Source organism: Avibacterium volantium (assembly GCF_049366555.1).
GTDB lineage: Bacteria > Pseudomonadota > Gammaproteobacteria > Enterobacterales > Pasteurellaceae > Avibacterium > Avibacterium volantium_A.
This window is the reverse complement of the sequence record NZ_JBMMGT010000002.1, coordinates 57,672-115,342: the sequence shown is the minus strand read 5'-3', so window position 1 is coordinate 115,342 and position 57,671 is coordinate 57,672. Positions and strand designations below refer to the sequence as shown.

Annotated in this window: 42 protein-coding genes and 4 pseudogenes (2 of these 46 cut by a window edge); 19 read left to right on the top strand and 27 right to left on the bottom strand. The window is 41.1% G+C overall.

Going from position 1 to position 57,671, the window contains the following annotated elements; genetic code table 11:
- On the bottom strand, window positions 1-901 hold part of the coding region annotated (locus ACLS0A_RS01025) for an SLC13 family permease (protein WP_416082054.1) (this coding region is incomplete at its 3' end). The annotated region extends 135 nt beyond the left edge of the window; 901 of 1,036 annotated nt are visible.
- 197 nt (window positions 902-1,098) lie between these two features.
- Between ACLS0A_RS01025 and ACLS0A_RS01020 the strand changes: the two genes are divergently transcribed.
- Window positions 1,099-1,596 carry a YbhB/YbcL family Raf kinase inhibitor-like protein gene (locus ACLS0A_RS01020; RefSeq protein ID WP_416082053.1) on the top strand — a complete coding sequence of 166 codons (498 nt, stop codon included), beginning with the start codon at window positions 1,099-1,101 and terminating at the stop codon, window positions 1,594-1,596.
- 990 nt (window positions 1,597-2,586) lie between these two features.
- On the opposite strand, the gene hrpA is transcribed toward ACLS0A_RS01020, so the two are convergent.
- The 6 genes from hrpA to dnaK form a co-directional block, all read right to left on the bottom strand.
- Window positions 2,587-6,495 carry an ATP-dependent RNA helicase HrpA gene (gene hrpA / locus ACLS0A_RS01015; RefSeq protein WP_416082052.1) on the bottom strand — a complete coding sequence of 1,303 codons (3,909 nt, stop codon included), beginning with the start codon at window positions 6,493-6,495 and terminating at the stop codon, window positions 2,587-2,589.
- A gap of 338 nt (window positions 6,496-6,833) precedes the next feature.
- The gene (gene rplT / locus ACLS0A_RS01010; RefSeq protein ID WP_005546410.1) at window positions 6,834-7,187 is read right to left on the bottom strand and encodes a 50S ribosomal protein L20; all 354 of its coding nucleotides are present in this window, start codon (window positions 7,185-7,187) and stop codon (window positions 6,834-6,836) included.
- Between the two features lie 65 nt (window positions 7,188-7,252).
- Entirely contained in the window at window positions 7,253-7,450 is a 198-nt protein-coding gene (gene rpmI / locus ACLS0A_RS01005; RefSeq protein WP_005596065.1) for a 50S ribosomal protein L35, read from the bottom strand.
- A 225-nt stretch (window positions 7,451-7,675) separates the two neighbouring features.
- Window positions 7,676-8,218, bottom strand: a complete 543-nt coding sequence (gene infC, locus ACLS0A_RS01000) for a translation initiation factor IF-3 (protein WP_081637549.1) — start codon at window positions 8,216-8,218, stop codon at window positions 7,676-7,678.
- 261 nt (window positions 8,219-8,479) lie between these two features.
- Window positions 8,480-9,625 (bottom strand): molecular chaperone DnaJ, encoded by a 1,146-nt coding sequence (dnaJ, locus tag ACLS0A_RS00995; protein ID WP_035688345.1) that lies wholly within the window; start codon window positions 9,623-9,625, stop codon window positions 8,480-8,482.
- Between the two features lie 68 nt (window positions 9,626-9,693).
- Window positions 9,694-11,592: a molecular chaperone DnaK gene (gene dnaK, locus ACLS0A_RS00990; RefSeq protein ID WP_035688348.1), complete on the bottom strand. Its 1,899-nt coding sequence runs from the start codon at window positions 11,590-11,592 to the stop codon at window positions 9,694-9,696.
- Window positions 11,593-12,125: 533 nt separating this feature from the next.
- Between dnaK and ACLS0A_RS00985 the strand changes: the two are divergent.
- The 4 genes and pseudogenes from ACLS0A_RS00985 to ACLS0A_RS00970 form a co-directional block, all read left to right on the top strand.
- Window positions 12,126-13,739 (top strand): annotated as a pseudogene (locus ACLS0A_RS00985) (type I restriction-modification system subunit M); the annotation flags it as partial.
- A gap of 13 nt (window positions 13,740-13,752) precedes the next feature.
- The gene (locus ACLS0A_RS00980; RefSeq protein ID WP_416082051.1) at window positions 13,753-15,135 is read left to right on the top strand and encodes a restriction endonuclease subunit S; all 1,383 of its coding nucleotides are present in this window, start codon (window positions 13,753-13,755) and stop codon (window positions 15,133-15,135) included.
- Window positions 15,132-15,857, top strand: coding sequence for a hypothetical protein (locus tag ACLS0A_RS00975; protein WP_416082050.1), 726 nt, complete (start codon window positions 15,132-15,134; stop codon window positions 15,855-15,857). The genes ACLS0A_RS00980 and ACLS0A_RS00975 overlap by 4 nt, the downstream gene beginning before the upstream one ends.
- 296 nt (window positions 15,858-16,153) lie before the next feature.
- Complete coding sequence (locus ACLS0A_RS00970) at window positions 16,154-19,348, top strand: type I restriction endonuclease subunit R (RefSeq protein ID WP_416082049.1); 3,195 nt, start codon at window positions 16,154-16,156, stop codon at window positions 19,346-19,348.
- Between the two features lie 234 nt (window positions 19,349-19,582).
- Here ACLS0A_RS00970 and ACLS0A_RS00965 read toward each other — a convergent pair whose 3' ends face one another.
- The 4 genes and pseudogenes from ACLS0A_RS00965 to znuC form a co-directional block, all read right to left on the bottom strand.
- Window positions 19,583-21,232: an AAA family ATPase gene (locus ACLS0A_RS00965; protein WP_416082048.1), complete on the bottom strand. Its 1,650-nt coding sequence runs from the start codon at window positions 21,230-21,232 to the stop codon at window positions 19,583-19,585.
- A 54-nt stretch (window positions 21,233-21,286) separates the two neighbouring features.
- Window positions 21,287-21,641: pseudogene (locus tag ACLS0A_RS00960) on the bottom strand (hypothetical protein); the annotation flags it as partial.
- A 125-nt stretch (window positions 21,642-21,766) separates the two neighbouring features.
- Window positions 21,767-22,552 carry a zinc ABC transporter permease subunit ZnuB gene (gene znuB, locus ACLS0A_RS00955; RefSeq protein ID WP_416082047.1) on the bottom strand — a complete coding sequence of 262 codons (786 nt, stop codon included), beginning with the start codon at window positions 22,550-22,552 and terminating at the stop codon, window positions 21,767-21,769.
- 9 nt (window positions 22,553-22,561) lie between these two features.
- Window positions 22,562-23,359, bottom strand: coding sequence for a zinc ABC transporter ATP-binding protein ZnuC (gene znuC, locus ACLS0A_RS00950; RefSeq protein ID WP_416082057.1), 798 nt, complete (start codon window positions 23,357-23,359; stop codon window positions 22,562-22,564).
- 187 nt (window positions 23,360-23,546) lie between these two features.
- Here znuC and mepM point away from each other — a divergent pair, with 187 nt between their 5' ends.
- Window positions 23,547-25,058: a murein DD-endopeptidase MepM gene (mepM, locus tag ACLS0A_RS00945; RefSeq protein ID WP_416082046.1), complete on the top strand. Its 1,512-nt coding sequence runs from the start codon at window positions 23,547-23,549 to the stop codon at window positions 25,056-25,058.
- Window positions 25,059-25,163: 105 nt separating this feature from the next.
- Here the strand turns inward: mepM and ubiD are convergent, their stop codons facing one another.
- Window positions 25,164-26,633, bottom strand: coding sequence for a 4-hydroxy-3-polyprenylbenzoate decarboxylase (gene ubiD / locus ACLS0A_RS00940; protein ID WP_416082045.1), 1,470 nt, complete (start codon window positions 26,631-26,633; stop codon window positions 25,164-25,166).
- 129 nt (window positions 26,634-26,762) lie between these two features.
- On the opposite strand from ubiD, the gene smpB reads away from it, so the two are divergent.
- Window positions 26,763-27,245, top strand: a complete 483-nt coding sequence (gene smpB / locus ACLS0A_RS00935; protein WP_416082044.1) for an SsrA-binding protein SmpB — start codon at window positions 26,763-26,765, stop codon at window positions 27,243-27,245.
- A 92-nt stretch (window positions 27,246-27,337) separates the two neighbouring features.
- On the opposite strand, the gene ACLS0A_RS00930 is transcribed toward smpB, so the two are convergent.
- The 4 genes from ACLS0A_RS00930 to fdhD all read right to left on the bottom strand — a co-directional run bounded on the left by ACLS0A_RS00930 (window position 27,338) and on the right by fdhD (window position 31,309).
- Window positions 27,338-27,793, bottom strand: coding sequence for a DUF441 domain-containing protein (locus ACLS0A_RS00930; protein ID WP_126373654.1), 456 nt, complete (start codon window positions 27,791-27,793; stop codon window positions 27,338-27,340).
- 119 nt (window positions 27,794-27,912) lie between these two features.
- Window positions 27,913-30,078: a copper-translocating P-type ATPase gene (locus tag ACLS0A_RS00925; RefSeq protein WP_416082056.1), complete on the bottom strand. Its 2,166-nt coding sequence runs from the start codon at window positions 30,076-30,078 to the stop codon at window positions 27,913-27,915.
- A 113-nt stretch (window positions 30,079-30,191) separates the two neighbouring features.
- Window positions 30,192-30,404 (bottom strand): cation transporter, encoded by a 213-nt coding sequence (locus ACLS0A_RS00920; protein WP_103855319.1) that lies wholly within the window; start codon window positions 30,402-30,404, stop codon window positions 30,192-30,194.
- 65 nt (window positions 30,405-30,469) lie between these two features.
- Window positions 30,470-31,309 (bottom strand): formate dehydrogenase accessory sulfurtransferase FdhD, encoded by an 840-nt coding sequence (fdhD, locus tag ACLS0A_RS00915; protein ID WP_416082043.1) that lies wholly within the window; start codon window positions 31,307-31,309, stop codon window positions 30,470-30,472.
- A gap of 272 nt (window positions 31,310-31,581) precedes the next feature.
- Between fdhD and fdnG the strand changes: the two genes are divergently transcribed.
- The 4 genes from fdnG to fdhE all read left to right on the top strand — a co-directional run bounded on the left by fdnG (window position 31,582) and on the right by fdhE (window position 37,238).
- The gene (gene fdnG / locus ACLS0A_RS00910; protein WP_416082042.1) at window positions 31,582-34,638 is read left to right on the top strand and encodes a formate dehydrogenase-N subunit alpha; all 3,057 of its coding nucleotides are present in this window, start codon (window positions 31,582-31,584) and stop codon (window positions 34,636-34,638) included.
- Between the two features lies 1 nt (window position 34,639).
- Window positions 34,640-35,563 carry a formate dehydrogenase subunit beta gene (gene fdxH, locus ACLS0A_RS00905; RefSeq protein WP_103853121.1) on the top strand — a complete coding sequence of 308 codons (924 nt, stop codon included), beginning with the start codon at window positions 34,640-34,642 and terminating at the stop codon, window positions 35,561-35,563.
- Complete coding sequence (locus ACLS0A_RS00900) at window positions 35,556-36,242, top strand: formate dehydrogenase subunit gamma (RefSeq protein ID WP_416082041.1); 687 nt, start codon at window positions 35,556-35,558, stop codon at window positions 36,240-36,242. The genes fdxH and ACLS0A_RS00900 overlap by 8 nt, the downstream gene beginning before the upstream one ends.
- 87 nt (window positions 36,243-36,329) lie before the next feature.
- On the top strand, window positions 36,330-37,238 hold the full coding sequence (gene fdhE / locus ACLS0A_RS00895; RefSeq protein ID WP_416082040.1) for a formate dehydrogenase accessory protein FdhE: 909 nt from the start codon (window positions 36,330-36,332) through the stop codon (window positions 37,236-37,238).
- A 358-nt stretch (window positions 37,239-37,596) separates the two neighbouring features.
- On the opposite strand, the gene xseA is transcribed toward fdhE, so the two are convergent.
- The 4 genes and pseudogenes from xseA to ACLS0A_RS00875 form a co-directional block, all read right to left on the bottom strand.
- On the bottom strand, window positions 37,597-39,150 hold the full coding sequence (gene xseA, locus ACLS0A_RS00890) for an exodeoxyribonuclease VII large subunit (RefSeq protein WP_416082039.1): 1,554 nt from the start codon (window positions 39,148-39,150) through the stop codon (window positions 37,597-37,599).
- 2 nt (window positions 39,151-39,152) lie between these two features.
- On the bottom strand, window positions 39,153-40,349 hold the full coding sequence (locus tag ACLS0A_RS00885) for a JmjC domain-containing protein (protein WP_416082038.1): 1,197 nt from the start codon (window positions 40,347-40,349) through the stop codon (window positions 39,153-39,155).
- A 127-nt stretch (window positions 40,350-40,476) separates the two neighbouring features.
- Window positions 40,477-40,752, bottom strand: a pseudogene (locus ACLS0A_RS00880) (RnfH family protein); the annotation flags it as partial.
- A complete protein-coding gene (locus ACLS0A_RS00875; RefSeq protein WP_126372945.1) occupies window positions 40,752-41,183 on the bottom strand; it encodes a type II toxin-antitoxin system RatA family toxin in 432 nt (143 codons plus the stop codon). The pseudogene ACLS0A_RS00880 and the gene ACLS0A_RS00875, both read right to left, overlap by 1 nt.
- A 100-nt stretch (window positions 41,184-41,283) precedes the next feature.
- Between ACLS0A_RS00875 and ACLS0A_RS00870 the strand changes: the two genes are divergently transcribed.
- The 5 genes from ACLS0A_RS00870 (at window position 41,284) to ACLS0A_RS00850 (ending at window position 45,908) form a co-directional block, all read left to right on the top strand.
- The gene (locus ACLS0A_RS00870; RefSeq protein WP_416082037.1) at window positions 41,284-41,700 is read left to right on the top strand and encodes an EamA family transporter; all 417 of its coding nucleotides are present in this window, start codon (window positions 41,284-41,286) and stop codon (window positions 41,698-41,700) included.
- Between the two features lie 50 nt (window positions 41,701-41,750).
- Window positions 41,751-42,335 (top strand): aminoacyl-tRNA hydrolase, encoded by a 585-nt coding sequence (gene pth, locus ACLS0A_RS00865; RefSeq protein WP_416082036.1) that lies wholly within the window; start codon window positions 41,751-41,753, stop codon window positions 42,333-42,335.
- A 42-nt stretch (window positions 42,336-42,377) separates the two neighbouring features.
- Window positions 42,378-43,469, top strand: coding sequence for a redox-regulated ATPase YchF (gene ychF / locus ACLS0A_RS00860; RefSeq protein WP_115249739.1), 1,092 nt, complete (start codon window positions 42,378-42,380; stop codon window positions 43,467-43,469).
- A 115-nt stretch (window positions 43,470-43,584) separates the two neighbouring features.
- Window positions 43,585-44,478: a homocysteine S-methyltransferase family protein gene (locus tag ACLS0A_RS00855; protein WP_416082035.1), complete on the top strand. Its 894-nt coding sequence runs from the start codon at window positions 43,585-43,587 to the stop codon at window positions 44,476-44,478.
- Window positions 44,479-44,501: 23 nt separating this feature from the next.
- Window positions 44,502-45,908 carry a basic amino acid/polyamine antiporter gene (locus ACLS0A_RS00850; RefSeq protein ID WP_416082034.1) on the top strand — a complete coding sequence of 469 codons (1,407 nt, stop codon included), beginning with the start codon at window positions 44,502-44,504 and terminating at the stop codon, window positions 45,906-45,908.
- 136 nt (window positions 45,909-46,044) lie between these two features.
- On the opposite strand, the pseudogene ACLS0A_RS00845 reads toward ACLS0A_RS00850, so the two are convergent.
- The 7 genes and pseudogenes from ACLS0A_RS00845 to pntA all read right to left on the bottom strand — a co-directional run bounded on the left by ACLS0A_RS00845 (window position 46,045) and on the right by pntA (window position 53,855).
- A pseudogene (locus tag ACLS0A_RS00845) lies at window positions 46,045-46,631 on the bottom strand (DNA glycosylase).
- A complete protein-coding gene (locus ACLS0A_RS00840) occupies window positions 46,632-48,281 on the bottom strand; it encodes an LTA synthase family protein (protein WP_416082033.1) in 1,650 nt (549 codons plus the stop codon).
- A gap of 206 nt (window positions 48,282-48,487) precedes the next feature.
- Entirely contained in the window at window positions 48,488-49,606 is a 1,119-nt protein-coding gene (locus tag ACLS0A_RS00835; RefSeq protein WP_194751243.1) for a M20/M25/M40 family metallo-hydrolase, read from the bottom strand.
- A 9-nt stretch (window positions 49,607-49,615) separates the two neighbouring features.
- Window positions 49,616-50,071 (bottom strand): YjiG family protein, encoded by a 456-nt coding sequence (locus tag ACLS0A_RS00830; RefSeq protein ID WP_194751242.1) that lies wholly within the window; start codon window positions 50,069-50,071, stop codon window positions 49,616-49,618.
- Complete coding sequence (locus tag ACLS0A_RS00825) at window positions 50,068-50,706, bottom strand: nucleoside recognition domain-containing protein (RefSeq protein ID WP_416082032.1); 639 nt, start codon at window positions 50,704-50,706, stop codon at window positions 50,068-50,070. The genes ACLS0A_RS00830 and ACLS0A_RS00825 overlap by 4 nt, the downstream gene beginning before the upstream one ends.
- A gap of 155 nt (window positions 50,707-50,861) precedes the next feature.
- Window positions 50,862-52,313 (bottom strand): Re/Si-specific NAD(P)(+) transhydrogenase subunit beta, encoded by a 1,452-nt coding sequence (pntB, locus tag ACLS0A_RS00820; RefSeq protein ID WP_416082031.1) that lies wholly within the window; start codon window positions 52,311-52,313, stop codon window positions 50,862-50,864.
- A gap of 12 nt (window positions 52,314-52,325) precedes the next feature.
- A complete protein-coding gene (gene pntA / locus ACLS0A_RS00815) occupies window positions 52,326-53,855 on the bottom strand; it encodes a Re/Si-specific NAD(P)(+) transhydrogenase subunit alpha (protein WP_416082030.1) in 1,530 nt (509 codons plus the stop codon).
- 362 nt (window positions 53,856-54,217) lie between these two features.
- On the opposite strand from pntA, the gene ACLS0A_RS00810 reads away from it, so the two are divergent.
- The 3 genes in view from ACLS0A_RS00810 to ACLS0A_RS00800 are tightly spaced (at most 20 nt apart) and all read left to right on the top strand, a layout consistent with a single transcriptional unit that may run on beyond the window.
- Window positions 54,218-55,318: a siderophore-interacting protein gene (locus tag ACLS0A_RS00810; protein ID WP_416082029.1), complete on the top strand. Its 1,101-nt coding sequence runs from the start codon at window positions 54,218-54,220 to the stop codon at window positions 55,316-55,318.
- 20 nt (window positions 55,319-55,338) lie between these two features.
- On the top strand, window positions 55,339-57,543 hold the full coding sequence (locus ACLS0A_RS00805) for a TonB-dependent receptor (protein ID WP_416082028.1): 2,205 nt from the start codon (window positions 55,339-55,341) through the stop codon (window positions 57,541-57,543).
- A gap of 5 nt (window positions 57,544-57,548) precedes the next feature.
- Window positions 57,549-57,671, top strand: the 5' portion of a protein-coding gene (locus ACLS0A_RS00800) for an MFS transporter (RefSeq protein ID WP_416082027.1). The gene runs 1,086 nt beyond the window's last position; the window shows 123 of its 1,209 coding nt (coding positions 1-123); the start codon lies at window positions 57,549-57,551; the stop codon falls past the right edge of the window.

Sequence of the window (57,671 nt, the reverse complement as noted above, 5' to 3'; positions counted from 1 at the left end):
CGGCGGCAACGGGAATGCCAATCCATTTGGAGGTCAGCCAGCAAAATAAGGTGATCGCTAAAATAATGAGTACAACGGTTTTGTGTAATTTTTCTTGGCTGCTAACCTCTATTTCATCTTGGGTTAAAAAATCAAAATGCAAAGGGGCTTGATATTTTAATTTGTATTTATAAATTAGCACTCGCCAGAAAATAAAGAGCAATAAAAATGCTAAAGGTGCCCCCACCATTATCCACTCCAAAAATGAAATGGGATAGCCCAATTTTTCTAATGCGCCCACCGCAATGGCATTAGGTGCTGAACCAATAATTGTCCCCATTCCTCCCACAGATGCCGCTGCGGGAATACCTAATAGCAAGGCTTTAGACAAATGCCCTCGCTCCGATAAACGAGAGAATAACGGGCTGATGGTGGCGATCATCATTGCCGTGGTGGCGGTGTTGCTCATTACCATTGACATTACCGCAGTAACAAGCATTAATCCCCACAGCACATTACAGGGGTTTGTGCCAAATCTTGGTAGCACGGCTTTTAACAGCATTAAATCAAGTTTTGTTTTCTTCATTGCTTCAGCAAGAAAAAATCCCCCTAAAAACAACCAAATCACGCTATCTGACCAAGTTTGCAAATATTTCATTGCATCATAAGCCTCACTTTTTCCCATTATCAATACAAGGAATCCCACAATTAAAATACTGACGGAAAAAGGGGGAATCGCCTCGGTTACCCACAAGCTAATGGAAAAAAATAGGAGAAATAACACATAATTTTGAATTTTCGTAAAACTTGCATCGGAAGAAAGCAAGGTAAGCAATAAAGCAAAAATAATAGAAAAAAGAAAGCAAAAAAGTTTTTTATTATTCAAGGTTTGCATTCCTTGCCAAAGTTGTCTAATTCCCATATAAAACCTCAAACTGTTTGATTACTGCTTGTTTAATATAAAAAACTTGCTTAGAATTTACTGTGATCCCATTCAAATAAATCATTTCTTTGATTTATTTTTTTCAATAAATTATTAACAAACAGTTAAAATTTTTAAGAAATATTTTTGCTATTGTTAATTTTCTCGTTATTAACGACTTCATTAAGGAGAACACGGTGAAAGTAACCAGCCAAGCCATTGAACAAGGTGTATTTTTGGATAAATATGGAAAACGCGGCACACAATTCAGTCCAAACGGAATGCCAACTTACTCTATTCCTTTTGAAATTGAAAATGCCCCAGAAGGCACAAAATCTTTCGCTGTGGTGTTAGAAGATAAAGATGCTATTACCGCCAGCGGTTTTGTGTGGATACATTGGCTTATCGCTAATTTAGAACGCACCTCCGTACAAGAAAATGAAAGCCAAAGCGCCACAGATTATGTGCAAGGCGCAAACAGCTGGGCAAGTGTATTAGGCAAATTTGACATCGCTGAAGCCTCATTCTACGGCGGAATGGCACCACCAAATTGCCGCCACCGTTATGAATTAATCGTTTACGCCTTAGACACCAAACTCGATCTTAAAGCGGGTTTTAGATTTAATGACTTACACTTCGCAATGCAAAACCATATCCTTGCGCAAGCGAGCGTAATGGGCACTTATGATGTTTAAGATTAAGTTATAAAAAATAGTAAGTGCGGTGTAATTTTCTGAGATTTTTAAAATCTGAAAAATTTCCACCGCACTTTATCTTAAATTTTCTATATTAAATCTCGTTTTTCTTTGGAATTAATAACGGATTTCGCTCGTTGAGCGACCTACTTTCTTTTGCGTCACCGAATGGAAGTAAGTAAAGTTTTTATGTCGCGTTAAATCGCTTTTTTCTTTGTGATTAATAACCAGTTTCGCTCGTTGAGCGACCTACTTTCTTTTGCTTGCTCAAAAGAAAGTAGGCAAAGAAAAAAGCCCCCGACTAAATTGCTTATCTTCATTTTTAACAAATTTTCTTAACGAAAAGTAAGCCCATACTCGCTACGCTGCGTTCAGGCATTACTTTTCTAAAAATTTGTTAAAAATGAAGGCAATTTACACGGGAGATGGTGCGTTTTCATAGGTTGTTTTCCCCACCAATCCCCCTCTTTAGTAAAGAGGGGTTAGGGGAGATTTGTTCTAGAATTTCACCACCTACGAGCCGTAGGTAGCTAGGTAACATAGCCACGCAGTGGCTGAGATAAGGGAATTTTCTTTGTACCTTAAAAATCCCCAAATTCCCACCGCACTTTAAAATTCTCCCTAATAGAATGTCCCCGTCCAAACCGCCCGATTGGAGATAAAATTTTTAGGAAAATCACGCCGAGTGAGAGCGTAGCGAACATCAGGCTGATTTTTCGTGAAGAAAATTTTATCGGAATGAGGAAAAAGCGAGTTCGTCAAATTTCTCACTTACAGACAAGGCATTTTGGCGAAGACAGTACGCCAGTACGGCAAGACAAAATAACGCAGTCTGAAAGTAAGAGAAATTTGACGATAATCGGGGTTCTTTTCTTTGCTTACTCTCTTTTGGGTAAGCAAAAGAAAGGAAGTCGCCAACGGCGAACCCCGTTAGCTACGCCAAGAAAAAGGCAATAAATAAAGTGCGGTGATTTTTCAATAATTGTACATCTACCCCACCTCATTAATCACATTCAAAATCCGTTTATCCGAAATAGGATATTTCGTGCCGAGTTGTTGGGCGAATAGGCTGACGCGTAGTTCCTCGATCATATAAGGAATCTCTGCCACTTCTGCAGGGATTGGTTTAGATTTTGGCAATTTTAATAATAACTGCTGATACGCCTTTTCGACATTTTCTACCCGCAACATTGCGGCACGATCACGGTTGGGATCTTGCAATAATTTGTCAATGCGTTTATCAATGGCTTGCAAATACCGTAATAAATCTGGCAGGCGTTGATAGCCCGTTTTCTGCACAAAATTCGGGTAAATTAATCCACTAATTTGCGATTTAATATCCGATAAAGCAAAGGCAAGAGTGAAATCCATTTTGCCTTTTAAGCGTTTGTTGATTTCAAACACGAGCGTCAAAATCTCTTCCACTTGTTTGGCAATATCCACCGTAGTTTCGTTTAAATTGGCTCGAATGTAGTCTTTTAGGCGTTCAAAATCCTGTTCATTCCACACAAAACCGCCAAAATCTTGCACTAATTTATCCACGGCACAGGCGATACAATCGTCTATCAATTCCAGCACTTTGCCAAATGGCGTGAAATACAGCCCTAATTTTGATTTGTTAGGCAGTTTTTCGTGCAAATACTTTATCGGCGATGGCACGTTAAGCAATAATAAGCGGCGTAGCCCTTGCTCCATTGCGACAGCTTGCTCAAATTCTGTTTCAAATAATTTGATCCCAACGGAATCTTTTTCGTCCACAATGGCAGGATAGGCTTTGATGGTAAAGCCTTGTTTTTTCTGCTCATAATATTGAGGTAATTGGTCGAAATTCCATAAATGAATCCCTGTTTGCTCAATACCTTCATCTGCCACCGCTGACAAGGTTTCCTGCACTTGCTCTTTCAGATTCACTTTGAGTTCATCTAAATTTTTGCTCTCGGCAATTTTCTTACCTTTCTCATTAACCACGCGGAATGTCATTGTTAAGTGCGGTGGAATTTGCGCAAGATTCCATTCATCAGGGGCAACACAAACACCCGTGATTTTGCGTAATTCTGCAGACAGCGTTTCTAGCAAGGGTTTGTCCACATCATTCACGCGCCCAAGAAAGGCTTCCGCATAATTCGGTGCTGGCACAAAATGGCGGCGTAATGCTTTTGGTAAAGATTTAATCAGGGCGATAATCAACTCTTTGCGTAAGCCCGGAATTTGCCAGTCAAAACCCTGCATTTCCACTTGGTTAAGCAGTGGCAAAGGAATATGCACGGTTACGCCATCGGCTTCCATACCCGGTTCAAATTGATAGCTAAGCTTTAATTTTAAATTGCCTTGATGCCAGAAATTAGGGAAATCTAGCTCGCTGACATTGGCGTTGTCATTGGTGAGAAAGGCTTTTTCAAAATTCAGCAATTCAGGATCTTTTTGCCGCGCTTTTTTCCACCAAGTATCAAAATGCTTTTGCGACACCACTTCTGTGCCAATGCGTTGATCATAAAATTCAAATAAACGGCGTTCGTCCACCAAAATATCTCGGCGGCGCGTTTTATGTTCTAACTCTTCCACTTCGCGAATCAGCCGTTGATTTTGCAAGAAGAAGGTGTGTTTCGTGTGCCAATTCCCTTCCACTAATGCGGATTGAATAAAAATCTCACGGCTCACTACGGGATCAATTTTGCCATAATTCACGGGGCGACTTGCCACAATTGGCACGCCATAAAGGGTCACTTTTTCATTAGCGATAACCGCCCCTTTGGATTTTGACCAACGTGGCTCCGCATAAGATTTTTTCACTAAATGCTGTGCCAATGGCTCAATCCATTCGGGATCGATCTCTGCCACCATTCGTCCCCATAATTTGGAGGTTTCCACTAATTCCGCTGCCATACACCATTTGGGCTGCTTCTTGAATAGCACGGAATTAGGAAAAATCGCAAAATGAGCGTTTCTTGCGCCTAAATATTGCTGTTTTTCCGCTTCTTTCATGCCAATATGAGAAAGCAAACCCGATAAAAGTGCGGTGTGAATTTGCGGATATTCTGCCGCTTGCGAATTAATCGGCAAGCCCATTTCTCGCACGGTAAGGCGGATTTGATGATAAATATCTTGCCATTCCCTCACGCGGATATAATTCAAATAATCTTTCTGACACAAACGGCGGAACTGATTTTTGCTCAAGGCTTTTTGGTTTTCCTGCAAATAACCCCATAAATTTAGGAACGCGAGAAAATCGGATTTTTTATCCGCAAAACGGCGATGTTTTTCATCTGCCGCTTGTTGTTTTTCTTGTGGTCGCTCTCTAGGATCTTGAATAGAAAGGGCTGCCACAATGATCATTACTTCGTGTAACGCATTGCTATTTACAGCACTCAGCAACATTTTACCCAAACGAGGATCAACCGGTAGCTGAGCAAGCTGGCGTCCAATCTGAGTGAGCTGACGTTTTTCGCCGTGCTTGGTTTTCACGAGTTGGAAAGCTTGCAATTCTTCCAATAACTTAATGCCATCTTGAATATGGCGTTTGTCAGGGGCATCTACGAAAGGAAATGCACTAATATCATCTAGCCCAAGAGCTGTCATTTGTAAGATGACGGAGGCGAGATTGGTACGCAAAATTTCAGGATCGGTAAATTCTGGCCGCTGATTAAAATCTTCTTCTGAATACAGGCGGATACAAATCCCTTCGGATACTCGTCCACAACGGCCTTTACGTTGATTTGCTGAAGCTTGTGAAATCGGCTCAATAGGCAGGCGTTGCACTTTGGTGCGGTAGCTATAACGGGAAATGCGTGCCGTACCAGGATCGATCACATATTTAATGCCGGGAACGGTCAATGACGTTTCCGCCACGTTGGTGGCAAGCACAATACGGTTTAAGCCCGTTGGGTGGAAAATTTTATTCTGCTCTTGTGCCGATAAACGAGCAAAGAGCGGTAGGATTTCGGTGTGTTTTAAATGCTGTTTTTCCAAGGCTTCTGCGGTATCACGAATTTCACGCTCACCATTGAGGAAAATCAAAATATCGCCCCGCCCCTCAGCCTGCAATTCCTCTACGGCATCGAGAATGCCTTGCAACTGATCTTGCTCTTCATTCTCTGCGATAGGGCGATAACGCACCTCCACAGGGAACGTTCGCCCCGAAACCTCAATAATCGGTGCATTATTAAAATGACGCGAGAAACGCTCCACATCAATGGTTGCCGAGGTGATAATCACTTTTAAATCTGGGCATTTTGGCAACAGCTGTTTTAAATAACCAAGAATAAAATCGTTATTTAGGCTGCGTTCGTGAGCTTCATCAATGATCAAGGTATCATATTGATTTAAAAAAGGATCACTTTGAATTTCAGTGAGCAAAATACCATCTGTCATCAGCTTAATTTGGGTGTCATCACTGATTTGATCGTTAAAACGCACCTTATAGCCCACTAGCGTTCCTAGCTCACAATGTAGCTCTTCGGCGATGCGAGTCGCCACCGATCTCGCAGCGATACGGCGAGGCTGAGTATGCCCAATCAAGCCTTTTTTTCCACGCCCTAACTCAAGGCACATTTTCGGCAACTGAGTGGTTTTTCCTGACCCCGTTTCCCCCGCGATAATCACTACTTGGTTTTGCTCAATGGCTTTGAGAATTTCATCTTTGCGTTGGCTTACGGGCAAGTTTTCAGGAAATTCAATTTTTCCCACCGCACTTTTCCGTTGCTGTAAACGTGCTTGTGCTTGCTGAATTTGTAATTGAATTTCTGCTGCGACTTTTTCTTGGGTTTGCGAGTTTTTAATTTGATGCAGCCCTTTAATTCGCCCTTGCAGACGGCGATAATCCACGTTCATCATCTCCGTTAATTGAGCAAATAAGGTTTTTTGTAATGGGCTAAATGGTTGTTTGTGTTTTGTATTTTTCATTGGTTTTATATATAGGATCACGTCCGTTTTAATCAGGCGTGAAATGATAAATTGTATGAATGATTTTCAAGGTTTTCTGTTTATCTATTTGTGGGCAAGTTTACTAAAAACAATCAAAAAATAAATAAAATTTGCACCGCACTTTGTTTTTAATTTTGTGCGGACAGACACATAGGTCCGGCCCTACAAGGCAAAGAGCGGTGGGAAAATTCATCATTTTTCACCGCTCTTTAAAGGATAAAAAACCTTGATAAATCATTCTTATGCGTATTTGGGTAAAATCGGCTTATAAGAAAAAGGACGCTATGTAGCGTCCTTTCACAATCAGTCTTTAAAAATTAAAGCGCAGATTTTGCTTTTTCAACTAAAGCAGCGAAAGCCACTTTGTCGAATACTGCAATATCAGCAAGGATCTTACGATCGATTTCAACAGATGCTTTTTTCAAGCCGTTGATAAATTTGCTGTAAGATAAGCCATTTTGACGTGCCGCAGCATTGATACGCGCAATCCATAATTGACGGAATTGACGTTTACGTTGACGGCGGTCGCGATAAGCATATTGACCTGCTTTAATTACAGCTTGGAACGCAACGCGATAAACACGTGAACGCGCACCATAATAACCTTTAGCTGCCTTAAGAATTTTCTTATGGCGAGCTCTTGCAATAACACCACGTTTTACACGAGCCATTATTTAATCTCCTATACAATATTATTAACTAAAATTCACTTGACGTACGCTTTACTTGTTTACGCTTATGCGTATGGCAAGCAGGCTACAACTAAAACTTGGTCGGCTTTCGCAACCATTGATTTATGACGTAGATGACGTTTACGTTTAGTGGTTTTCTTAGTCAAAATATGACGTAAGTGAGATTGTTTACGTTTAAAACCGCCAGAAGCTGTTTTTTTGAAACGCTTCGCAGCACCACGTACTGTTTTAATTTTAGGCATTGTTTAAATAACTCCGCATTGTTTAAGTTAGGTTGGATAATTAGGCGAATTTATCAGCTAAGTAATAAACTACTTGTAAAGCGCTAATTATTTCTATTAGCTAGCCAAAGGCTATCATACATAAGGAAATCAGGTTGCGTAGTTTACCTGATTATCACTTTGTTTTTCTGCAAAGAAAAACGGACGAATTCTATAAGATCCATCCGCTTTAAGCAAGAAATAAAATTATTTTTTCTTCGGTGCAATCACCATTACAGCTTGGCGACCTTCTAATTTACCTGGTGCTGACTCAATCATTGCGATTTCTGAGGTGTCTTGTTTAACACGCTCTAACACATTTAAACCAATATCTTGGTGAGCCATTTCGCGTCCACGGAAACGCACGGTAATTTTTACTTTATCGCCATCTTCCAAGAAACGTAAGATGCTACGCAATTTAACTTGGTAATCACCTTCATCTGTTCCTGGACGGAATTTAATTTCTTTAACTTGAACAACTTTTTGTTTTTTCTTCTGTTCTTTTGCTGCTTTGCCTTTTTCATAAAGAAACTTACCGTAATTCATAATACGGCAAACTGGTGGCTCAGCATTTGGGCTGATTTCCACGAGATCGAGATTTACTTCTTCCGCTTTATTTAAAGCCTCTTGCAGACTGACAATTCCTGCTTGCTCACCATCTTGGTCAATCAAGCGAACTTCCTTCGCCCGAATTTCTTCGTTAATGCGATTTGGACGATTTGTTGTTGGTGCTTTTTTTACGGTTTTAATAATCTTATTCCTCTATATGATTAAAACAATTTTCTGCAACGCAGAAGAACGAAATTTCACTTGCTTTATCTAAAGCAAAAACGGGCGAATTTTATAGCATTTATGGTTATTATGCAATAGCTTATTCAAGCATGACCGTGATAGCCATCACAAAAAACGTAAAAAAACGACCGCACTTATAAAATGCGATCGTTTTAATTTAAAGGCTGGTTTAGTTCAAATAATCCTGTTTTAATTCACTATTTCAGCGAATTTAACAAGCTATTTGCCTAAATTATCAAAGAATTTTTTCACACCGTCAAAGAAACTTGAAGATTTCGGGCGGTGTTTTTTCTTACCGCTTTCAAGGCTTTCTTCAAATTTTCTTAATAACTCTTTCTGTTCAGCGTTGAGTTTCACTGGGGTTTCAACAATCACTTTGCAGATGAGATCCCCAGTATAACCTGTTCTCACAGACTTAATGCCTTTACCGCGTAAACGCAAAGATTTGCCTGTTTGAGTTTCTGCTGGGATTTTCACTTTTAAGCGACCATCAAGGGTTGGCACTTCAATTTCACCGCCAAGCGCTGCCATTGTGAAACTAATTGGCACTTCGCAGTAAAGATTATTGCCATCACGCTCAAAAATATGGTGCGGTTTAACGTGAATCACCACATATAAATCTCCCGCTGGCGCACCAAACTCGCCTGCTGCCCCTTCTCCAGCTAAGCGTAATTGGTTGCCGGTATCCACGCCTGCTGGAATGGTAACGGAAAGATTTTTCTTCTTGTAAACGCGTCCTTCACCGTGGCATTTTTTACACGGATTTTCAATTTTTTTACCTGTGCCGTGGCAAGTTGGACACACATCTTCAGTTACAAAGAAACCACGTTGATGACGCACTCGACCTGCACCGTGACAGGTTGGACAAGTTTCCACTTTGGAATCTTTTTCAGCCCCTGTGCCGTGGCAATGATCACATTCTGCCAAGGTATCAAACTGAATTTCTTTTTTCGTTCCGCGAACCGCTTCTTCTAGGGTAATTTCGATGTCGTAGCGTAAATCTTCACCGCGCACAACACGTTGTTGGCGTGAGCGACCACCACCGAAAATATCGCCAAACATATCACCAAAAATATCGCCAAAATCCGCACCACTGAAGCCACCAAAACCGCCACCAGCGCCACCACCAAATCCACCTTGTTCAAAGGCTTGGTGTCCGTATTGATCGTAAGCAGCACGTTTTTCTTTATCACCTAAAATTTCATAGGCTTCTTGCACTTCTTTGAATTTCTCGGCAGCCTCTTTATCCCCTTGATTGCGGTCGGGGTGTAATTTCATTGCAAGGCGTTTGTAGGCTTTTTTAATCGCTTTTTCATCTGCACCACGTTCAACGCCAAGCACTTCATAATAATCTCGTTTTGCCATTTTTATCCTATTTTTTATACGCTAAAAGGGCATATTGCTATGCCCTTTGGATTATTGTTGAATGTGAATTATTTATTGTCTTTCACTTCTTCAAACTCAGCATCTACCACATCATCACCGTTGTTTTGTTGTGGTTGTTCACCGCTTTGAGCTTGTTGTGCTGTGGCTTGCATTAATTTTTGTGATGCTTCCACTAACGCTTTGGTTTTCGCTTCGATTTCAGCTTTGTCTTCACCTTTCGCTGCAGTTTCAAGTTCGCTCACGGCTTTTTCAATTTGGGCTTTATCATCAGCAGATAATTGATCGCCAACTTCGCCTAATTGTTTGCGTGTGCTGTGAACAAGATGATCAGCTTGGTTACGCGCTTGAACTAATTCTTCAAATTTACGGTCAGCTTCTGCATTGGCTTCTGCATCACGTACCATTTGTTGGATTTCATCTTCGCTTAAACCAGATGAAGCTTTAATGGTAATTTGTTGTTCTTTACCTGTACCTTTATCTTTCGCTGAAACGTGGATAATACCGTCCGCGTCAATATCAAAAGTTACTTCAATTTGTGGCATACCGCGTGGTGCTGGGTTAATGCCTTCTAGGTTAAATTGACCTAGTGATTTATTTGCAGACGCTTGTTTACGCTCACCTTGTAACACGTGAATGGTTACTGCACTTTGGTTATCTTCAGCGGTTGAGAACACTTGTGATTTCTTCGTTGGAATCGTTGTGTTTTTCTCAATTAAGGTAGTCATCACGCCACCCATTGTTTCGATACCTAATGAAAGCGGTGTTACGTCTAATAACAATACGTCTTTCACATCACCTGCTAATACACCACCTTGAATTGCCGCACCGATTGCAACAGCTTCATCAGGGTTCACATCTTTACGAGGCTCTTTGCCAAAGAACTCAGCCACTTTTTGTTGTACTAATGGCATACGAGTTTGACCACCTACTAAGATCACGTCATCAATGTCTGATACGCTTAAACCAGCATCTTTCAATGCCACTTTCACAGGTTCTAATGAGCGTGCTACTAAATCTTCTACTAAGGCTTCTAATTTCGCACGAGTTAATTTAATGTTTAAGTGTTTTGGCCCTGTTGCATCTGCAGTGATGTAAGGTAAGTTCACATCAGTTTGTTGTGCTGAAGAAAGTTCGATTTTCGCTTTCTCTGCTGCTTCTTTCAAACGTTGCATTGCAAGTGGGTCGTTGCGTAAATCAACACCTTGCTCTTTTTTGAACTCATCAACTAAGTAGTTAATTACACGGTTATCGAAGTCTTCACCACCTAAGTGAGTATCACCATTGGTTGCTAATACTTCAAAAGTTTTTTCGCCATCTACTTCATCAATTTCGATGATAGATAAGTCAAATGTACCACCACCTAAGTCATATACCGCGATAGTGTGGTTGCCTTTACCTTTGTCTAAACCATAAGCAAGCGCTGCTGCTGTTGGTTCGTTAATAATACGTTTAACATCTAAACCAGCAATGCGGCCTGCATCTTTGGTTGCTTGACGTTGTGCATCGTTGAAGTAAGCAGGTACAGTAATTACCGCTTCAGTTACTGGCTCACCTAAGAAATCTTCTGCTGTTTTCTTCATTTTTTTCAACACTTCAGCAGAAATTTGCGGTGGTGCCATTTTTTCATCTTTCACTTCAACCCACGCATCGCCATTGTCTGCTTTCACAATGCTAAATGGCATAATGTTCACATCGCGTTGTACTTCTTGATCTTCAAAACGGCGACCGATTAAACGTTTGATTGCAAATAATGTATTTTTTGGATTTGTTACTGCTTGACGTTTCGCAGGCTGACCTACTAAGGTTTCGCCATCATTTGTATAAGCAATAATTGACGGAGTTGTACGATCCCCTTCCGCATTCTCAATAACACGCGGTTTGTCGCCGTCCATTACAGCCACACAAGAGTTTGTTGTACCTAAGTCAATACCAATAATTTTTCCCATAATATGTTTTCTCCTAATAAAATTCGATTAATTCGTTTACGATTGATTAAATTGGGCTGGCTTTAAAAATTTCAAGTGCAATGTTGCAAATTTTTTTGCATTTTTTCACACAGGAATAACATTCAAAGTGCGGTGGAAAATTTCCACATTTTTCAGCCCAACTCACTGATGGAAGTAAAATGTTGGCTGAAAGAGAAATTTCAAGGGGGACTAAACAAATTTTTTGCTTTCTGCTTCATTTTTAACCTACACCAATATAGAATCCTTAAATATCAAAGAGATAGAGAAGAAAAATAAAAGTGCTAACGCGTTTTTTTTCGTAAAATAAGCACCCAAAACACACACGCCTGCCTAAACTTTAGGCAAAAAGATAATTTAAAATACAAGGGGTTTTGTTATAATTCGGCGGTCTTTAAGTATCGAAACCAATCAAAGAGGTAATCCAATGACAGCACAGCACAGCACAGCACAGCACAGCACAGCACAGCACAGCACAGCACAGCACAGCACAGCAAGATTCTAGTGCCAGCCTCGCGCAACAGCAAGCGTTTTTAAAAGAATTAGATGCCCGTCTTTGGACTGCGGCCGACCAACTGCGTAACCAACTTTCCGCTTCCGACTACAAACACATCGTTCTTGGTTTAATTTTCTTAAAATATATTTCTGATAGTTTTACTGCCCATCGCAAAAAGCTTCTCACCGAGCTACAAGATCCACAAAGCCCACTTTATATTGATCCGAAAGAATATTCCCCTGAAGAATATCAAGCCGTCCTTGATGAAGAAATGGAAGATAAAGATAACTATGCGGCAGAAAACATCTTCTGGGTGCCACCGCAAGCTCGTTGGGAAACCATTCGTAGCATCGCGACCTTAAATCAAGGAACAGCATTGCCTTGGGGTGGCACATTCCGCGGCGTGGCAAATCTGATTGATAATGCCTTTACCGCCATTGAAGATAAAAACCCAAAACTCAAAGGCATTATCCAACGCATTTCAGGCTTTGATGTGAACGACAAAACTCTCATCGGCTTAATTTCTACCTTTTCTGACACCAATTTCAGCCAGCCCACTTACAACGGCGAACCCATTTCAATGGCAGCAAAAGATATTCTTGGCCACGTTTATGAATATTTCCTTGGTGAATTTGCTGCTAAAGAAGGACAACGAGGCGGTGAATATTTCACGCCAAAATCTATTGTAAGCCTGATTGTTGAAATGCTTGAACCCTATCAAGGCCGCATTTACGACCCAGCAATGGGATCGGGCGGTTTCTTTGTGCAAACAGAAAAATTTATCCGCGCACACCAAGGCAGCATTAACCAAGTGTCTATTTATGGGCAAGAATACAACCCCACCACTTGGAAACTGGCAGCAATGAATATGGCAATCCGTGGGATCGAATTTAACTTTGGCAAACGTGGCGACAGCTTCACCAATCCACAACATATTGATATGAAAATGGATTTTGTAATGGCAAATCCGCCATTTAACGTGAAAGATTGGTGGGACGAATCCCTACAAGGTGATCCACGCTGGGCATACGGCGTGCCACCAAAAGGCAACGCCAACTTCGCGTGGATTCAACATATGCTCTACCACCTTACGCCACAAGGGCGAATGGGCATTGTGCTAGCAAACGGCTCAATGAGCAGCCAAACAGGGGGCGAGGGCGAAATTCGCCAACGCCTAATTGAAGCAGATTTGGTGGAAGCGATGGTCGCCCTACCAAACCAGCTCTTTACCAACACCCAAATCCCTGCCTGCATTTGGTTTTTAAACAAAAACAAAGCACGCAAAAAAGAAGTGCTGTTTATTGACGCACGAGAAATCGGCTATATGAAAGACCGCACCCTACGCGATTTCACCCCTGAGGACATCGCCCACATTGCCAACACCTACCACGCTTGGCAGCAAAACAAAGGCTATGAAAACCAAGCAGGCTTCTGCTACGCCGCCAGCCTTGAGGAAATCGCCAATAATGATTTTGTTCTCACCCCAGGGCGTTATGTCGGCACAGCAGAGCAACAAGATGACGGCATTCCTTTCGCCGAAAAAATGGAAAAACTCACCGCACTTTTAAATCAACAATTTGAACAGGGGCGAGAGTTGGAAGAGAAGATTAAGAAGAGTTTGGGGATTTTATAAGGAAGGAATAGCAATGAAAAAATTAGCCAACTTTATAAGAATTCAAAATGGATATGCCTTCAAAAGTTCTGAATTTTCTAATGATAAAAATGGTATTCCTGTTATAAAAATAGGAAATATTACTGGCGGAAACTTTGTCGATTTAAGCTCATATCAGACTGTGTCTAATAAGTTATTAGGAAATCTATCTAATTATTTAACAAAAGATAATGACATATTAATTGCAATGACAGGAGCAAATGTTGGAAAAGTATCTAGGATAGCTCCCAATGAAAGAGCTTGTTTTATTAACCAACGAGTAGGAAGAATATTGATACATAAAGACTGTGAATATTCTTCTGATTTTATATATTATTTATTAAGCTCATCTAAAAGCTATCAATATTTTTCTAAAATAGCTTATGGCGCTGCACAACCTAATATTAGCGGTAAACTAATTGAAGATTTAGATTTTCCTGAAGTATCAATAAAACAGGGAAATAAAGCAGCAGAATTATTGAGAAAGATAGATCAGAAGATATTATTAAACACCCAAACCAACCAAACCCTAGAGCAAATCGCACAAGGGATTTTTAAACACTGGTTTATCGACTTCGCCCCTGTACACGCCAAAGCCAATGCCTTGGCACGCGGCGAAACCACCGAACAAGCCGAAGTAGCAGCAATGGCGTGCTTAAGCGGAAAAACTGCAGAAAAAATCACCGCACTTAAAACCCAAGATCCCACCGCCTACCACCAACTGCAACAAACCGCCGCCGCTTTCCCAAGCGAATTTGTGGAAACGGAAATGGGGGAAGTGCCGAAGGGGTGGGAATACCGAAAAGCAGAAGATCTTTTTGATATAGGAATAGGAAAAACACCGCCTAGAAAAGAAAGTAAATGGTTTTCTGATTATGAGAAAAATAATATCGAATGGATTTCTATTAAAGACATGGGAAATTCGGGAAGCTATATATTAAACAGTAGTGAATATTTAATTCCAGAAGCTATTAGTCAATTTAATATCAAAAAAATTCCTGAAGATACTGTCTTATTAAGTTTCAAACTGACAATAGGACGAATATCAATAACGACAAAAGAAACTACCACAAATGAAGCTATTGCTCATTTTAAAACAGGTAAATCATACTTAACAACAGAATTCTTATACTGTTACTTAAAAGATTTTGATTTTGATAAATTGGGCAGCACGTCTTCAATTGCAACTGCTGTAAACTCAAGAACTATAAAAAATATGGATATTTTATATCCTTCAGAAGAAATACAAATGCAGTTTTTACAGAAAGTAAAAAATGTATTTCGGAAGATAAAATCTAATACTTTGGAGAATGAGTATTTAACTAAATATAGAGATGAGTTATTACCTAGACTTTTGAATGGAGAGATTGAGTTATGAATGAAAAAATAAAATCTTATATAGATGTTATAGGTTACAATCTTAAACAAGCCGACGCTGCATTTAGGATATATTGTGCTTTATTTAAGCTAAGATCAACCGAAAGTAGACTAAAACTGTTTAATCAAACACCTTATACATTTCACCACCTTATTAATATTACGTTATATGACTCTATTAACACTATTTATAAAATAACAGAGACTGAAAGACAAATAAGCTTTAAAAGACTAAGATCTTATTTAGATAAAAATGAAAAGAATCTTACAAAGATTAATGAAATTAGGGCATCAATAAGGAAACCTCTAGAAAAAACAAATCATATTAGAGTTAAATTAACGGCACACCTAGACGAGCAAGCAACAAACCCAAGCATATTATTAAACAAAGTTGAAAGAAATGAAATAAGAGTATTATTAGATAGATTGTTGAAATTAATAAACATATACAAATCAATATTTTCACCTGATAGCCCTGACATTTTCTATGATGATAAAATTGATGATGAATTACTACGATTATTTATCTGTTTAAAGCAAGATAAATCTTACAACTATTATGAAAAATTAGAAAAACGATTAACCTACAGAAATAGTCTATCTCTTCTTTACAAAGAAATAGAGAGGCAATCCAGCGAGAACCAATATATTTCTGAAGAATCAACAAAAATAAAAAAGAGCGGTAAAAAAATCATTAATTTTTTCACCGCTCTTTGCCCGTAGGGGCGTACCGCGTACGCCCATATTGATTTATCGGGGCGTATGCAATACGCCCCTACGCAGGAATAATGAGAAATCTCCCTTGCCCCTCTTTACAAAAGAGAGGGGACTTTCAAACGGGAATAAATAGATTTTAGGAAAATCAATAAAATAAAAAGTGCGGTAAAAAAATCATTAATTTTTTCACCGCTCTTTGCCCGTAGGGTGGGCTTTAGCCCACCGAATGGGAAATTACATTAAACGGTGGGCTGAAGCCCACCCTACGCTGAAATAATGAAAAACAACAAAAGGAATCCCCAATGCGAATAAACGAATCCACCATTGAAAATCTCGCCATTGAACAGTTGAAATCCCTTGGTTGGCAATATGCCTATGGCAAGGAGGTGCTGGCTGAGCTGGATTACCCTTGGCGGGATAGCCTGAAAGAGGTGGTGCTGAAGCCCCATTTATTGCAAAGTTTGCGCAAAATTAACCCGCACTTGCCCGAAGAAGTCTTGCTTGATGTGGTGCAATTGGTGTGCAAAAGCGATATTTTGCCGGTGGAAGAACGCAATAAGCAGTTTTACCAGCTGTTAAAGCAAGGGGTGAAGGTGCGTTACCAGCAAAACGATCAGGAAAAGCACGATGTGGCGCTGTTGGTAGATTTTAAACAGCCTGAAAATAACCTTTTTTATGTAATCAATCAGTTCGATATTCAGGGCAATAAAGGCAAGCGGATTCCCGATATTTTGTGCTTTGTGAACGGTTTGCCCTTGGTGATTTTTGAGCTGAAAAATCCCTTTAAGGTGAATGCGGATTTGGATCGCGCCTTTAATCAACTACAAACTTATAAGCACGAAATTGACGATCTTTTTGTGTTTAATCAGCTAATGGTGATTTCAGATGGCACAATGGCGCGGGTGGGGTCGCTTACGGCAGATTTTCAGCGTTTTTTGCCGTGGCGTGTGGTCGATGAAAGCCAAAAAAGCCAGCGTGTGAAATTTGAATATGAACTTGAAGCCTTGTTGCAAGGGCTGTTTTCTCCGCAAACTTTGCTCGATTATGTGCATAATTTTGTGGTGTTTGAAAGCGATAACAAAGGTCGCACGGTGAAAAAAATCGCCGCTTATCACCAATTTTATGGCGTGAATGCAGCAGTGGAAGCCACCATTGGCGCGCAGTTAAGCGATAGCCGTAAAATTGGCGTGGTATGGCATACGCAGGGTTCGGGCAAATCCCTTTCTATGTTGTTTTATGCAGGCAAACTGATCAGCCAGCCTGAATTGAAAAATCCCACCATTGTGGTGGTAACGGATCGCAATGATTTAGACGGTCAGCTTTTCGCCACATTCAGCCAAGATCAAGATATTATTCGCCAAACGCCAATTCAAGTGGAAGATCGCGAAGCCCTGCGTGTGGAATTGGCAAAACGGGAAAGCGGTGGGATTATTTTTACCACCATTCAAAAATTCGGCTTAAACGAAACAGAAAGCCAATTCCCTGTGTTGAATACAAGGCACAATATTATTGTGATTAGCGATGAAGCGCACCGTTCGCAATATGGTTTTCACCAAAAAGTGAATGCGCAAGGGGCATACCGCGAGGGCTATGCGAAATATCTGCGCACTGCCCTACCCAATGCGAGCTTTATCGGCTTTACTGGAACGCCAATCAGCCTTGAAGATCGCGATACGCAAGATGTGTTCGGCAAATACATTTCGATTTATGACATTCAAGATGCGGTAAATGATGGTGCAACTGTGCCGATTTTCTATGAACCGCGTCAAATTCGTCTAAATGAAAGCGAGGACTTTGGGCAAGCGGTGGAAGAAGCACAAACAATACTTGATGATGACGAAAATAGCTATGCGTTCCGTGTGCGTGAGCAGTTAATGGGCAGTGATTCGCGAATCAAAAAATTAGCGGAAGATTTAGTGCAACACTTTGAAAAACGCAACGAGCTAATTGAAAGCAAGGCGATGGTGGTGGCAATGAGCCGCCGAATTTGCGTGAAGCTCTATGATGAAATCGTCAAACTTCGCCCAGATTGGCATAGCGATGATGTCAATCAAGGGGTGATTAAGGTGATAATGACGAGCAGTGCTTCAGATTCTGAAAGTATGCAAGCCCATAGTTATTCTAAACCTGAGCATAAAACCTTAGAAAAACGCTTTAAAGATCCTGATGATCCGCTCAAAATCGTGATCGTGCGTGATATGTGGCTGACAGGATTTGACGCCCCTGTGTGTAATACAATGTATATCGACAAGCCAATGCAAGGGCATAATTTAATGCAGGCAATTGCGCGGGTAAACCGTGTGTTCCGCAATAAAAGCCGTGAAAATGGCGGGTTGATTGTGGATTATGTGGGCTTGAAAGAAGAACTCAAAGCCGCCACGGAAGAATATACCAACGCAGGTGGTAGTGATCAGGTGACAATCGATATTAATCAGGTGTATCAAAAAATGTTGGAATATCTGGACATTATCCGTGGACAATTTGCCACGCCCGTGAATGGCGAGGCCTTTGATTTAGCCCACGCCTTGCAAGAGCGAAATCCTAAGCAATTACTCAAAACTATCGGTGCTGCCGCAAATCATATTGAAGCCTTAGATCATCAAGAAAAGAAACCCGATGATCCGCAAAGTGCGGGGGAAATTTCGCAAGATTTTGCTAAAAAGGCCAAAACACCGCGTAAAAGAGCCTTTTTAGAGGCGGTTTCGCTCGCCAAAAAAGGGCTTGCTCTTTGCCGTTCGATGCCGAAAGCCCAGCATTATGAGCAAGAAATTGCGTTTTTTGATGCGGTGCGTGCCACCATTATCAAAATGGCAAATCAGCAAAATTCGCCAAGTTCACCAAAAGAAAAGCAAATCAAGCTCGTCCGCCTGCTCAACCAAGCGGTGCAATCCGACGGCGTGGTGGATTTATTTGAATTAATGGGTGAAGAACACCCTGATATTTCCATTCTTTCGGATAATTTTCTCGGTATCGTTGAAAAAAGTGACAAGCCAAATTTATGGGCTTCTGCCATTGAAAGTTATTTAAAACGGGAAATTCGCGACAAAGCAGGCAACAATATTGCCGTGCAAAAAACCTTTGAAGGAAAACTCAAAGAAGCCCTGAATCAATATAACGCGCATAATTTAACCGTAATCGAGGTGATCAAAGAATTATTAAAACTTGCAAAAGAGCTACAAGATCAGCTCAGCAAAGGGCAAGAATTAGGCCTTAGCACAGCGGAACTGGCGTTTTACGATGCCTTAAGCCAAAACCAAAGTGCGGTGGAAATTTTGGGCGATGAAGTGTTGCTGAATCTCGCCAAAGAAATCACCGATAAATTGAAAAAATCCGTTACCATTGATTGGCAGTATAAGGAATCCGTGCGGGCAAAAATGCGTGTACTCATCAAGCGTGCCTTGAAAAAATATAAATATCCCCCTGACGACGAGCCAGAAGCCATTGAATTTATCCTTAAACAAGCGGAAGTGGTGTCGGACGAGTTGAGTAAAGCATAATTGACGGATAAAAAATAGGCTTAAGTTCTGATTTTAACAGCATAAATCAACTCCTTATCAATCTGTTCGTTACTAACGAACAAAAGTATTTGATGCTAATGGAAGCTATTTTATGCTAAGAAGAAGGTGGAATTAAAACACAAACACAATACGAAATTGTTAGAGTTGCTGAATTTGAGTTATAAAATAGACTAAAAAATGCCGTCTAAAAATTTTTTCAGACGGCATTTTATATTACAACCTTGGTAGGACTTGCTTAATTGCTTGCAAAAGAGAAGAATCTTTTTCTTTTAATTTTCGCATTAGCCACTTTTCAAACTCATCTTTTTTAGTACTTTTTAGTAAACTGGCTGTTTTCGCTAAAAGACCTTTATTTTCATAAATTGTTAATAACTCATCTATATTCTTACTATTTAAGCATTCTTGAATTTTACATTCCATATCTGAAATCCAAGTTTCTATCATTTTTTCTGTTAAATTATTAATTGCTGAAACCAATTGTTGTTTCATTATTTCGCCTGTTGTAGTTTCTGACAAATCAACTTTTTTCAGATAAGCATCAATATTTCGTTGAACTCGTTTAATAATAAATTGTTCGAGTTTGTTATTGTGTTGTAAATCATTAGAAATGGAATTGCACAATCCTTTCTTAAATTCAGTCATTTTATTATTTAGTTCAGGATCATTATATCCTTCTATTTTTAAGATCTCTACTGCAATAGAAGATAAACAAAAAATGTTTTCGATCTCAGAAACAGGTAATACTTGAATATTTAAAGAATTTAAACATTCAATTTCAGATTCATCGCGAGTATCACGATCAACTATACCTGCGCATTTTAAGTTTAATAATGGCATATCTTCATTCAATTGTTGTAATGAAGAAACTGCCTGAATTACATCTTTACAAGAACCTCTGGGAATTACAGTCCATTCAGGGTAACAGCAACGATAAGTTTCTATATCCAAACTCGATTTATTTCCTTCAATAAATAGAATAGGCTTACGACTACCTAAAATTAATGTAATTGTATGCTCATCAAACTCACTATCAGGCATTTGAGAAATATCCCACGCAGGATCGGGGAAGTAATTACGAATAACATATTTTTTAGCTGAACGAGTTGCTGCAAATTCAATATCGTGCGTAATCATTAGAAATGCGCAATCAGGGCGAAGTTGTTCAATCTGATCCCATAAATTTGAGATAATAGACTTATGAATATGTAATTCAGGTTCATCAAAAATTAAAACAGAATTTTCATTAGCTGCTAGTACTTGTCCCAAAATATAAAATACAGCTCGTTCACCATCACTCATTTCTGATGCAGAGTATTTTAAATTTTCATTATCTCTTTCAGACACCTGAATATCATCTGCTGTAATATGTAATCTTCTATGCGGTAATAAAATTTCCCATGTATTCTTTAATTTGTCCAATTTTGTTTCACTTTCAGTAATTTCTATTCCTTGACTAAATTTCTGATTATTGGCAACAGCAAGATTATTTTGTTGTGCAAAAAGATATTGAAGTAATTTATCAAAATCATTCAATAAAATTGTTGGAGCTCTATTTCTCCAACGCGCTGATTTCCTATCATGGGCTGTTTTAGCCCAAGATGAATCCCCAAATAGTAATTCAGTTTTTGCTTTATTTTCGGGAATCTTATTTACATCAGGATTTAAATTTAAAGCTCTATGAGCTGCAATTCTATGTGCTTTTTCTTCTAATTTTTCTTCTAAGTAAACGGCTAGTCTTGTTTTTCCTGAACCATTAGCACCAATAATAATTGTAGTCTCGCCAGATTTAATGGTTAATTCTTCACTTTGTTGTTCTGAATTCAATTCAGACTTTTTAGGTATATTTACTTTCTTTTCAAACATATTCTTTTCCTTATTAAATAACTCAAATTTTAACCTTGTATAATGACACATTTATCATAAAATCGTCAAAAACTCTCTCAGGCTAAAACATTCCACACCGTCAAACGCATTTCCATCAAATTCGTCCATCGTTACCACATATTTCAGGTAGTTGTCTTGGATTTTCAGCTGGTTGCCAAATTCTCATTCCAGTGTTTTTTCTTCATTGATGATCAGCGTAGCTTATATGTAAATAAAAGAGCTTGCCGTTTTTTTCTGCGACGGAATCGATTTCTTAGCTGTTTAACCCGCCAATTTTGACATCATAACCTACAATTTGCAGATAATTGAAAATAGTATTTTTCGCCGAAAACAGGTTGCCAATATTGCTCGCCAAAAATGGGGTAAGCGATTCTAAAAATTGCACATTGTTGCAAATACCAAAGTTCTGTTTTCAGTTTTTAGCGATTAACACTCAACGATCTCATACCTATAATGCACTCATCAAACGATTGGGATAAGTGAATTTTCCCCCAAAAGGAACAAATTATGCAGCTACGCACTTTCACGCTTAAACAGCGAAAGCAGAAATAAGAACGTCGCGCTAATCACCACAGAAGGCCCGGCGGCGGTGTTGTAGAAAGCCGAGAGCATTAAGCCGAAAGAAACAGCGAGAATGCTAATAAGCACGCCTATTGCCACCATCGCTTCTGGGGTGCGGGCAAAACGCCGTGCGGTGGCGGCGGGGATAATCAGCAAGGAAGTGATGATTAAAGCGCCAACAAATTTCATACTTAAGGCAATGGTTAAAGCGGTTAAAATCATTAATACAAAACGCATTTTGCGAATATTAATGCCTTCTACTTGCGCAAGCTCTGGGCTAACCGTGGTGGAAAGTAGCGGTTTCCAATAATGCCACAAACAGCCCACCACCACGAGAACACCAATGGCGATAAAATAAAGATCCTCATAGCTAATCGCAAGTAAGTCGCCAAATAAATAATTCATTAAATCCACCCGCACATTTTGCAGCAGTCCCACGGTGACTACGCCTAAAGAAAGGCAGCTGTGGGCAATAATGCCGAGCAAGGTGTCCACGGAAAATTGCGTGTTGCTTTCTAGCCAGACCATTCCTAAGGCGAGTAAGAGCGTGAGAATTAAGATAGTTAGGTAAGGATCCACTTGTAAAAATATCCCGATTGCCACGCCCAGCAAGGCGGAATGGGAAAGGGTATCGCCAAAATACGCCATTCTTCGCCACACCACAAATGCCCCTAGAGGTGCGGTGATAAACGAGAGCAAAATACCCGAAAGCCAAGCGGGAAGTAAAATCTCAAACATTTCAGTTCCTTAATGATGTTTTTTATGTTCGCATTGTTGCGATTGAAAATTTTTGCCGCAGCACACATCGCCGTGCATATTGTGTTTGTGATTGTGGTGATGAGTATAAAGGGCGATATTTTGCGAAAACTGGTTGCCAAAATAATGTCGAAAAGTCGGATCATTCGATACAATTTCAGGCGTACCTGCACAGCAAATATGTTGATTAATACACAGCACTTCGTTGGTGTCCGCCATCACAATATGCAGATCGTGCGATACCATTAAAATCGCACAATTCAACTGTTTTCGTGTTTGATGAATCAGCTGATAAAGCTCCGCCTGCCCAGTAATATCCACCCCTTGTGTGGGTTCATCTAACACGAGCAAATTCGGTTTATTCAAAATGGCCCTAGCGAGCAACACCCGTTGCATTTCACCGCCCGATAGCTTTTGCATTGCATTTTGCTTTAAATGGGAAATGGAAAGGAGATCTAACGCCGCTTCAATCTCAGATTTGTTCACGCCTTTTTTTTGCGCAAGAAATTTTTCTACCGTTAAAGGTAAGCTATGATCAAGATGAATTTTTTGCGGCACATAGCCAATACGCACATTATTGTGATAAATCACCTCACCTGAACTAGGCTTGATCAACTTGAGCAAGACTTTGAGCAAAGTGGATTTGCCACCACCATTCGGGCCAACGATGGTGAGAACGGAATCAGAATAAAGAGATAAGTTAATGTTTTGTAAGACATTTCGTTGGTCAAATTGCACCTTAATATTTTTTAACTCAATTAATGGCTGTTTAATGGCGTGAATTTGCATTTTATCTCTATACATTACGAAAAATTGGCTTAAAATAGCCCATTTTGTCGGATTTAACAAGTTTCTCATTGAAATGCTTAGAATTTATTCAGTTAAATCCTTTTCAGCAAGTGCGAATGAATTTTTTAGCACTTCACAGGTCTTAATAGAATGCAAGTTTTAATTAGTATATAAAAGGAAATAGGTAGTGCAGCACGTTAAACTAGCAAGGGATAGACGAAAAAGAAAATCGCGAATTAAGGCGGCGGTCTTCCTTTTGGCGATATTATCTATTTTCATTGGCATTGTATTAAGCGTAAAAGACAATGCAAAAACCGATCCGCTTGCGGTATCTTCGGACGAAGTGCAGTATAAGCCACTCAATGAAACCCAAGAAGCCCCTCAAACACAAACCAATAGCGAATTTCAGGATATTCAAGCAAATGAAAATATCACCGAACATTTGCAAGAAAATCAAAGCGATAGCACAAACACAGAAAAACCAAATTCTGATGAAGCCACCTCTTATGACGATGATCTGCAAGGTAAAGATGATGAAGTTGAGCAAGTCAATCTTGATGATGAGGATGAATTTGCCGATTTGCCTGAAGATGCCAAAAACGCCGTTAATGACTTGCTTGATGTGGCAGATCAAGCCGTTCGCATCAAAGATCAATTTAGCCATACCGTGGTAAAAGGTGATAGCCTGAAAGATGTGCTAGAACAATCAGGGCTAGAAGATGAAACCAGTAAAACCCTTATTGCCGCTTATCCCGAGCTAAAAAATCTTAAAGCGGGGCAGCAATTCTATTGGATTTTAGATAAAGACGGCGAATTAGAATACCTAAACTGGTTAGTTTCTGAAAAAGAAGAACGAATTTATGAACGCACTACGGAAGGCAAATTTAAACGCCAAATCTTGCAGAAAAAAAGCGTATGGAAAAAAGAAGTGCTAAAAGGACAAATCAAAGGCTCATTTTCTAGCAGCTTAAAAGCACAAGGGCTAAATTCAAAACAAATTAGCCAATTAGGCAGTGCTTTGCAATGGCAAATTAGTATGAAAAAACTCAAACAAGGGGATAAATTTGCCGTGCTCGTTTCCCGTGAATATTTGGATAACAAACTCACTGGGCAAGGTAATGTGGAAGCCATTCATATTAGCTCGGGTGGAAAAAGTTACTATGCCATTCAATCTAGCAATGGTCGCTATTATAACCGTCAAGGGGAAACCCTTGGTAAAGGCTTTGCGCGCTACCCTATGCAACGCCAAGCGCGCGTATCCTCGCCATTCAATCCAGCAAGACGCCACCCTGTTACAGGGCGAATTCGTCCACATAACGGAGTGGATTTCTCAATGGCAATCGGCACACCGGTTATCGCCCCTGCTGATGGTATTGTCGAAAAAGTGGCATATCAAGCCAACGGTGCGGGGCGCTATATTATGATCCGCCACGGTCGTGAATACCAAACCGTTTATATGCACCTAAGCCGCCCATTAGTCCGAGCGGGGCAAAGTGTAAAACGGGGTGAACGCATTGCCCTTTCCGGCAATACAGGGCGTTCAACTGGTCCGCACTTACATTATGAATTTCATATTAATGGTCGCCCAGTTAATCCGCTCACGGTGAAATTGCCGGGTACAAGTAGCCAAATGTCCACCGCTGAACGCAAACAATTCTTGGTGAAAGCCAAAGAAGCAGAGCGTAAATTAAAAATCTAAGCAAAAAATAAGTGCGGTGCTTTTTGATAGAATTTTTGCAAAAAGCACCGCACTTTTGTTTTGCTAAAAATTTGCTATGAATATCAATAAGCCTTGAATAAGGCACTAATCGAAAATTCCTAGGCTTTCCCAAATTTCGTCCACGCGTTTGACTATTTCAGGATCTTTTTTAATGGGAATGCCCCACTCGCGGTTAGTTTCGCCCGGCCATTTATTGGTGGCGTCAATGCCCATTTTAGAACCTAGCCCAGCAATAGGCGAGGCAAAATCCAAATAATCAATGGGCGTGTTTTCCACAATGGTGCAATCGCGCGCAGGATCGCTACGCGTGGTGATCGCCCAGATCACATCTTTCCAATCTCTAGCGTCAATATCATCATCACACACGATGACAAACTTGGTGTACATAAATTGACGTAAGAAAGACCAAACGCCCATCATTACACGCTTGGCGTGGCCGGCATATTGTTTTTTCATTGTTACCACCGCAAGACGGTAAGAGCAACCTTCGGGTGGTAAATAAAAATCCACAATTTCAGGGAATTGCTTTTGCAAAATTGGGATAAACACTTCGTTTAACGCTTCGCCCAAAATGGCTGGCTCATCAGGTGGACGCCCGGTATAAGTGGAATGATAAATTGGGTTTTGTCGCATTGTAATGTGGGTAACGGTAAACACCGGGAAATACTCTTGTTCATTGTAATAGCCCGTGTGATCGCCATAGGGCCCTTCTAATGCTGTTTCATTGGGATCAATATAGCCTTCCAACACGATCTCCGCACTGGCTGGCACATCAAGATCGTTACTCACCGATTTCACCACTTCCGTTTTGTTGCCGCGCAGCAATCCAGCAAAAGCATATTCAGAAAGGCTATCAGGCACAGGCGTTACGGCCGCCAAAATCGTTGCCGGATCAGCGCCTAATGCCACCGAAACAGGAAAAGGTTTATCAGGGTTTTGTTCTTTCCATTCTTGAAAATCTAATGCGCCCCCACGGTGCGAGAGCCAACGCATAATCAATTTATTTTTGCCGATCAACTGTTGACGGTAAATCCCCAAATTTTGCCGTTTTTTGTTCGGCCCTTTGGTAATGGTTAGTCCCCAAGTGATAAGCGGTGCGATGTCATCTTTCCAACATTGCATAATCGGCAAGCGGTATAAATCCACCTCATCGCCACTGAGTACAATGTCCTGACAAGGTGCTTTGCTTAACACTTTCGCGGGCATATTTAGCACTTGTTTATATTGTGGCAAGGTTGACCATAAATCCTTAAACCCTTTTGGCGGTTCTGGCTCTTTTAGAAAGGCGAGCAGTTTCCCCACTTCACGCAAGGCAGACACATCATTCTGCCCCATTCCAAGCGCCACGCGCTTTGCCGTGCCAAATAAATTGCACAGCACGGGCATCGCAAATCCTTTCGGATTTTCAAATAATAACGCTGGCCCACCGGCACGCAAAGTGCGGTCGGAAATTTCGGTCATTTCCAAATAAGGATCGATTTCTTGCGAAATGCGTTTTAATTCGCCTTGTTCTTCTAACAGCTGCAAAAAATCGCGTAAATTCTTATATTTCATCAATGCTTACTCAATGCAAAAATTAATGCCTCATTGTTATAAAGATCGCTTTGCAACGCAAGTGCTTTTGCGATTTTTCCCTAGATTGGGTAGAATGTGCGGTAATTTTATCAGAATAAATTAATTAAAATGACAAAGAAAAAACCAAAACAAACATCAAATACCATTGCCTTAAATAAACGCGCTAGACACGAATATTTTATTGAAGATGAAATTGAAGCAGGGCTTTCCTTGCAAGGTTGGGAAGTAAAATCAATGCGTGCGGGCAAAGCCAATATTAGCGACAGTTATATTATTTTCAAAAATGGCGAAGCCTATTTATTCGGCGCGACCATTCAGCCGTTGAGCGTGGCTTCAACGCACATTGTGTGCGATCCAACGCGTACGCGTAAGTTATTGTTAAAACAGCGAGAATTAGTTTCGCTCTTCGGCAAAGCAAACCGTGATGGCTTTACCATTGTTGCCCTTTCTCTTTATTGGAAAGGCCCTTGGGCAAAAATTAAAATTGGCGTAGCGAAAGGGAAAAAACAACACGATAAACGTGATGATATTAAAGATCGTGAATGGAAAGTTGCCAAAGATCGTATTATGAAAAATGCGATGCGAAATTAATTTCACCTCAATAATAAGTGCGGTGGAAAATTTGTGAATTTTTAAATTAGCCCTTGTAAACACAGGGGCTAATTTTTTATAAAGATTAATATTTACCCCGTTTTACCCAACAGCAAAGACAAAATCCCCGCCGCAATCAACGGCCCAACAGGAATACCGCCAACAAAGGCAACCCCTAAAATTGTGCCAACTAATAATCCTGTGAGCAAAGTCGGCTGCGCGCCCATTAGGTTTACCCCACGTCCACCAAACCACGCTACTAGCACGCCCACAGCAATAGCTAAAAACATTTTCCAGTTCAACAGTTCAGTAAAAGCAGGCAAAGGAATTTTGCCAGAAATAATCGGACTAAGTACGCCAATGGTGAGAATAATAATGCCGATATTTAAACCATATTTTTCCATAAAAGGAATATATTTAGCCAAAAAGGTTTGCTGCATTAATAGCAAAATCGTCGCCGAAATGGTGATTGAACTGTTGTTACCTAGCACACCAAGCAAAATTAAAATCACCAGTAGCAAGGCGATTGCGTTAAATTGTAATGACATCATTGCCTCGAAAATTCTCAAAAAAAGCACCGCACTTTTACTGTGCGTCAGATGTGAGAATTATACTCTTTTTATTTGCCTAATTCATAAAAAATAAGGCTCGTTATGAGCCTTATCAATTATTTCACTTTAAATTTTAACAAACGATTGGCATTGCTCACCACGGTGATGGAAGACAACGCCATTGCTAGCCCGCCAATCATTGGGTTAAGCAAAATGCCAAACAAGGGATACAACAACCCAGCGGCAATAGGTATGCCTAAAATATTGTAAATAAATGCGCCGAACAGATTTTGCTTCATATTGCGTAAGATGCCTTTGGAAAGGCAAAGCGCATCAGCCACGGCAGAAATATTGTGGCGCATTAAGGTTAATTCGGCGGTTTCTATGGCAATATCTGAACCGTTACCCATTGCGATACTCACGTCTGCTTGAGCAAGGGCTGGTGCATCATTAATGCCGTCCCCCACCATCACTACGTTGCGGCCTTCTTGCTGTAATGCCTTGATGATATTTGCTTTTTCAGCAGGCAACACACCTGCGATCACGTTGTCAATCGCTATGCCTTGTGCCAATGCGCGAGCCGTTTTTTCTTGATCGCCAGTGAGCATCACCAAATGATAGCCCCGCTCGTGCAGACGTTGTAAGGCATTCGCTGAATCTTCACGCAAAGGATCACTTAGCACAAATAGCCCAGCTAATTGACGATTGATCGCGAAAAAGACCACCGTTGCGCCACGTTCTGTTTGTTGCTGAAAGATCGCCATTGCAGTCTGAATATCCACACCTTGTTGCGCCATTAAGGCTTGGTTACCGAGCAATAATTCAAGCCCTTCCACTTCCCCACTCACTCCTAAACCTTGCAAAGTCGCAAAGGCGTTAAGTGGTTTGAGTTCACCTTGCTTTTCTTGATTAAACTGCACTATGCCTTTGGCTAAAGGGTGGTTTGAACCCTGTTCGAGGCTTGCTGCAAGCTGGCTAACTTGCGTTTCTGAATAATCATTAAAACAATAAAGTGCGGTGATTTTTGGTGAACCTTTTGTCAGCGTCCCTGTTTTGTCAAAAACAATGGTATCGGCACTGGCGGCTTTTTGTAAGGCATCGGCATCGCGCACTAAAATGCCTAATTCCGCGGCACGCCCAATACCTGAAATGATCGACATTGGTGTCGCTAGCCCTAAGGCACAAGGGCAGGCAATAATGAGAACGGTAGTAAAAATAACCAAACTATAAGAAAATTGTGGCGCAGGCCCCAAAATATACCAAACCAAGGCGGCGACTAAAGCAATGGTAATCACCACAGGGACAAAAACCGCTGCAATTTTGTCTGCCAGTTGTCCCATTTTTGGCTTGCTACTCTGCGCTTGACGCACTAATTTGATGATATTAGCCAAGGTGGTTTGCTCACCAATTTGTTCTGCACGATAAATCACTGTGCCATCTGAAATAAGCGTTCCAGCACTGATTTTATCCCCAGCTTGCTTTTGCACGGGAACAGGCTCGCCTGTTAGCATACTTTCATCAAACCAACCTTGCCCTTCTGTAATTGTGCCGTCCACCGCCACACGTTCGCCTGTTTGCAAGCGCAGCTGCATTCCTGCTTGCACTTTCGCAAGGGGAATGTCTTGCGTGCCTTGTGGCGTAACTAGATGCACCGTTTTCGGGGTAAGATCAAGCAAGCGCGCCAACGCCTGTGAAGAATGTTGTTTCGCCTTAGCTTCAAACATTTTGCCTAAATTGATGAAACCAATGATCATCGCTGCTGCTTCAAAATATAAATGACGGGCATTTTCAGGGAAAAACTCAGGATTAATGCAAACAAACATTGAATAAAGCCAAGCTGTGCCAGTGCCTAACGCCACAAGGGTATCCATTGTAGCGGTTCGATTGAGCAAATTCTGCCACGCCTTTTGATAAAAATGTTTGCCTGTCACAATCATCACCAACAAGGTCAGCACACCCACAGCGATCCCATAAACGCGATTGTTTTGATTTGCGCTCATTGTGCCACCAAGCAAGCCCCAAAGCATTAATGTCGCCCCTAAACCAAGGGCAACAATGCCTTGCCATTTACGCTGTTTTACTTCGTGCGCGCTTTTGCTTTGCTGCTTTTCCGCTCGCAGCACTTCATCATTCACCACTTCTGCACCATAGCCTGCTTGCTGCACGGCCGCAACAAGAGATTGCGGCGTGGCATTGCCACTCACTAAGGCTGTTTGTTCCGCTAAATTCACTTGCACTTGGGCAACCTGTGGCACGGCTTGCAAAGCTTTTTGCACTTTCATTACGCAAGCGGCACAACTTAAGCCATCAAGTAAAAGGGTAACCTGATCCTGATGTTGTCCAACTACCACAGGATCAGGTTTTAAGGTTTCTGTGGAAGATTCGGGTAGTGAACTTACTTTGCCGAGTTATCCGCAAGGCGTGCTTGATAACCAGCTTCAACAATAGCATTAATCAACACTTGCGGATCAACATCGCCCACTACAACGGCTTTATCTAAACTCACTTCGGCACTTTGCACGCCAGAAATGCCATCTAAGGTTTTCTGTACGGATTTTACGCAATGTTGGCAAGATAAATCGCTTAACGCTAACACAGTAGTTTTCATCTTTTTCTCCTTCTAGTAAAAATTTTGCATAGCATAAACCTTAACATAGGGTTAGGGTCAAGCATTTAGCGATGAGATAAATTCTCCAAAAAATCCAACCGCTCTTTTCCTGTGTAAACTGTTGCTCTGCCCTCTCTGGCGAAGCCAATTAAGGTAAGTTGGCTTTGTTTGGCCTGTTGTACGGCAAGGGCGGTAGCAGCGGAGATGGCGACTAGACATTCAATGCCAGCGCTTATGACTTTCTGTACCATTTCATAGCTCGCTCGGCTAGAAATTAGCACAAAGCCTTGTTGTTTCGGTTGTGTGGCGTGCCAGCCTAAGAGTTTATCCAGGGCGACGTGGCGACCCACATCTTCGCGAATGGCGAGCAAATTGCCGTGCAAATCGAAAAATGCAGCGGCGTGGGTTGAGCCAGTTTGTTGTCCAAGCTGTTGAGCTGAATGTAATTTTTTCAGGCAATCGTCAAGCAGAGAAATATCCAAAACATAAGTGCGGTGCAAAATAGGCAAGTTTTTGTGGATTTGATCAAGCTGTTCTGTGCCGCAAATGCCGCAGCCTGTTCTTCCTGCTAGAGTTCGGCGACGTTCTTTGAGCGCGACAAAACAGCGTGTGGCAATTTCTATCTGTACTTCTATTCCATTGCAGGTTTCTTCTACGTCAATGCCATAAATGTCCGCTGGCTTTTCGATAATGCCTTCGGTTAAAGAAAAGCCAAGGGCAAAATCTTCTAAGTCTTGTGGGGAACACATCATTACGGTGTGGCTAATGCCGTTATACACTAAGGCAACAGGGGTTTCTACCGCTAAGGTTTCTTCTTTTTCTTGCCAAAGTGATGTGTGTTGAGAATGTTTATTATTTGTTAATTTTTTGAAAAAATTAACTGTTGATTTTGTGATCCAACTCAAGAATTTTTCCTTTCTAATCAAGATTACTTATAGATTTTAGGCGTGAAAAGGCGTATCCTAGCCACAGTATTACGTTGTGTTAATTGTAATACAATTTGACAACAAACTATACTGTAACTGAATTATTTCATTTGTGAAAATGTGCTATTTGCCGTTGTATTTTACTAAATAAAAATCTGAAATATTCAGCTAACCTAAACGAATATCTATATAAAAAACAAATCTACTACTACACAATAACACAACAATTTTGTTGGTTAAGGAGTATCTCTATGCAGGTCACAAGAAGAAAATTCTTTAAGATCTGTGCAGGTGGTATGGCAGGGACGTCTGCGGCGATGTTGGGCTTTGCTCCAGCAACAGCTTTAGCAGCTCCTCGCGAATACAAGTTATTACGCGGTAAAGAAACCCGTAATACCTGCACCTATTGTGCCGTAGGCTGTGGTATGTTGTTATACAGCTTAGGTGATGGCGCAAAAAATAGCGTGGGTAAACTTTATCACATTGAAGGGGACCCCGATCATCCAGTAAGCCGTGGGGCGCTTTGTCCGAAAGGGGCTGGGGCATTAGATTATGTAAATAGCCCACGCCGTGTGAAATATCCTGAAGTGCGTGAGCCAGGTTCAACAGAATGGAAACGTATTTCTTGGGAAGAAGCCATTGAGCGTATCGCAAAACATATGAAAGCAGACCGCGATGCCAACTTTGTGTTAAACAATGAAAATGGCACGCCTGTTAATCGTTGGATGACATCAGGTTTCTTAGCAGGCTCGGCTTGTAGTAATGAAACGGGTATCTTAACGCAAAAATTTGTGCGCTCACTCGGTATGATTTATACCGACAACCAAGCGAGTATCTGACACGGACCAACGGTAGCAAGTCTTGCTCCATCATTTGGTCGCGGTGCGATGACCAACCACTGGGTTGATATTAAAAACTCTGATTTAGTAATCGTAATGGGCGGTAACGCTGCGGAAGCTCACCCTGTTGGGTTCCGTTGGGCGATTGAAGCGAAAAAACAAAATGGTGCGAAGTTAATGGTGGTTGATCCACGCTTTAACCGTACAGCTTCAGTTGCAGATATTTATATGCCATTACGTTCTGGGACAGATATTGCCTTTTTATCTGGCGTTATTCGTTATTTATTAGAAAAAGATCAAATCCAACACGAATACGTTAGACATTATACGAATGCGGCATTCCTCGTTGATGAGAACTTCAAGTTTGAAGACGGCTTGTTCTCAGGTTATGATCCTGAAACACGCAGATATGATCGTTCAACTTGGCGTTATCAATTTGATGCGGAAGGTCAGCCTATTCGTGATCTGACCTTACAACACCCTCGTTGCGTGATTAATCTGTTAAAAGATCACGTTTCTCGTTATACCCCTGAAATGGTAGAACGTATCACGGGTACGCCACAAAAAAGTTTCTTACAATTCTGTGAAGAAATTGCCAAAACCTCTGCACCTGATAAAGCTGCAACCTTTATGTACGCATTAGGTTGGACTCAACATACTGTGGGTTCACAAAATATTCGTACGATGGCGATGATCCAGTTATTACTCGGTAATATCGGGGTTTCTGGCGGTGGTGTGAATGCGTTGCGTGGACACTCAAATGTACAAGGGATTACGGATTTAGGTTTATTCCCACATATGTTGCCTGGCTATATTCCATTGCCAACCGAAGCGGATACCAGTTTAGAAAACTTCCTAAACCGTATTACACCAAAAACAATGATGAAAGATCAGGTAAACTACTGGCAAAATACGCCGAAATTTATGGTAAGTATGCTGAAAACCTTCTTTGGTGAAAAAGCCACTGCTGAAAATGAATTCGGCTACCATTATTTACCGAAATTGCCGAAAGGTGGTATGGATCAAATGCGCTACATTGATGAAATGTATCAAGGTCGCGTAAATGGTTATTTCTGCCAAGGAATGAACCCTGTTGCCTCTTATCCAAATTCAGGCAAAATCATCAAAGCCTTAAGTAATTTGAAATACTTGGTGATTATGGATCCGTTAATTACGGATACCTCGGAATTCTGGAAAAACTACGGTGAATTTAATGATGTGAAAACAGAAGAAATTCAAACCGAAGTATTCCGCTTACCAACCACTTGTTTCGTGGAAGAACACGGCTCAATCGCTAACTCTGGTCGTTGGTTACAATGGCACTGGAAAGCCGTTGATGCCCCATTTGAAGCGAAAAGCGATGGTGAAATTCTTTCTGAATTAAGAGCGGCATTAATCGAGCTTTATCATAAAGAAGGTGGCGTATCACTGGATAGCCTTGAAGCAATGAGCTGGAACTATGACAATCCACTTGAGCCAAAAGCAGAAGAAGTGGCGAAAGAAATGAACGGCTATGCTTTACAAGATCTCCTTGATGCCAACGGCAACGTGATCTTGAAAAAAGGCGAGCTACTTTCAAGCTTCGCACAAATGCGTGCTGATGGTAGCACTTCAGGTGCGTGCTGGATTTATACTGGTCAATGGACACAAAAAGGTAACCAAATGGCGAATCGCGATAATGCTGATCCGTCTAACTTAGGTAACACCCTAGGTTGGGGCTTTGCGTGGCCGATGAACCGCCGTATTATCTACAACCGTGCAAGTGCGGATTTATCTGGTAAACCTTGGAATCCAAAACGCCAGTTAATTAAATGGAATGGCAAAAACTGGAACTATGTGGACGTGGCAGACTTCGGTACTGCGCCACCAAATAGTCCTACCCTACCATTTATTATGCAACCTGAAGGGGTAAGTGGTTTATTTGTGCGTGAACGTATGGCTGACGGCCCATTCCCAGAACATTACGAACCAATTGAAACACCAATTGGCACAAACCCACTGCACCCAAATGTCGTATCCAACCCTGTGGCGCGTATTTTGGAAAGCGACAAAGCAGACATTGGTACTTCGGAAGAATTCCCTTATGTGGGTACAACCTATCGTCTAACAGAACATTTCCACTTCTGGACGAAAAACGTGTTACTCAATGTGATTGCCCAGCCAGAACAATTTGTTGAAATTGGCGAAGCACTTGCAAAAGAGAAAGGCATCAATAATGGCGATTATGTCAAAGTTACCTCAAAACGTGGTTATATTAAAGCCGTAGCCGTGGTAACTAAACGTATTCGCCCACTCACTGCCGATGGCAAAGCCGTGCATACCGTAGGTATCCCAATTCACTGGGGCTTTGGAGGTATTGGTAAACAAGGTTTCTTTGCCAATAACCTCACCATTCGTGCAGGTGATGCAAATACACAAACACCGGAATCAAAATGTATGTTGGTAAATATTGAGAAAGTGGGGGCATAATATGGGAACTATTCAATCGCAAGATATTATTAAAGCCTCTGCAACATCGGGATTAACACCACCACCGCAAGCGCGAGATCATCAGCTTGAAGTGGCAAAACTGATTGACGTTACCACTTGTATCGGCTGTAAAGCCTGCCAAGTGGCTTGTTCAGAATGGAATGATATTCGTGCCGAGCCGGAAAAATGTATCGGCTCATACGATAACCCGATTGATCTCAATGCCAAAGCTTGGACGGTGATGAAATTCAATGAAGTTGAAGAAAATGACCGTCTAGAATGGCTGATCCGTAAAGATGGCTGTATGCACTGTAGTGAACCGGGCTGTTTAAAATCTTGCCCATCACCGGGTGCGATTATTCAGTATGCAAACGGCATCGTTGATTTCCAATCAGACAAATGTATCGGTTGTGGTTACTGTATCGCAGGTTGTCCATTCAATATTCCAAGAATGAACCCTGAAGATAACCGAGTGTACAAATGTACGCTTTGTGTTGATCGCGTTACCGTGGGTCAAGAACCCGCTTGTGTGAAAACCTGTCCAACAGGTGCTATTCATTTCGGTACAAAAGAAGAAATGAAACACTATGCGGAAACTCGCATTGCGGATCTCAAATCCCGTGGTTATGAAAATGCAGGGCTTTATGATCCAGAAGGCGTGGGCGGCACACACGTTATGTATGTGTTACATCACGCTGATAAGCCAGAGCTTTACTCAGGCTTACCGAAAGATCCACAAATTGACGTTACCGTGAAATTATGGAAAGACGTATTGAAACCAGTTGCAGCGGTGGCAATGGGAGGCTTAGTGCTTTCTGAAATTGCGCACTATCTTGCAGTTGGGCCAAATACGGAAGATCTAGAAGAACACGAAGAAGTCGTGCCAGAAGACGAACAAGCACATAAAGGAGGCGAAAATGAGTAAAGTTAAGATCAGCAACGATCAACGAGTTGTTCGCCACAAATTGCCTGCGCGTTTAAGTCACTGGTTACTGGTAATCTGTTTCTTCACCACAGGCTTATCAGGGCTTGCATTCTTCTTCCCTGATTTTGCTTGGCTAACGGAAATCTTAGGTAACCCAAGAATTGCCCGTTTTATCCACCCATTCACTGGGATAATAATGTTTATTGCCTTTATCAACCTTTGCTTGATTTACTGGCCTTACAACATTCCTGAAAAAAATGACTGGATATGGCTAAAAAATATTAAAGAAGTCTTAAAAGGCAACGAACATGCCGTTTCAGACAACGGAAAATATAATTTAGGGCAAAAAATGCTATTCTGGACCTTAATCCTTGCAATGGTTACCCTACTAACAACAGGAATTATTATGTGGCGACAATATTTCTCCCATAATTTCCCAATTCCTGTTATCCGCATTGCCATTTTGCTGCACTCAGCTAGTGCCTTTATGCTCTTTACTGGTATTATGGTACATATGTATATGGCATTCTGGGTGAAAGGTTCTATTCGTGGAATGGTTGAAGGTTGGGTAACGGTACGCTGGGCGAAAAAACATCACCCACGCTGGTTCCGTGAAGACATTCTGCCTGAACTTGAAAAAGAAGCCGCAGAAAAAGCGAAAGAAAAGCACGCTAAATAATTAACAATGGCAAAGTGCGGTGATTTTTTGCAAAATTTTGCAAATTTACACCGCACTTTCTTTATTGACGAACGTTAATGAAAAATTATGAGTATAAAAATTCTACCAAAAGATGAAATTGTACAAGCTGCCAGCTCTTTTCATCACCCTATTCTTTTATTTTCCAACCCGAAAAATCTTTACCAACGCCGTGCCGAACGCCTACGTTCTTTAGCGCAAAATCACCCAATGGCGGATTACCTTAACTTTGCCGCCAATATTGTTGATTGCCAGCTCGCGCTACTCAATGAACAGCCTGTTACGCAAGAAATTGAAATCAGCACGGAAACCAGCGTTCCCCTTGACATCACAAAATGGCAGCGTGATCCTCAATGGCGAGATTTGCTGCGCGCCTTACTCAATAAAATGAAAAATAACGGCAATGAAAGCGTACAAGCCACCATTGAGAATTTAGAAAAAGCTTCTGACAGCGAGCTTGAGCAATTTGCCGATAAACTGCTTGCGCAACAATTTTCTGAAGTCAGCAGCGATAAAGCCTTATTTATTTGGGCGGCACTTTCCCTTTATTGGACTCAGCTTGCTCAACAATTACCGCAAAATAGCAAAATGGAAAGCGGTGAACACCTTCATCTTTGCCCTGTATGCAGTGCGCCGCCGACAGCGAGCGTGGTACATTTTGGCTCAGAGCAAGGCTTACGTTATGTACATTGCTCTCTTTGTGAAAGTGAATGGAATGTGGTGCGTAGTAAATGCACCAACTGCAATCACACAGGGAAATTAGATTATTGGTCAATCGACAGTGAATCCGCACCAGTGAAAGCAGAAAGCTGCGGCGATTGCCATAGTTATCTGAAAATGATGTATCAAGAAAAAGATCCTTATGTAGAAGCCATTGCCGACGATCTGGCAAGCATTTATCTTGATATTGAAATGGAAGAAAAAGGCCTTGCGCGCAGTGGTTTAAATCCGTTTATGTTTCCAAGTGAAGAAGGGTAAAAATAAGCGGTTAGCTTGCAATTAAGCCATAACAAGCAATCCCAATAAACAATATTTCCATTTTATAAAGTGCGGTAGAAAATTTTAAAATTTTTCACCGCACTTTTAATTTTTTAATTGGGAAAAATAAATATATCAGCACAATTTTAAAAGCAAAAAAAGTGGTTAAGTTGCCTTAACCACAAATATGAATAAAATATTTTCGTTTAGCTTTATCTCAATAAAATCAAGATAAATCTTACTCATTGTAAAAAAAAAAACAACTAAAATCGTAAAAAAATTTAAAATTTTTATTTTTTCATTTATTTTACAAAAAAGAACCGATTTTCTTTCCCACCAAGAAAAATTCTCAGAATCCTTATTTTTCAGTGATGATTTGTTTTTCGATTTGCTCAACACGGCTATAAATCACTCCATTCATTAGCTGTGTTTTCACCCGCTCTCCCACTTGCACTTGATGAGAATCAGTAATCGCAATGCCTTGCTCATTTTCAGAAATAGAATAACCACGGGAAAGAATTTTCAGCGGGCTTAATCCGTCCAAGCGTTGGCACAAGGTGGCAAAACGCCCTTGTTTATTTGTCAGCTGTTTTTCTGCGCTAAAATCCAACCGCACTTTTAATTGTTGCAAATGTTGCGCCTGTTTTTGTAGGCGGTACGGCAGCGGATTGTTATTCAGCCGCTCACTAAGTGCGGTGAAATTTTGCTGTTTTTTTACCAAATAATGCTGCATTGCCAGCCTTAAGTCATAACCTAGTTGTTGGATTTGGGCTTTTTGCTGATTAAGCTGTTTTTGTGGGTGACGATTTTGCAAGCGTTGGCTAAGTTGCTGTAATCCTTGTTGTTTCGCGGAAAGGTTGCGTTCCATTGCTAAATGCAAACGCTGGTGCTGCACGGCAATTTTCTGTTGCGATTTTTCCACTGCCCGTTGCATTGCAAACTGCAAACGGTAAGCAAGCTGTTCTAGCTGGGCTTTTTGTTGATTAAGTTGAATTTGCGGATGACGATTTTGCAAACGCCATACAAGCTGATTTAAGGCTTGGCTTTTTTCATTAAATAGACGATCTAACGCCATTTCTAAACGCTGACGTTTATAGTTAAGCTGTTGCAATAATTCTTGCTGATCACGGCTCACTAATTCTGCCGCCGCAGAGGGCGTGGGCGCACGCACATCGGCCACAAAATCGGCAATGGTAACATCGGTTTCGTGTCCCACTGCACTGATCACGGGGATCACAGAATTAAAAATCGCACGCGCCACCGCTTCTTCATTGAAACACCATAAATCTTCTAGCGAACCGCCACCGCGTCCCACAATAAGCACGTCCACTTCTTGACGGCGGTTGGCCAGTTCGATCATTTGTACAATTTCATCGGTGGCCTCTTTGCCTTGCACGGCGGTGGGATAAATCACCACATTCAGGCTCGGATCGCGCCGCTGTAAAATATGCAAAATATCTTGCAACGCCGCCCCTGTTGGTGAAGTTATCACGCCCACTTTGCGGCTAAAGTGCGGTAGATTTTTTTTCAGATTTTGCGCAAACAATCCTTCCGCTGCCAATTTCATTTTCAAAGCTTCAAATTGCTGCTGCAACAAGCCCTCACCTGCAGGGTGCATACTGTCGATAATCAGCTGATAATCACCGCGTGGCTCGTATAAACTCACACTGGCACGCACCAACACTTGCATTCCATTTTGCGGACGAAACGGCACGCGCAGATTTTTCATTCGGAACATTGCGCAACGCACTTGGGCATTTTCATCTTTCAAGGTGAGATACCAATGCCCCGAAACAGGTTGGGTGAAATTGGAAATTTCCCCCGTGAGCCACACTAGCCCAAGCTGACTTTCCAATAATTGGCGAGCCTGCTGGTTGAGCTGTGAAACGGAATAAATCGCACTATTTTCCATTTTTAATCCAACAATACCCAGCCATCATCAAGCCAGTTGCATAGGCTGTCTAACAATAATTCCATTACGCTTTCTTTATCTTGCACGTCAAGCATTAAGGCTTGCAAATCGCCTAAGCCAAGACTTTCGCCATCTGCTAAACGTTTTAAAATTTGTGCTTCAAGGGGATTGAGTTCATCAAGCCATTCGCCGTTGGCATAAATACGCAGCGGATACTCGGTGTAAAGCAATTTGCAATTATTATCTTGTGAAAGCAAACAATCTTCCTCCAAAAGCGACCGCACTTCGTCAGGATCGTACCCCCCTTCCGTTGGTAATAATTCGTAACGTCTGCTACTTACTGTTGTTGCTAAGGCTTGTTTAAATAAAGCGTCAAATTGCGGACTTTCCGCAAGGCTGGCAAGAAATTGTTGCTTAATGGTGGCGATATTTTGCTGTGCCAATAAACCTGTAGGTTGAAGATATGGGCTAAGGCGCAGTGGAATTAAAAATTCGCTTAGATCCAATTCTAAATTCGGTTGATTAAAGGCTTTGCCCACATTTTCAAAAATGTCCGCTAAATTAGGATAACGTAAGCCGAAAGAGAACGTCAGACAATCATCTTGCGCCACACCATAATGAGCTAAACGCGAAGGCACATAAAGCACATCACCGGGTGCAAGCACTTCATTAAGCACCAATTCGCCCATATCATCAAAAATACGGATCGGCTGGTTCGGTTTGAACTCGGTAGTTGGATCGCACCATTTGCCAAGCTGCCAACGGCGATGTCCGTAGCCTTGCACAAGGAACACGTCATATTCATCATAATGTCGCCCTACTGAGCCACCTTGCGGCGCGTAAGACACCATAATATCGTCCCGTTGCCATTGCGGAATAAACCCAAACGCGTTCCAAAGCTGACCTAATTCTGGCGACCATTGTTCCATATTTTGCACTAGCACCGTCCATTGTGTTGGCACATCAGCAAAATCTTGTTCTACCAGCGGGCTAACTTTGAGTTCCCAATTTTCATCACTATGCTGTTTGATGAGGCGAGCGGTAACTTCTTCGCCTTGTGCCAGTTCAATAATATCTTCTGGCTCAAACTGCCCGACAATTTGTGGCAGACCGTTGCGAATTAATAAGGGTTTCTTTTGCCAATATTCTTGCAAAAATTGTTCTGGGCTAATGTGATCGGGTAAACAAAATTTAATCATCGCCTTGTTCCTCTTGAGTTGAAGATGGTGTTGCCAATTGGGATACAGATTGTTGATCTTGGGCTAATTGTTTTGCGCGTTTTTTCGCTTCTTTTTCAGCTTGCTTTTGCGCTTGCTGTTCTTGCAGCTGCTGTGCTGCACGCTTACGACGGATTTCTTTAGGATCAGCCAATAAAGGGCGATAAATCTCAATGCGATCGCCATTTTCTAGCACATCGGTGAGCTTCGCAGGGCGGCTAAAAATGCCAATTTTATTTTCGCGTAAATCAATTTCACTAAATTGATGCAAAATACCCGATTGCAAAATCGCCGTTTGCACCGTTGTGCCTTGCTCCATATGCAAGGTTTTCAAAAAATAACGATCAGGCAAGGCATAAGCAATTTCAATTTTTAATTTGGACATTAGGCGTAAACCTCCTTAGCGCGTTGCTTGAACGCATCGATCATTTTGCTGGTAAGATGGGTAAAAATCTGCCCGAATGCCATTGCAATAATCGGATTAGAAAATTCAAAATCCAGTTTTAAGGCAATTTTGCAGCACTGCTCATCAATTTCCACAAACTGCCATTCCCCTTGTAAAAACTTGAAAGGCCCTTCCACCAACTGCATTTGAATACGCTGATTTTCCACCATTGTATTTTGCGTGGTAAAACGCTGGCGAATACCTGCTTTGCTGATCACCAATTCTGCCGTGAGCTGATTTTGCTGACGGCTTAGGGTTCGACTTTCCACGCAGCCCGGCACAAACTCAGGATAGCGTTCATAATTATTCACCAAATCATACATTTGTTTGGCACTGTAAGGCACTAAGGCGCTTTGATTAACACTTGGCATTTTATTTATACTTAGTATTTTTCTCTAAAAAAACTTTGCTATTATAGCGAATATCAAACAAAAGTGCGGTGATAAACACACGAAAAAATAAGGAAAAACGATGAATTGGGTCATTTTCGCCATTGGATCAGCATTTTTCGCTGGGCTAACTGCCATTTTAGGCAAGCTCGGCGTGGAAGGCATTAACAGCAACCTTGCGACATTTATCCGCACCATTGTGGTACTTGCGGTCGCTGGCGGCATTATTACTCTGCGCAACGAATGGCAACTGCCCCAACATATCGCCACCAACCCCTTTATTTTCCTGCTATTATCTGGCGTTGCCACTGGGCTTTCTTGGCTCTGTTACTACCGCGCCTTACAACTTGCCCCTGCCTCTTGGGTTGCCCCGATTGATAAACTGAGTGTCGTCATCGCCATTGTGCTAGGCGTGGTGCTATTAGGTGAACCGATCAGCTTAAAACTCATCATTGGTTCAATTTTAATTTTGAGTGGTGTATTGGTGTTGGCGTTGTAGCTGTTTTTTCGCTACAATAGCCCACTATTTTTTGTCCTGTTAAAGAAAGTATGTCAGAAATTAAACTCATTGTTGGGCTGGCTAACCCCGGCGATAAATATGTCGACACGCGCCATAATGCAGGGGAATGGGTGATTGATCGCCTTGCTCGTCAATTTAATTTTCAACTAAAAGAAGAAAGTAAATTTTTCGGTAAAACGGCAAGAGCGGTGATTTTTGGCGAAGAAATTCGTTTTCTCGTTCCTACCACCTTTATGAATTTAAGCGGTAAAGCGGTCAGTGCATTAGCCAATTTTTACCGCATTAAACCTGAAGAAATTCTGATTATTCACGATGAGCTTGATCTCTCACCTGGTGTTGCCAAAATTAAACAAGGGGGCGGACACGGTGGGCATAACGGTTTGCGTGATAGCATTGCTCAGTTGGGTAATAATAAAAATTTCTACCGTCTGCGTGTAGGCATTGGACACCCCGGTGATAAAAATCTGGTTTCTGCCTATGTGCTAGGCAAACCTTCGCCAAGCGATTGGCAACTGATTGACAAAGCCTTAGATGAAGCCGCTGAGTGCGTGGAAATTCTCATCAAAGAAGGCATTACAAAAGCAACAAATCGACTCAATAGCTTTAAAGCGTAAAACACTCAACGTTTTAAAGCATAACACAATTAAGGAAACACTATGGGATTCAAATGTGGTATCGTGGGCTTACCAAACGTGGGTAAATCCACCCTTTTTAATGCATTAACAAAAGCAGGTATTGAAGCGGCAAACTATCCGTTTTGTACTATCGAACCAAACACCGGCGTTGTGCCAATGCCAGATCCGCGTCTGGACGCATTAGCGGAAATTGTCAAACCTGAACGAGTGTTACCGACCACAATGGAATTTGTGGATATTGCGGGGCTTGTGGCAGGGGCGAGTAAAGGCGAGGGGTTAGGTAACAAATTCCTTGCGAACATTCGTGAAACTGATGCCATCGGCCACGTTGTGCGTTGTTTTGAAAATGACGACATCGTCCACGTTGCAGGCAAAATTGATCCTGCTGAAGACATCGATACCATCAACACCGAGCTTGCCCTGGCTGATTTAGATAGCTGTGAGCGAGCCATTCAGCGTTTACAAAAACGTGCCAAAGGTGGGGATAAAGAGGCGAAATTTGAATTAAGCGTAATGGAAAAAATTCTCCCAGTGTTAGAAAATGCGGGAATGATTCGCTCAGTAGATTTAGACAAAGACGAATTACACGCCATTAAAAGCTATAACTTCTTAACCTTAAAACCGACAATGTATATCGCTAACGTAAACGAAGACGGTTTTGAAAATAACCCTTATTTGGATCGCGTGCGTGAAATTGCAGAAAAAGAAGGGGCGGTGGTTGTGCCTGTGTGTGCGGCGATTGAATCGGAAATCGCTGAACTTGACGATGAAGAAAAAGTAGAATTCTTGCAAGATCTTGGCATTGAAGAACCAGGTTTAAACCGCGTAATCCGCGCAGGTTATGCCTTATTAAACTTACAAACCTACTTCACCGCTGGTGTAAAAGAAGTGCGCGCGTGGACAGTTTCCGTAGGCGCAACAGCACCCAAAGCCGCTGCCGTCATTCACACGGATTTTGAAAAAGGCTTTATCCGCGCAGAAGTGATTTCTTATGATGATTTCATTCAATACAAAGGCGAAAATGGCGCAAAAGAAGCGGGTAAATGGCGTTTAGAAGGAAAAGATTATATCGTACAAGATGGCGATGTAATGCACTTCCGTTTTAATGTGTAATTTTTTTCTAACTTATTCCATTTTAATCTAAAAAAATAATGAAAAATCTCACCGCACTTTACAAAAGTGCGGTATTTTTTTATCACAAATTTTTTGAACATTCATAGGAAGCAAAATGACAATCACAATCCTTGACGGTGGAATGAGCCGTGAATTAATGCGTTTAAACGCGCCTTTTCGTCAACCTGAATGGTCGGCACTTTCACTTTATGAAAAACCGCAAGCGGTGCAGCAGATTCACGAGGATTTTATCGCCAATGGCGCGGAAGTGATCACTACCAACAGCTATGCTGTTGTTCCATTTCATATTGGGAAACAACGTTTTGTCGCCGATGGAAAAATGCTTGCGGATCTCGCAGGGCGTTTGGCGAAAAGTGCGGTACAAAATAGTGGAAAATCTGTCAAAATTGCAGGTTCATTGCCACCATTATTTGGCTCATACCGCCCCGATTTATTTCGCCCAGAACGTGTGAAAGAGGTAGCGCAGCCGATTATTAACGGGCTTTCCCCTTATGTGGATCTTTGGCTGTGCGAAACCCAAAGCGCCATTATTGAACCGATTTCAATCAAACCCTTATTGCCAGACGATCGCCCGCTTTGGGTTTCCTTTACCTTACAAGATGAAGATCCAAACCAACCAGCCACTTTACGTTCTGGTGAGTCGGTACAAAGTGCGGTAGAAAAAATGATCGAATTGGGCGTCAGTGCCATTTTATTTAATTGTTGCCAGCCTGAAGTGATCGAACAAGCCTTAGTGATCACCCAACAAACATTACAAAAACATCAAGCTCTGCATATTCAAACTGGAGCTTACGCCAACGCATTCGCACCACAAAGCAAAGATGCTACAGCAAATGAAGGGCTTGATGAAGTGCGTAAAGATCTTGATCCGCAAGCCTATTTAACGTGGGCGAAAAAATGGCAGAATGCGGGGGCAAGTATCATTGGTGGTTGTTGCGGCATTGGCTTAGAGCATATTCACGCCCTTTCAGCCTATTTCAAAAAATAACAAACAAATCGGAAAGCAGTAATATGTCAAATAAAAAAATTGGTTTAATTTCACTCACAGCCTTAGTGTTAAGCTCGATGATTGGCTCGGGCATTTCCAGTTTACCGCAAAATATGGCTGCCGTTGCAGGCTCTGAAGCCTTACTTATCGGCTGGCTTATCACGGGAGTAGGGATTATTTTTCTTGGGCTCTCTTTCTTTTTTATCTCTCGCCTTAAACCTGAATTAGACGGTGGAATTTACACCTACGCACGCGAAGGCTTTGGCGATTTAATGGGATTTCTTTCAGCCTGGGGGTACTGGCTATGCGCTACCATTGGGATTGTAGGCTATCTAGTGGTCGCCTTTGAAGGCATCGGAACTTTTACAGACACTGAAAATACGGTGATTTTTGGACAAGGAAATACACTTGCCGCATTCATTGGGTCATCGCTAGTAGTGTGGCTAGTACATATTTTAATTGCCAAAGGAGTGAAAGAAGCGGCCTCCGTTAATTTAGTCGCCACCATTGTAAAAGTGTTTCCACTCATTTTATTCATCGCTCTCGCTCTTTGGTTTTTCTCACCAGATACCTTTAATTTAAATCCGAAAGCGAGCGATTTAAACAATAATGTTGCCGATCAAGTCAAAAACACAATGCTCATTACCCTTTGGGTATTTACTGGAGTCGAAGGTGCTGCCGTGCTTTCTGCTCACGCCAAAAAACGCACTGATGTGGGACTTGCCACCGTATTAGGTATTATCATCGCACTAGTGCTTTATGTAGCAATTACCGTGCTTTCTTTAGGCATTTTGCCACGAGAAACCATCGCACAAATGGCAAACCCTTCAATGGCTGGTTTACTAGAGTTAATGATCGGTAAAAGCGGCAAAATTTTAATTACGATATGTTTAATCGTTTCCGTACTCGCCTCTTATATCAGTTGGACAATGTATTCCGCTGAAGTACCTTATCGCGGTGCAAAAAATGGCGCATTCCCACAAATTCTTAACAAACTCAATCGTAATGATGTGCCGATTAATTCTTTATGGTTCACTGGTCTTGTTGTGCAACTTTGTTTATTCCTTGTGCTGCTTACCGGCAAAACCTATGAAGCATTACTGCTTATTTCAACCTCAATGATCCTTGTGCCTTATTTACTGATCGGTGCTTACTTGCTCAAACTATCTTTCCAGCAACAAAGCGCTTGGTATATTAAATTTACAGGGCTAATGGCTACTCTTTACGGATTATGGATTTTATACGCCGCAGGCTTAGATTACTTATTAATTTCCGTAGCATTATACGTTCCGGGCATCGCCCTATTCCTCTACTCTCGCCACCAAGCACAAGGTAAATTCAACCTAAATCACGGCGAAAAAGCCCTCATAGCGCTGTTCGCATTACTCTTTATTTGGGCAATTAAAGTGCTGATAAATTTTGAATTCTAATTTATATAAAAAGCAGATCATTGATCTGCTTTTCTTTTATCAGTGTTTTATGAGATAGTAAAAACAAAGTGCGGTGGGATTTCTATAAAAAATTAGCATAATGCCCCAATTCTTAAGTTAACCAGACAAATCCTTTTTAAACCAATCCCACCATTTCAAAAAATGTCCGATAGGCCGCCACTTTTTTGTCAAAGGCAAGTGGATAAGCCCTTGAAGTGGACGGCAGGCGATATAAATTGAGCGAAAAATCGGGATAAGGGTAAGAGATAAAGCTGTTGGTTTTCGGTGCTTTGACTTTTCAGGCAATAGAGAAAGCAAAATCTCAGTGGCTTTGCCCCCTGTGGTGAAAATCCAGTGGCATTGCGGCACTTGGGGCAGCACTTCGCTAAGATTTACGCTTTCCACCACTTTCAAAAATTTATCTGAAGCATTATCTTGCTCCCGAATGGCTTTGCGCACCGTTGGACATAATGCAATGCCCTTTTGCCATAAAAAATCCTTAATTCGTGCGGGATCAAAGCGTTTTTCATTTGGCACTTGAAAATAATCTGCACGCCCGAAAAACACTTCGCCATACACACGCCACATATCATTTTGAAAATTGGGATAATGAAATTCCATACAGCGTTTTTCCGCCTTAGGGGGAAAACTTCCCATCATCATCACTGTGGCATGCGGTGGCAATATCGCAGGAAATGGGTGGGTTTCGATTTGCTTGCTCATCTATTTCGCCACCTTTAATTGTTGATACAAATAGTGACGATAGCCTGCCAATAATTGCTCATCTTGGCAATCTTGCAATTTTCCACCGCTCAGTTTGCGCATTGCAATATTGGCTTGCATAAATTCATCGGCTGGCAATCCTGCAATTTCTAAAATCAAACCACCAGCCTGTGCTAAATCAAGGAAATCCTGTTGTTGCTCAAAGTTAGTTTGCATATTGCTACGCACCACAAATTGCGTAATGTAATCCGGATTTGGATAATCAAATTGATAAGCAGGCTGCGCACCACTAATAGAAATTTGGTGATCACCAAAATAAGCCAGCACATAAGGTTTATGACGATTTTGCATATAGCGATTGAAATCTTCGATAACATCATTGAGCTTCACAATTCGCTGGATATAATCGTTTAACTCGCCCGTTCCTTTAGCAGTAAACCCTTGATTTTGCAAATTAAATACATTCCCAACATCATGATAAGGCCCGTGCTCACGCATTGTAAGAACATAAACAAATAAAGGCTGATTCACCTTTTCAAGTGCAGGAATACCTTCTTTTTGCAAAATTTTCTGCACATATTGGCTCATTTCATCACTGCCAATCGTCCATAAATTTTTGCTTAATGGTGAGGGATAGCCTAACTCTTGCGGCTGTAACATTAGATCAAAACCAAGATGATCATAAGCTGGCTTGGCGTTGTAATTGCCTTTCGTGAACGGCGATAAAGCCACGCAATAATAGCCCTGTACTTTCAGATTTTGGATAAAGCTGTATTGCAAATGCGGCACAACAGAATAAAACACGGCATTTGCCATTGCGCCAAAATCCGTTGAAGGTAACCCAGATAGGAACGCAAACTCCGATTTCCAGGTTGCACCACCTAAAGTATGCACACGCAAATGGCTGTTAAACTTGGTATCAGCCTGATTTTCATACATTGTAATTGGCGGAATATCGGCGCTTTCAAATACAAAGCTATGCGGATTTAGGGTAGATTCCTGAAGCCATACGACAATGTCAGGTTGCTCGTTTTCTGCGCTGAGTGGATAGTCGGGAACACGTTGTTTTTGCTGTAAAAAATAATTTGCATCGCCCTCAAATACTGGGGGCTTAAAAAATACGCCACGGCAAGACATTGGTAGATTTAAAAATACATCGCGTCCATCATCGGGCAACGAATCCAACCATTGTTTAATCGCCGATTTATTTTTGCTGTAATGACAAATGGCAAAAATCGTGAGAAAAAGCACCGCACTTGCTAAAATTCGCCATTCAATGCTTGCCACTTCTGCTGACGACCAGCCCATCACGGCATAAACCAGCAATCCAATCAAGCCCGCAATGGCAAAAATGGCCGAGCGATAATGCAGCAAAGTTTCCCAGTTTCGCCAATCCAGAACTAAAAAGAAATCTGACACCAAGAGCGGTTGTTTATAAAAATGTATTTTCAGACGATGGAAAAGCATCAGCACCACAAACAGCACCGCAGCAAAATTCAGCCCACGCTGCCACTGCCCTGTAATGCTAAACATCAAACTAAAAAACAACACAAACTGCGCAATCGCAAAGAAATACGTCCAGCGATAATGCGAGTTAATAACAAAAATCACCGCAGCGAGGGTGAAAAGGGAGAGTAGGAGATATTGCATAGTGAAATTAATAAATATCAAATCAATGTGGCGATTATATCAAAAAGGAAGAAAACGATCTTTCAAATTGAGATATTATTCCAATTTGGATACCTATCTATTCTATGCCAATATCATTTCTATGATAAAACCAAATGAGAAATTGGGTATGCCTTAAGACTGTAAGATAAAACGACCAGATATGAAATCTGGTCGTTATCTTTTCTTTACAATAATTTATTGATTGCATTAATAATTAAGTGATACTTAGGAACCACAGAATCAATTAACATATATTCTGTTTTAGCATGCATATTACCGCCTGTTGGCCCTAGTCCATCAATTGTTGGACACCCCGCCGATGACGCAATATTTCCATCACTTAATCCACCCGCATCAACCCATTTTAAAGGATAATTTAACTCCTTAGCAGCTTGCGCAAAAACAGATTTGATCATTGGTAAATTGACTTCATCAATCATTGGTGCTTCACTGTTGATTAGCGTTTTTCTGTTTGTTACCCCTTCTATAAAAGGATGAGATAATAACTGCTCTAATTTTTCTTCAAAAAAAGCCACAGACTCTGGATATTTATAACGCATTTCAATCGTTAAGGACGCATAATCGGCAATAACGTTATGTGCCGTTCCACCATTATTTATTACACAATTAAAGGTATGCAAGCGTTCAAAATCGTTACATTTCGCAAACTCAACAACAAAATTTGCGGCCTCAACTAATGCCGATCGCCCTCTTTCTGGGCAATTTCCTGCGTGCGCTGCAACCCCGAAAAACTCTATATCATAGGTGATAAGACCTTTCCGTGTCGCAACCATTGAACCATCTTCTCTTGCAGGTTCCATAACAAAGCAATATTTTGATTTACGCGCATATTCTCGAATACTTTCTTTAGCATACATTGAGCCAATTTCTTCGTGAGAATTGAGATAAAGCGCCACATTATATTGACTTAAATCTAATGCCTGAATAATTGATAACGCTAATAAGCCACCAGACTTGTCATCAATCACGCCTAAGGCATTGATTTTATTTCCTTCAATTTTAAAAGGCACATCAGCACTTGTTCCCACAGGGAAAACCGTATCCATATGGGCAACAAATAAAATATCAAATTGAGAAGCATCAAGGTTATTACTAATAAGAAGACAATCAGCAACTTTGTCTGTTTCCATTGGGATAATCTTATGTTGTAATCCTTGTTGCTCAGCCTTGTTAATAAACCATTGTGCAACCTGATTGACTCCATCAATGGAAGATGTTGGACTTTCAATATCTGTTAATTCGTTTAATTCAGAAATAAATTGAGATAACGCTTGTTCATTCATATTTCCTCCTTAAACAATAAAGCTCATTACTAGCATTGCTAAATAAGCATTAACCATACAAATACCAAATAATACGAGATAATGTTTTCCTGGAACACCTAATACACCAAGTACACGCCCCATATATTGCACAGTAGAGCCCACTAATGCCATTCCCGGTAATAAGATGGCAATATCTGTCGCTGTTAACGTGCCCGCCTGAACCAGTGCAACAAGAACACCTGCAGCACCACCCCAGCTTAAAAATGCTGCAAGAAATACGGCAATAGATTCACCTGGCAATCCTAATGGTGCCATAATAAAACCAATATATTCACCTAATAATTTTAATAATCCCGAAACATTTAAAATATAAATAATCACAAATGCCATTAACACATTCGGAATTGTGCTATGAATCGCAATATTCCAGCCTTTTCTTGCACCATCAATAAAAATATCGGTAATTAATTTATTTTCGCTCATACTTCCCCCTCATTCTCTTTCACAAATTTTTTTACATATAAACGCATTAAATTTGCACCAAATAGCTTGAACAATAAAATAATACCAAGGCACATCGCAACCGAAACGGGTACTGTCATTCCATTTTTATCAGTTAAAAGAAGTAAAGGGGCAAAAGATGCAAGGAAATTTGTCAGCATTGCACCTGCACTAAATTGGAAAGCCGCAAAGATGAGTAGTTCTTTATAAGTGATTTTACCTTCATCATATAAAGATTTTGTTGTAGAACTTCCTGCGTCCGTACTTTGTGTACTTGCAATCAAAGAGATAGAGCAATTTCCAGGAATACCCATTAAAGGTTTTAAGATAGGACTTAGCCATTTAGAAGCCGCGGCTAATGCACCAAAATGTTCAAATATGGCAACAAAACCCAGCGCGAGCATTACGCTTGGAATTAACGTAAGGGCAAATAAAAATCCGCCTTTCGCACTAAGCCCACCAGATGTTTTTAACCATTCGGGAAACTGACCTGTTAATTTACCAAAATCAAAAATTCCGCCTAAAAACCCTTTGGCAAATCCGCCAAAAAAGATAATGGCACAAATCAATGATATTGTTCCAACAATCAATGATTTTAAACGAACATCTTCTTTCATATGTACTCCTTAGCTGTTAGAGAAACTAAAAAGAACATATCTCAAAGAACAAAATAAAACCGTGATAATAATCACAAACAATAAAAAATCTGCACCTAATAATTAGATGCAGATCAATGTTTTATTCAATTTTATAAAAATAAAGTAATTTTATCTTACAACGCCTTCAAAATATCATCAACGCGCTCTTTCGCATCACCAAAGAGCATTTGGGTGTTTTCTTTGAAGAATAGTGGGTTTTGTACACCGGCGTAGCCTACTGCCATTGAGCGTTTGAATACCACCACGTTAGCGGCTTTCCAAACTTCTAGCACTGGCATTCCTGCGATTGGGCTGTTTGGATCGTCCATTGCCGCTGGGTTTACGGTATCATTTGCACCGATAACCAATACCACATCAGTATCTGCGAAATCATCGTTGATTTCGTCCATTTCTAATACCACGTCATAAGGTACTTTGGCTTCAGCGAGCAACACGTTCATATGGCCCGGTAAACGCCCTGCTACTGGGTGGATACCAAAACGCACATTCACGCCACGATCACGCAATTTTTGTGTGATTTCAGCCACTGGATATTGCGCTTGCGCCACCGCCATACCATATCCCGGGGTGATGATCACTGAGCTTGCGTTTTTCAGCATTTCTGCCACTTCTTCGGCAGTCGTTTCGCGGTACTCACCTTGCTCTTCATCGCTACTTGCCACTACATCATTACCAAAGCCACCCGCGATAACGCTGATAAATGAACGGTTCATCGCTTTACACATAATGTAAGACAGGATTGCACCTGATGATCCCACCAATGCCCCTGTTACGATCAAGAGATCGTTATTCAGCATAAAGCCTGCCGCTGCCGCTGCCCAACCAGAATAAGAGTTCAGCATTGACACCACCACTGGCATATCCGCCCCGCCGATTGAGGCAACCAAGTGCCAACCGAAAGCAAGCGCGATGACCGTCATCAATAACACTGGGAAAATATTTTCTGGTGAGTTTAAAAACGCAATCATTAATAAGGCAGACACCACTAACGCTGCTAAATTTAATTTATGGCGATGCGGTAACATTAGCGCTTTAGAATTAATAATACCGCGTAATTTACCGAATGCGACCACAGATCCTGTAAAGGTTACCGCACCGATAAAGATCCCTAAGAACACTTCCACATTGTGGATTGTGGCAAGGGTTGCTTGTTCTGCATCAAAGGCGGCTTTCGCATTTTCTAATGCGGCTTCACTGATAAATGCTGTACCTTCTGGTGCAACAAATTCAGGGGTAACGTGTAAGCCAAAGCTGTTAAAGCCTACCAACACAGCAGCAAGACCAACAAAGCTATGTAGAATTGCTACAAGCTCTGGCATTTCGGTCATTTCTACTTTTAATGCACGTTGGATACCAATCACCGCGCCAATCGCCATTGCGATTAAGATCCAAATTTGCCCTGAAGTTTGTGGGCCAAAAATGGTTGCGATAAGGGCGATGGTCATACCCACAATGCCATACCAACAACCAGCTTTAGCAGTTTCGTGTTTAGAAAGCCCTGCTAAGCTCATAATGAAAAGTAATGCCGCTACAATATATGCAGCCTGTACTAAACCTTCTGACATTGCTTTTTCTCCTTAACCTTTTCTAAACATTGCAAGCATACGTTGGGTAACTTTAAAGCCACCAAAAATATTGATACTTGCTACTAAAATTGCAATAAACGCGAGTAGGCTAATAAAGAAACTGCCTTGAGCAATTTGCAATAATGCGCCCACAATGATGATACCTGAAATGGCATTGGTTACCGCCATTAATGGCGTATGTAAGGCGTGGCTCACATTCCAAACCACATAGTAACCCACCACACAAGCAAGCACGAATACGGTAAAGTGTGATAAGAATGCCGCTGGCATCACTGAACCTAACCATAGGAACAACACGCCAATTGCGCCCATAATGCCGTATTTCACGCGTGGGTCTTGCGGTTTTTCTTCTTTTTTCTCAACCACCACTTCCACTTTTTGCTGTGGCTGGGCTGAAACTTGAATTGGTGGTGCTGGCCAAGTGATTTCACCCTCACGAATCACAGTTACGCCACGCAATACTACATCATCAAAATCAATGTTGATGTTGCCATCTTTCTCTTTGCATAATAATTTGAGCAAGTTCACTAAATTTGTGCCGTAAAGTTGAGAAGATTGCGTTGGCAAGCGAGCTGGGAAATCTGTATAACCGATAATTTTCACTTGGTTAGGCGTAACGAACACTTCACCCGGTTTGGTATATTCACAGTTACCGCCTGTTAATGCGGCTAAATCTACAATCACCGAACCCGGTTTCATTGAATCCACCATTTCTTTGGTAATCAAACGCGGAGCTGGTTTACCCGGGATCGCAGCGGTGGTGATGATAATATCCACTTCTTTAGCTTGTGCAGCGTAAAGTTCCATTGCTCGGCGGTTAAATTCTTCCGACATCACTTTCGCATAGCCATCACCTGAGCCACCTTCTTCTTCAAAATCAATTTCTAAGAAGTCTGCACCCATTGATTTCACTTGCTCTTTCACTTCAGGACGAGAGTCAAAGGCACGCACAATCGCACCAAGGCTATTTGCGGTACCAATCGCAGCCAAACCTGCCACACCCGCACCAATCACCAACACTTTCGCAGGTGGCACCTTACCCGCTGCGGTAATTTGCCCCGTGAAGAAGCTACCAAAGGCATTCGCCGCTTCCACCACCGCACGATAGCCTGAAATATTCGCCATTGACGAAAGGGCATCTAAGGATTGCGCACGAGAAATACGCGGCACCGCGTCCATTGCTAAGACATTGATTTTCTTCGCCGATAATTTTTTCATCAGGGCTTCATTTTGGGCTGGCCAAATAAAGCTAATTAAAGTTGCCCCCTCTTTAATTAAGGCAATTTCCTCATCAGTCGGAGGATTAACTTTCATAATCACATCGGCATTCCAAACTTCTTGCTCAGTGCCAACTTTCGCACCCGCTTCAATGAATGCCTGATCTTCAAAACTTGCTTTAAAACCCGCATCGTGTTCAACAATAATTTCAAAGCCAAGCTTCAAAATTTGCTGCACCGTTTTTGGCGTTGCCGCCACGCGAGTTTCATTATCAAGCCGTTCTCTAGGTACACCAATTAACATAATGTTTCCTTCAAATTGGTTGATGATACAATCTGGAAAACCACGCTTTCCAGCCCATAAATGACAATAGTCAAAACCGCCCTAACTGTACCACTTATTCTAGATAACATACAAAAAGATTTTACATATTGCATCGAAAAAATTTACCGATAAATCACGCCACTATTTAGATTCATCGTGTTACTTAAGGGTAACGATGGATAATGTTTTGATGCAATTTTTACCGAAGTTCTATTTTCAAGTAGGAATCCACAAGCCAAGTTCAGCCCTTTATCGATCTTATGCTTGATAAGTAGTCTCATTTGTTGACATTAAAAATAATAATAATTATCATTAATAAAAAATATTGTATGGAATATCAAATGACAAGAACGCAGATTGTCAATATCGATGAAAAATTAGACATAATAGACCATTTAAATCAGGATCATTCTGATGAGTTACTCGTTGTTGCAAATTACTATGGTCAGGATTCAAATTATACAAAAGCTCGTATTGCTGATATTTTTGAAGAAGGGGTGATTATTGATCTTTTTCATATTGATCAGGGGCAATCGCAGCTTTATATACCATTCAAAATTAAAGGCTCTCTTGAAGAAAAAATTCTCTATCTTGCGTATTACGCTCTAACCAAGCGGGGAGAAAATCTCAAAGGTAACAAACGGCAATTCTTTACCGTAAAAGGAAAATCAAGACCTTCCCAAAATATTATGCGAATTATTATCAATGGAGCAACCCCCTGCCCAGAGTATTATGCCGCCTATACCTATGGTTTTGTATTAAAACAAATCAATCGTCCTAAAGAAATTCATTCCGATAAGAAGAAAAAAGGATTTTTTATGCGAGGAATGGATCATTTGTTTATCTGGCTATTACGTATCTTAAATTCTAAAAACAGAATGAAGCTCATCAAGCACATAAATAGAGATATACGTTTATATACCTTACGCTCATCTGCCAAAAATGATGAGGGTCAATATACCCAGGGAGCTATCGATATTTATTTACATGGCGATACGCCAGGTAGACGCTGGGTTGAACAGCTTAAAGAGGGAGATATCATTTTTAGTCGCTCAAAACTACCAGATAAACACCCGCATTTACGTTCTGGAAAAAACGTGTTGATCGGTGATGAAACTGCCTATCCAGCATTAGCAGGTATTCTAGAGTTATGGAACAATCCAACTCCACCTGTTGTGTTAATCTTAATGAATCATCCTGAAGAAAAGACTTATTTTAAAGATGTACCAATGCCTGAAGGAACAGAGTTGCACTATTTAATTTATGCAGAGAAAAAACAATCTGAATTAGTCATTGAAGAGCTAAAAAACTTGAGCGATCTCACAGGGGCTTGGGGAGGATTAGAACGGCGTGAAGCACAAAAAGTGCGGCATTATATTCGCCATATTTTTTCTATTGATGGAACGAAGAATCACATTAAAGGGTATTGGGAAATAAAATAGTATCAGTGAAGGAGAAAAACGTGAAAATTAATACCGCACTTTTATTATCGTTAGCAACATCTCTCACATCAGGCACAGTGTTCGCTGAGACAAAATTAGAAAAGCATAGTTCTACCACTGAAGGCGAAGAGTTAGAACCTATTTTCGTATATTCAAGAGGCGTAAGAGAATCTAGATTAGATACGCCATTTGCAGTTGATGTGATAGACAAACAAGATATCAAAGTTAAAGATACCCAAAATGTATTAGAGGCACTATCCTCCTTACCGAGCCTTAATATCCATAACGGTAATAATGCTGCAACAACCTCCGTTTGGATCCGTGGCGTGGGATCTCTCACTAACACCAGTATGGACGATAATTCTGTAGATATTGTGGTTGATGGCATAAGCAATGGCAAATCTGGGCTAGCTCGCCCTTTACTTGATGTCGAGCGGATTGAAGTGGCTAAAGGCCCTCAAGGAACGTTATTTGGCACTAAAGCCGAAGCTGGTAGTATTATGATAAAAACAACGGATCCTAAGCAAGAATTTGAAGCCTACATTGGTGTTAATGCAGGTAATCTGAACTTACGAGGAATCAATGGTTTACTTAATGTACCGCTCTCTGAACAATTTTCATTCCGATTAGCTACTCAACTTGAGCGTTTTGATGACTATATAAAAGATGCCGATACAGGAAAACCACTAAATAGAAAAACGAATGAGGCGATACAAGCCAAACTGCGTTGGAACGATGGAGAATACAATGATGCAATTTTAAGTGTTTATCACGATCAACGTAAAAACTTTTTACCGATCATTCTTTCTGCCCCCTTTTCTTTTAGCACACAAACAAACGGATTACCGCATAGTGCGTACCGAAAAAATTCGGGCATTTCATTGAAATATATGCACGGCTTTGATTTTGCTGTTTTAGAATCCACCACTGCATATCATTATCACCGTGCTAATGTTAATCGACCATTAAGACCGCTTGATATGTTAGGGGTTTTCTATAATGCAGCAAAGATTCCACAATCGCTACACCCAATATTAGATCAATATTATTACCAAAATAAAAATAATCGCCAAAACGTTAATGAACGGGTAAAACAATTCTCGCAGGAATTAAAATTCACCTCAGAAACTAATTCGGGATTAATTTGGGTAGCTGGGGCATATTTTGAAAAAAGAAAACGCAATTTTACTTATGATGCCATTCGCAGTACCCAACAATTATCACCTGCTGTCTTACTTGGTAATGATCCATTTAATGCCATTATTGATCGTGATTTTGACTATGAAACCAAAGCACTTTTTGGCGAGTTAACTTTCCCACTAACCGAAAGCTTAAAAGCCGTTGCCGGGGCTCGATATAGCCATGAACAACTAAATTATCGTGCAATTTATATGCCAAATGCTGATTTGGCGAAACCGTCTTATACGGAAAAACATAAAATCAGTGATAACTTCTTGAGTGGTCGTCTAGGAGTTAACTATGCTCTAACCTCAGAATGGCGACTGTATGCGATACAAAGTCTAGGAAATAAATTTGGTGGATTTGCTGATTATGGTACGAATATTGCATACGGTAAAGATAACCAGCCTTATAAATCGGCTAAAGTGATTAGCTCTGAAATCGGCAGTAAATTTTTGACAAATAATGGTAAATTTGGATTTGATGTCTCCTTATTTAACACCAAAGTTAAAAATGACCATATTACCATCACTCTATATCCCTCCTATTTAACTGGTACTGCAAATGCAGATACTCGTTCTAGAGGCGCTGAACTGGGAATATATTGGCAACTCGCGGAGCAGTTAAAACTAAAACAAGAAATCACTTATTTAGATACCAAAGTTACAAAAGTACCTGCAACAGCACATCATATTACCTCAAAGGGAAACCGTTTACCGCAAGCTGCTAAGTGGAGCGGAGCATTATCCATTGCATATGAATCTAAACCGTTCAACTTCGGATTTATGGGGGAATCACAACTCCTAAGCGATCTATCCATACGCTATGTCGGTAGCCGTTATGCACAGCCTGACAATGTACAGAAATTAGGTCATTATATGTTGCTGAATCTTTCTATAGGGTTACAAAATAAACATCATAATATTTTATTTTGGAGTAAAAACTTAACAAACCGCAAATATCACGCATTTGGTATTATGCCAGGTTATGCTGGGCTACCCTCTAGTGGTCGCACATTTGGTGTAAATTATAGCTATACATTCTAAGGAAAATGATGACAAATAAGCACAATACGTTGACTTGGTCAATGCTGATTTCCTTGTATATGACCCAATACATTGGCATTTCCTTTGCATTAACTGCCTCGGTTGTTGTTCTCCGAGTTTCAGGATTC

Bases quoted from the DNA above. Each gene is read 5' to 3' on its own strand.
- hrpA (WP_416082052.1), bottom strand. From the start codon at position 6,495: ATGAAAAATACAAAACACAAACAACCATTTAGCCCATTACAAAAAACC.
- rplT (WP_005546410.1), bottom strand. From the start codon at position 7,187: ATGGCTCGTGTAAAACGTGGTGTTATTGCAAGAGCTCGCCATAAGAAA.
- rpmI (WP_005596065.1), bottom strand. From the start codon at position 7,450: ATGCCTAAAATTAAAACAGTACGTGGTGCTGCGAAGCGTTTCAAAAAA.
- dnaJ (WP_035688345.1), bottom strand. From the start codon at position 9,625: ATGGCAAAACGAGATTATTATGAAGTGCTTGGCGTTGAACGTGGTGCA.
- dnaK (WP_035688348.1), bottom strand. From the start codon at position 11,592: ATGGGAAAAATTATTGGTATTGACTTAGGTACAACAAACTCTTGTGTG.
- ACLS0A_RS00980 (WP_416082051.1), top strand. From the start codon at position 13,753: ATGAAAAAATTAGCCAACTTTATAAGAATTCAAAATGGATATGCCTTC.
- ACLS0A_RS00975 (WP_416082050.1), top strand. From the start codon at position 15,132: ATGAATGAAAAAATAAAATCTTATATAGATGTTATAGGTTACAATCTT.
- ACLS0A_RS00970 (WP_416082049.1), top strand. From the start codon at position 16,154: ATGCGAATAAACGAATCCACCATTGAAAATCTCGCCATTGAACAGTTG.
- ACLS0A_RS00965 (WP_416082048.1), bottom strand. From the start codon at position 21,232: ATGTTTGAAAAGAAAGTAAATATACCTAAAAAGTCTGAATTGAATTCA.
- znuB (WP_416082047.1), bottom strand. From the start codon at position 22,552: ATGTTTGAGATTTTACTTCCCGCTTGGCTTTCGGGTATTTTGCTCTCG.
- znuC (WP_416082057.1), bottom strand. From the start codon at position 23,359: ATGCAAATTCACGCCATTAAACAGCCATTAATTGAGTTAAAAAATATT.
- ubiD (WP_416082045.1), bottom strand. From the start codon at position 26,633: ATGAAATATAAGAATTTACGCGATTTTTTGCAGCTGTTAGAAGAACAA.
- smpB (WP_416082044.1), top strand. From the start codon at position 26,763: ATGACAAAGAAAAAACCAAAACAAACATCAAATACCATTGCCTTAAAT.
- ACLS0A_RS00930 (WP_126373654.1), bottom strand. From the start codon at position 27,793: ATGTCATTACAATTTAACGCAATCGCCTTGCTACTGGTGATTTTAATT.
- ACLS0A_RS00925 (WP_416082056.1), bottom strand. From the start codon at position 30,078: ATGAAAGTGCAAAAAGCTTTGCAAGCCGTGCCACAGGTTGCCCAAGTG.
- ACLS0A_RS00920 (WP_103855319.1), bottom strand. From the start codon at position 30,404: ATGAAAACTACTGTGTTAGCGTTAAGCGATTTATCTTGCCAACATTGC.
- fdxH (WP_103853121.1), top strand. From the start codon at position 34,640: ATGGGAACTATTCAATCGCAAGATATTATTAAAGCCTCTGCAACATCG.
- ACLS0A_RS00900 (WP_416082041.1), top strand. From the start codon at position 35,556: ATGAGTAAAGTTAAGATCAGCAACGATCAACGAGTTGTTCGCCACAAA.
- fdhE (WP_416082040.1), top strand. From the start codon at position 36,330: ATGAGTATAAAAATTCTACCAAAAGATGAAATTGTACAAGCTGCCAGC.
- xseA (WP_416082039.1), bottom strand. From the start codon at position 39,150: ATGGAAAATAGTGCGATTTATTCCGTTTCACAGCTCAACCAGCAGGCT.
- ACLS0A_RS00885 (WP_416082038.1), bottom strand. From the start codon at position 40,349: ATGATTAAATTTTGTTTACCCGATCACATTAGCCCAGAACAATTTTTG.
- ACLS0A_RS00875 (WP_126372945.1), bottom strand. From the start codon at position 41,183: ATGCCAAGTGTTAATCAAAGCGCCTTAGTGCCTTACAGTGCCAAACAA.
- ACLS0A_RS00870 (WP_416082037.1), top strand. From the start codon at position 41,284: ATGAATTGGGTCATTTTCGCCATTGGATCAGCATTTTTCGCTGGGCTA.
- pth (WP_416082036.1), top strand. From the start codon at position 41,751: ATGTCAGAAATTAAACTCATTGTTGGGCTGGCTAACCCCGGCGATAAA.
- ychF (WP_115249739.1), top strand. From the start codon at position 42,378: ATGGGATTCAAATGTGGTATCGTGGGCTTACCAAACGTGGGTAAATCC.
- ACLS0A_RS00855 (WP_416082035.1), top strand. From the start codon at position 43,585: ATGACAATCACAATCCTTGACGGTGGAATGAGCCGTGAATTAATGCGT.
- ACLS0A_RS00850 (WP_416082034.1), top strand. From the start codon at position 44,502: ATGTCAAATAAAAAAATTGGTTTAATTTCACTCACAGCCTTAGTGTTA.
- ACLS0A_RS00840 (WP_416082033.1), bottom strand. From the start codon at position 48,281: ATGCAATATCTCCTACTCTCCCTTTTCACCCTCGCTGCGGTGATTTTT.
- ACLS0A_RS00835 (WP_194751243.1), bottom strand. From the start codon at position 49,606: ATGAATGAACAAGCGTTATCTCAATTTATTTCTGAATTAAACGAATTA.
- ACLS0A_RS00830 (WP_194751242.1), bottom strand. From the start codon at position 50,071: ATGAGCGAAAATAAATTAATTACCGATATTTTTATTGATGGTGCAAGA.
- ACLS0A_RS00825 (WP_416082032.1), bottom strand. From the start codon at position 50,706: ATGAAAGAAGATGTTCGTTTAAAATCATTGATTGTTGGAACAATATCA.
- pntB (WP_416082031.1), bottom strand. From the start codon at position 52,313: ATGTCAGAAGGTTTAGTACAGGCTGCATATATTGTAGCGGCATTACTT.
- pntA (WP_416082030.1), bottom strand. From the start codon at position 53,855: ATGTTAATTGGTGTACCTAGAGAACGGCTTGATAATGAAACTCGCGTG.
- ACLS0A_RS00810 (WP_416082029.1), top strand. From the start codon at position 54,218: ATGACAAGAACGCAGATTGTCAATATCGATGAAAAATTAGACATAATA.